Below are 57,671 nucleotides of genomic sequence, written 5' to 3' on the forward strand. Positions count from 1 at the left end.
GAACCCCTCTTACCAGAATGAAAATCTGAGGTCCTAACCGATAGACGAACGGGCCAGCTATATTGTTACGCTAATTTATTAACGTGCTTTGTTAATTTGCTTTTCAAGTTAGCTGCCTTGTTTTTGTGGATAATATTTTTCTTAGCTAATTTATCCAATAAAGCGATAACTTTTGGCAATTGTTCTGTAGCAGCAGCTTTGTTCTCTTCATTTCTTAAAGCTTTTAAAGCTGTTCTAGCAGTCTTGTGGTAATATCTGTTACGAAGTCTTCTAGTTTCGTTTTGTCTGATTCTTTTTAGTGCTGATTTATGATTTGCCATATCGTTTAAATGTGAGTGCAAAACTATAAACTTTTTTTTAAACTACCAAATTTATTTTTAAAAAATTTAATTTTCTTCTGATAGGTACTTTCTAAGTTTATTTATTGCCTGTTCTATTTTTAAATTTTCTTGTTCTTTCTCTAATTTTTTGATCGTATTTCCCAGCATGATCAGTGCATTATTCCATTCTCCAGTGGTATTGGTGAAAGTAAGTTCGTCAATTGTTACTTCAAAAGCAACCCTTTCTCCAGTCCTGTAAAGCCTGAAACTGATTTTATCATCTCTGCCTGTAATCCCGCCTTCATTGATTTGTAAATCGTAACTTTTTGGGTTAGAGTGGATTTTCTTAAAAAGCAATTTCGCTTCTTGTATTTTTAAATCCGGCATGATATAAAATTTGATAGTCTGCAGAAAACTGCAAACAATGATTTATCAATAATATTTTTCATCAGTGTGACCATATTGGTGTGACCAACAATGGATAAAATTTTTGCAAATATAATGCTTTTTTCAAATAATTCTTAATACAAATATTGCTAATAGCAATATTATGAGGTGAAGTCTCAAGTAAAATAGATATAATACGTCAAGTTCTGTCGTTACCCGAATCTACATTTGGCTCATAACAAATTCAAATGATATGATACAAAGATTAAATTACGTCTTGAGCAGAGACATTGACAGCCCTTTAGGAGAAAAAAGTGTGTTTTTTGAAACATTTGTTGTTCCTCCCGAAGATTTTGATAAAATCCCCGAAACTAAAGAAACAGAACGCATAAAATATACTTTCATACTATGTAAGAGTGGTGTTGAAGTATTTGATAGATACAAAAAAGAGGGGGTAGAAGAGAAACAATTTAAAGTTTTCTATGAAGAAGATGACCCTAAAAAAAGTAACTTTTTTGGTACTGCCTGTCGGGTAAAAATGGGAAAAGATGCCAAAGATTTCTTTAACAGAATTTATAATAATAATCAGAATACTACTTATGTAACTCCAACAGAATCAATAACAGTAAATGGGTTTGACAATCTTGTTAGAGAGCTTGCGGATGATAAAAAGATAAACGAAACTCTTTTAAAGGGTGCAATCTATCTGGAAATTGCTGAACAAAGTAAACTAAATGAGGTCTATAAAAAAGTATTCTCATTAAACAATCAGTTGGCAGATTGGATGAGAGGAGGCATAGAAACCATTGAGAAATGGAAGTTTACAGAGGAAAATTACGATTACATCAAATATTATGTAAACCCGATGTACAGCACTTATCAAAATAAAATAGGAACAATTGGTTTTTCAAAACAGGAAGTGAAATACAAACCGATTATTCCTGTTCCCATTGCTGCTCAAGAATATAAGACCATGCAAAACGCTTCTGAAGTTGCAGCAGCAGGATTTAGCAGGTTTAAAGAGTTTGCAAATTATTTTGAAGAAGTTTCTTTGGCAATAGTAACAACCATAGTAAAGGCAACACCTACTATTACGGATGATATTTTCTTTGCTGTTGTTTTCTATTTAAAAAATTTCATTGAAGATAATATCCCTGAAAGTATAAAAAATGTCTATAACAAGCTCAAAGTTTTTTTTAATGAAATATTGGAAGTTTTTTCAGGTATTGGTGCAATTATCGTGGAGAAAGTCAATCGAGAAGTTGCAAAAATTAACGCTTTTTTATGTGGTCTGCTCAATGGCTTAATTTCTTTAGCACAAACCGTTATTATGCTGTTAGCAATGGTTGCGGATAAAATTCCGTTTTTGGAGATGGAAAAAATGAGTCCGTTAGAGTTGGCAAAACATCAAGAGAAATTAGAATTCATAGAAGATTTTGTAGATTTATTTACCAAAAATTCTAAAGAATTTCTTGCAGGTATTAAAAGCCTGTTCAGTGAAGGTAAGATATGGAAAGAACTATCAAAAGTTATTGATGTACTAAAAAAGAAGTTTTCTTCAATAAAAGATTATAATGAGTATTTTTGGGCATACTTCATTGGTGCTGTTGCATTTGAACTTATCTTAGATGCTATTATTGCATATTTTACAGGAGGAAGCTCTTTAGTGGCAGACCTGTCAGCTAAAATCAGCAGAATAACAGCTAAAGCAGAAGAGTTAGGAGCGAAGGGAATACAGCTCTCTAAAAATTTAGGTGGGAAAATTGCTAATTCTGCACAAGACTTTTACAAATGGTTGGAGAAAGAGTTTCTTGAAATGCTGGAAGCTATAAAAAGTGGTAAAGTTGCGGAATGGATTAGAAAGAAAATTGAGGCTATATTTGGAAGTGGTAATAGAATTCATGATGAAGTAGTTGAGGATATTGAAGAGCTTTTCAGAAAAATTGATGATAGTTTTGGATTAGATGGAGGAAGATTGTTAACTTTAAAAGAGTTGAAAAAGCTCCGAAAGTTGCTAAAGGAATTATATGATGTAGATTTGAAAATTGTAGATAAGGACTTTGGGATGAAACAAAAACTTAAAGATTGGAATGCAAGAGGTGTAGTAGGTTCTTTCAATCCAAGACTTAAAACTATGTTTTTACGTTCAGAAGTTTCAGAATTGACAGTTTTTCATGAAATGGTTCATATGAAAACTTGGAAAAGGCTATCCCCTGAAGAGTATGCAAAATTACCTCTTTGGGAAGATGAAACAATGGTCTGGGATGCTATCTGGAAAACAAAAGAAAAATGGACTAAAAGAGAGTTAGTTGATTCTTATGAATACTTAAATGATAAGATTAGAATACCAATGGGACAACCAAAGTTAGTAATTGAAGAAATGGATGAATTGGTAAAATTAAGAAAATTAGGAATATTAAAATAAATTGATATGAAGCATACAAAAGAACAAATTGAGAAAATTGCTAAAGAGGTTTTAGATAAAACAAATTTTACATATGATACCAAAGAAAAAATGATAGTTCGTGAAAATGAAGATTTTTTTCTGGATGGAGAAAAAATTAATTCTTGGAATGTATCTGTATTTTTTGGAGAAGAAGATTGGGGGAAAAATCAACTAGCTGGACTTGTAATTAATGACGAGAATGGTCATCCTGTTTATTTACAACATAGTTTTAATAGTTTTATTTATTATAAAATTCATGATAATGGAAATATTTCAACAGAAGTAAGGCAGGGTAGTAAATAATTAAAAAATGTCAAGAATATTTCAAAAGTCTAACTAGTTCTATTTAAAAGAAATTGACAGTGGTTTTTTTGAAGATTAATTCACTCTTTAAAATGAACTTTATAAATAGGAACAGGCTTATTTTAAGCCTGTTTTTTTGTTTTTCCAATCACAATCATCTTTTTCAGACAAAGAAGGAAGTTCAAGGAACTTTCAAGGCTGAGAGCTAGAAAATATTTCCGAACCAATTTCAAGAAACAAAAAGTAACGAAAGGAAAGAAAAATTTTAGAGATCAAAAAAGATTTTCGAAATTCGCCCCGTACAAAGTGTGTATGAGAGTTCTTTTAAAATTCGTGGAGATTCCGTTGACTTTTGGAATAAAAAAATCCCTGAACTTTGTATTGAACAGGGATTGAGTGGTGTAGTTTAGTAGCCTATAGGGGAATCGAACCCCTGTTGCAAGAATGAAAATCTTGAGTCCTGACCACTAGACGAATAGGCCGAATTTTGAGGTCGCAAAAGTAGGAATTAACTTTTAAACTTCAAAATTATTTTTTTGATTTATTTATAGACTTTTTGTATCACCGTATTTTTGATACCTTTAGCATCAAGTTCTTTTTGAAGCTTTACAGCATCTTCCAATGTGTATACCTTTCCGTAGGTATAATAAAATACTCCATTATCCTTGTTTCTTTCCACATCTTTTAAATTCTGAAGGATATAAGAATTACCATTCAGCTTATCACCTGCATACACTTCAATAGTATAATATCCCATACTGATTCTCTGGTTAGGCATAAATCCTACAGCAAATGCATTTCTGAAACCTGCATCTTTCGCTGTTTTAAGGTTAATATCTTTCACTGAAGCCATATTGGTTACAGCATAGTAATACTTGTATTGTCCGTTTTCTTTAAGGGTAAGAATATAGTTCAGGCCTTTCAGGGCAGGATCATTTTCATTGTATTTTGTAGGAGAACTCATGAGTAGAATTCTGAAATCGTTTTTCAAAGGAATCTCTGCAGGTTTTTCAGGTTCTGGTTTTCTGACAGCCATAGAACCGCCGGATTTTCTGTCAACCGCTTTTTTATAATCAATAATGGCATTGTAGATACTTTCTGCAATTTCAGTCTGTCCTTTGTCTGAAGCAATATAATGGCTTTCTTCAGGGTGATTGATAAATCCTGTCTCTATCAGTACAGATGGCATGGCATTCATACGGAGAACGTGAAGATTTTTCTGAAATACACCTCTTGAAGATCTTTTATCTTTATTCACAAAGTTATCTTCTACCAGTCCTCCCAAGAGAAGACTTGATTCCAGATATTTACTTTGCTGAAGTTTCAAAGCAATTAATGACTCAGGAGAATCCGGGTTATAAGAACCAAAGATCTGCTTATCTTTTTCATCAAGGAAAATTACATCATTTTCTCTTTTGGCTACTTCCAGGTTCTCATTATTCTGGTTAGGTCCCTGTACATACGTTTCAGTTCCATACGCTGTAGGTCTTTGGGAAGAGTTACAGTGAATGGATACAAAAAGGTCTGCTTTACTTCTGTTAGCCAGATTGGTCCTGTCAGACAGAGAAGGATACTCGTCTATTTTACGGGTATATATTACTTTGAAATCTCTGTTTTTCTCTAACATGGCACCTACTTTTAATGTAATGGCAAGTGTAATGTCTTTTTCTGCAACCCTTCCAATGTCGGAATAAGTCCTGTTGGCTCCATGATCACTTCCTCCGTGTCCCGCATCCAGAACGATAGTAAACTTCTTCTGGGAGAAAATAAAGTTGCTGGTAAGGATAAGGAGAAATGATAAAATTATTTTAAAATTTTGTTTGTGCATCTTACAGTTATAAAAATTATATTAATTTTGAGCCTTAATTATATAGAATAAAATTGGCCAAAACCGTCTTCAAAAATATATTACAAATTTTAATTATCCTAATTTTTAACAATTTTTTAGCACAGAAAACTCCTGAAAAATTGCCTAAAAATGCGGTTAATGATACTATTTCCAAAAAGGATACCATAGTTGTAAAAAAAGAAGCTTTAAATGATGTTCTTCGTACAAAAGCGGATGATCAGAGAAGAGATGTTCCCAAAAAAATGACATTCCTGAACAAAAATGCTCAGGTAAAATATCAGGATATGCAGATTGATGCGGATTATATCTCTATTGATGATAATAAAAATCTGATCTACGCCAGAGGAAAACAAGACTCTTTAGGGAAGATTGTAGAGCCTGTAATCACTACACAGGCCGGGAAAAAATACGAAACCAATGAATTCAGCTATAATACAAAAACAAAACAGGCCATTGCTTTCAATGCCAGAACAGAAGAAAGCGAAGGGGTAATTATAGCCCAGAAAACTAAAAAATATAATGATTCCGTATTCGCAATGAGAAAAGCGGATTATACAACGGATGATTATTTCATTAAGAAGAAAGATACCGCAGCGGATTATTTTATGAGAGCTTATAATATTAAGCTGATTAAAACCAAAACAAAATCCCAGATCGTAACAGGTCCTATTCAGATGTTTATCGAACAGGTTCCTACGCCGCTTTACCTTCCGTTTGCTATTTTGCCATTCTCAGATAAAAGGGCTGCAGGTATTCTGATCCCAAGTTTCGGGGAAAGAGAAGATGTTGGTTTCTTCCTGAACGGAATTGGATATTATCAGCCGATTGGAGAACATTTTGACCTTAAGGTTTTAGCAGATATTTATACAAAAGGAAGCTGGAACTTACGTCCTCAGGTGAATTACCAGAAGAAATACCGCTACTCAGGAAACTTTACGGCAGATATTGGTACAATGGTGAGAGGAATCAAAGGTTTGGATGATTATACTAAAAACAGTACCTATAGAATCAACTGGACTCACTCGCAGGATTCCAAAGCCAATCCTTTCCTTACATTCAGTGCCTCTGTAGATATTGTAAGTACCAAATTCTATAACAACCCGCTTAACAACAATTACATTTTCAATCAGAATGTATTAAATACCCAGCAGAACTCTACAGTAACCCTTACCAAAAGATTCCTGAAACTTCCAATGACTATTACTGGAACTGCTTCATATTCCCAGAACTTTGCAACAGGATTGGCAGACCTTCGTCTTCCACAGATGAACGTAGCGATTAATCAGTTCTATCTGTTCAAATCAAGAACAGGGATCAGACAGGGATTGCTTGAAAATATTACAGTGAATACCGGTTTCAATCTTACCAATTTTGTGAATACTCAGGAGAACGAGCTATTTAAAAAAGAAATGTGGGATAAAATGCAGACAGGGCTTAAAAACAATATCGCATTGGCTACCAACACAACATTGGCGAAATACTTCACTTTCAGTTTAAGCGCGAATATCGATAACGCTTTGACTACAAAAACGCTGAACAGATATTATGATCCGGTAAAAAACGTAACTGTTGATGAGATCAATAAAAACTTTACAGGATACTCTACTTTTTCCACTTCCGCAAGTCTTCAGACAACACTTTTTGGAATGATGAAATTCAAAAAAGGATCTACAGTGGAAGCGATAAGACATATGATGACTCCAAGTATGAGTTTTACCTATTCACCGGATTTCTCAAGTCCTGGCTTCGGATATTACAGAAACTATTATAATGCAACCGGAGCGCTGACACCGTATTCTATTTTTGAAAAAGGAATTATCGGAAGCCCGTCAAGCGGTATGCAGGGAGCTTTAGGTTTCAATATCGGTAACAATATTGAGATGAAAGTAAAGTCCAAGAGTGACTCTACGGGAGTGAAGAAAATCAAAATTTTTGAATCTTTAAACCTGGCAGGAAGCTACAACTTTGCTGCTAAAGATCATCCCTGGTCTGTATTCTCTATCAATGGACAGTCTTCATTTTTCAATAATAAACTTACTGTAAATACCAGTCTTGCACTGGAGCCTTATAAAATTGATTTCTCATCAGGAGAAAATACAGGGGTAAGAACAGAGCAGTTCGGTCACTTCAGTGTACAGGGATTCAACGTTCAGTTATCTTATCCTTTAAGCAGTGAGATTTTTGGACAGAAAACAGATTATGCAAAGAAGTATTCTTCGAAGGGAGAAGTCCGAAATGAAAATTATTATTTTGATGATGATCATTATGCTCACTTTGATCAGGCATGGACTTTGAATATCAGCGCGAATTATGCATACTCAAAAGGATTGAGCAAATTCGCCAATAAAATTGCATCCATAGGATTAGACGGTAGTATCAAACTTACTCCTTACTGGAATATCAACGGAAGTACGCATTATGACATGGTGACTAAAGAATTGGCATATACAAGGATTGGTTTTTCAAGAGATCAGCGAAGTTTTACGATCAATTTCAACTGGGTTCCTTTCGGACAGTATAAAGTGTATGACTTCTTTATCGGTATCAAAGCCAATATCTTAAGTGATGCATTGAAGTACAAAGACAGAAGTTTTACCCAGCCTAATGCACCTTTCTAATATCAGATTGGCATTTGTGAATATAAATTTTATATTTGCAGGCAGAATAAATGCTAATGAAATCACTGTTGACAAAATTCGCAAACCAGCGAACATAACAGATAGTGATCACCTATGATCTGGAAAAAATTAAATATCCGCATATGAAACAAATAATCAACACAGTTAATGCACCTGCAGCTATCGGACCTTATTCACAAGCTAATATGGCAAACGGAGTTTTGTATATCTCCGGACAGATTCCTGTAGATCCTGCAACGGGTAAACTGGTAGAAGGAATTGAAAAGGAAACGCATCAGGTAATGAAAAATCTTGAAGCCATTCTTACTGAGGCTGGCATGACTTTCAAAAACGTTGTAAAAGCGACCATCTTCCTTAAGAGTATGGATGATTTTGCTGTAATGAATGATATTTATGCATCATACTTAGATTCAGAAAGCTATCCTGCCCGAGAAACAGTACAGGTTTCATGTTTGCCTAAAAATGTGGATATCGAAATTTCTATGATTGCACATCAGGATTAATGAACTTTATAAGAAATACAATTGCGGTTCTGATAGGTCTTTGTATTGCAGGACTTATAATTACTCTTGGTATAAGGGCTTTTCCGCAATGGATAACTTTTGAGGCTTTTGCTCCGTTTGAGCATTGGCAAAGGTTTCTTTTAAGCATGAAAGATGATAAGGCGTTTTTCAGCTTCCTTTTATTTATTTCCGGATTGGGAACTACCATCGGGGGAGTTGCGACGGCCATTATCGTTAAATATGCTAAAGTAGCCTATGCTATTCTGATTGGCTTTATTATGCTTTTTATCGCCATGTTGGATGTCATTATTTTTCCTTATCATCCTACATTTTATAAGATCTCTATTTTTCTTACGTTCTTTCCGTTTTCATGGATTGGGGGGAAGATTGTAGAAGTGATCTACGAAAGGAATAAAAAGAAGAATATCGCTGATAAAATGAACAAGTCTAAATAAATAATAAAAAAGCGCTGCAAATATCTGCAGCGCTTTTTGTTGATATGAAAAACTAATTTGTTTTCTGATTAAGGCATTTTGAAACCTTTTGTATAAATTCTTCCATAGTCATCCACGAATTTCACCTGTACATTCCCCTGATATTTCTCAAGGATCTTTTCAACATCTTTCTGTGAATTGACCGGCTTGCCATTGATTTCGATGATGATATAGTTATCTACGATCCCGATTTTAGCCATTTCGCTGCCCTCAGATACGTTTTTAGCCACTACACCACTATTCAGGCCGTATTCTGTTTTGAAACGCTCTGTAAGGGGATCAAATTCGGATCCGATTTTTTCTGTTACACTAAGGTCGGCTTTCGTTCTTGTTGAAGTGCCTCCTTTCTGGTCTCTAAGCGTTACAGATGTAGTACTTTCTTTGCCATTTCTTGAATAAGTAACCTGTACTTTATCACCAGGACGTTTGCTTCCGATAGACATAGAAAGATCAGCAAAGTCTGTGATATCGTAGTTGTCTACTTTAGTGATTACGTCTCCTTTTTTCAGTCCTGCATCTTCAGCACCACTATTTTCACCAAATCCTGTAATATAAATTCCTGAACCTACCTTCAGATTTGTTTTAAATTGTTTGTTGTATGAACTTACCAATTGGTCATTCGAAAGATCTAAAGACTGAACTCCAAGGAATCCTCTCTGTACAATTCCGAATTTCTTGATATCTTCAACAATTTTTCTTGCCAGGTTGGAAGGAACGGCAAATCCATATCCCTGGTAATATCCTGTGGTAGATTGAATCGCGGAGTTGATCCCGATAAGCTCCCCATTCGTGTTTACCAAAGCTCCTCCTGAGTTACCCGGGTTGATGGCGGCATCCGTTTGAATGAAACTTTCAATAGGATTAGTAGCCTTTCCTTGGCCTCCCAAGATTCCGATACCTCTTCCTTTTGCAGAAACAATACCGGCTGTTACTGTAGAATTTAATCCTAATGGATTTCCTACTGCAAGTACCCATTGTCCCACATCAATATTGTCAGAGTTCGCGAAATTCAGATAAGGAAGACCTTTTTCTTCAATCTTTAATAAAGAGATATCTGTATTAGGGTCTGTTCCTACCAAAGTAGCGATATATGATTTTTTGTTGCTTAAAACAACTTCAAGCTTGTTAGCACCTGCTACCACGTGGTTGTTGGAAATAATGTAACCGTCCGGAGAGATGATGACACCGGAACCCATTCCAGATGGCATATTGTCAGGAGCTTGTTGCTGCTTCTGTCTCTGCTGGCCTCTTCCCCCGAAAGGATCTCCAAAGAAAAAGTCGAACAAATCCTGCTCTGAAGCTCTGCTTGAGGTTCTGCTCTGATAGTTTTTAATGGTAACTACAGCCGGAACGGTGGTTTTAGCCGCTTTTACAAAATCATCACCTACAGCTCCTGTATTCATTCCTGCGAATGATGTATTAGGTGCGGCTGTTGTGAAATAAGATTGATCTCCATTATTAGAGCCATGTCCGAAATATTGTAAAGCTCCAACGGTAGTAGCTCCAGATAATACCCCTACTACTGCAAATGGTAATAGTTTTTTTAAAGTAGTCTTCATTGTATATCTTTCTTGTTTATTAATTAATTTCATTTTTATGTTTTTGAGTAAACAAATTTAATGTTAAATAAGTAAGCAATTAGTATGCTATGTTTCAATTTTAACTAAAATTTAACGGCTATTATATCATTTTATGTCTTATGTCATAATTGTTAATGTCACAGTTAACAAAACTTAAAAAAAAATTAAAGAAAATATGGCAGAATCATGATGTAAAGTAATCTCTTTTTCATTGCAGACAGGTTATTACTTACTATCCTTGATTGATGTCATAAATATACTTAATTCAAAAATTATTACCTTTGCAAAAATTTTATTCTCACTTAAAACGTTTATAGCATGCAACTGTATAACACCTTAAGCGCAGAAGAAAGAGCTCAACTTATTGATGAAGCCGGTAAAGACCGTCTTACTTTGTCTTTCTATGCGTATGCCAAAATTGAAGACCCCAAAAAATTTCGCGACGAATTATTTATAGCCTGGAATGCACTGGATGCACTTGGCCGTATTTATGTTGCAACAGAAGGAATTAATGCTCAGATGAGTGTTCCTGCAGATCAGTTTGAGGCTTTTCGTGATACGCTGGAAGTTTATGACTTCATGAAAGGAATCCGTTTGAACGTAGCGGTAGACCATGACAATTACTCATTTTTAAAATTAACCATAAAAGTCAGGAATAAAATTGTTGCTGACGGTTTGAATGACGAGACTTTTGACGTAACCAATAAAGGAATTCACTTAAAAGCTCAGGAATTCAATAATATGCTGGAAGATCCCAATACCATTGTTGTAGATTTCAGAAATCACTACGAAAGTGAAGTTGGGCATTTTGAAGGAGCAATTACTCCGGATGTGGAAAACTTCAGAGAAAGCTTACCTATTATTAACGAACAGCTGCAGGATTTTAAAGAAGATAAAAACCTGCTGATGTATTGTACCGGAGGAATCCGTTGTGAAAAAGCAAGTGCTTACTTCAAGCATCAGGGATTCAAAAATGTATATCAACTGGAAGGCGGTATCATTGAATATACACGCCAGATCAAAGAAGAAGGAATAAAAAGTAAATTCATCGGTAAAAACTTCGTATTTGACCACCGCTTAGGAGAGAGAATTACAGACGATATTATTGCACAATGCCATCAGTGCGGAAAACCTTGTGATAATCATACCAATTGTGCCAATGATGCCTGTCATCTATTGTTTATCCAATGTGATGATTGTAAAGCAGCGATGGAAAACTGCTGTTCTGCAGAATGTCTGGATACCATCCATTTACCTTGGGATGAACAGGTGAAACTGAGAAAAGGGTTACAGGTTGGAAATAAAGTATTCAGAAAAGGAAAATCCGATGCCCTGAAATTTAAAAACTCAGGAGATTTAACTGATAAGCCTTTAGCAAAAGCCGAAACAAAAAATATCCGCCAGAAGATTGCTGTTAAAAAAGAATTGATAGGTAAAGCAGAACATTACTATTCAAAATCAAAAATTGCGCAGTTTTTAATTGAGCATAAAGATCTGTCAGTTGGAGATAAAGTATTAATTTCAGGTCCTACAACAGGAGAGCAGGAGGTTACTATTACTGAAATCTATGCTAACGGAGGTCCTTGTGAAACAGCAAATATAGGAGATCAGATTACTTTTGCATTACCGTTCAGAGTTCGCTTATCTGATAAGCTGTACAGAATTGTACAAAATGCATAATTCCGAACTTTCAATAAATTATTTCTGTTTAATAACTTAGTAATTCCGGACTCAAAATGACAAAAAACGGAACAATAGAATTGATGTCTCCTGCAGGAGATTTCATATCACTTCAGGCGGCTATAGATAATGGGGCTGACTCTGTCTATTTTGGTGTTGAGCAACTCAACATGCGTGCAAGAGCAACAATGAATTTCACCATTGATGATCTGCCGGAAATCGCCAGAAGATGTGCTGAAAAAGGAGTAAGAACTTATCTTACCCTTAACACCATCATATATGATCATGATTTGTCTATTGTCAGAACACTTTTAGATAAAGCTAAAGAAGCTGGTCTTACTGCTGTAATTGCAATGGATCAGGCTGTAATCTCTTATGCAAGACAAATTGGTATGGAGGTGCATATTTCTACGCAGATTAATATAACCAATATTGAAACCGTAAAATTCTATGCTCTTTTTGCTGATACAATGGTGATGAGCCGTGAATTAAGTATCAGCCAGATCAAAAAAATCTGTACTCAGATTGAAAAAGATCAGGTGAAAGGACCTTCCGGTAATCTTGTTGAAGTGGAAATTTTCGGACATGGTGCCTTATGTATGGCCGTATCCGGGAAGTGTTATCTAAGCCTGCATTCTCATAATTCTTCTGCAAACAGAGGCGCGTGCAAACAGAACTGCCGAAAAAAATATACTGTGATTGATCAGGAATCAGGTTTTGAAATTGAACTTGATAATGAATATATGATGTCTCCCAAAGACCTTTGTACCATTGGTTTTCTGAATCAGATTGTGGATGCCGGCGTGAAAGTCTTAAAGATAGAAGGAAGAGGAAGAGCACCTGAATATGTAGCAACAGTTACAAAATGTTATAGAGAAGCAATTGACAGTATTGCTGAAGGAACATTTTCTCAGGAAAAAGTGGATGAATGGATGAAACTTCTGGAAACCGTATACAATAGAGGTTTCTGGAGTGGATATTATCTTGGCCAGGAGCTGGGTGACTGGTCTTCGAACTCAGGTTCCAGTGCAACACAAAAGAAAGTTTATATAGGAAAAGGGCGGCATTTCTATCCGAAAGCCAATATTGCAGAGTTTGTGGTTGAAGCCTATGATATTTCCGTAGGAGACAGTGTACTTATACAGGGACCCACTACAGGATCACAGGAAATGATCATCGAAAGCATGATCGTTGATAAGAAGGAAGGAGCTGAAAAGGCAACAAAGTCTGATGTGATTACTTTCCCTACGAAGTTTCGTGTACGGGCAAGTGACAAATTATATAAAATTGTTAAAGCGTAATGGTCATTGCTACACTTCAAAGAGATAAATGTATTGGTTGCAATTATTGTGTTGAATTCGCTCCGGAATATTTTAGAATGTCTAAAAAGGATGGTAAATCAGTATTGCTTAAGACGGTAGATAAAAAAGGCTTCTATACTTTAAAAACATCTGATCAGGAAGCGTTTGAGCATTTGGAGAAAGCGGCAAACGCCTGTCCTGTGAAAATTATTTCTGTAAGAATTACTTAATCATTATGCTGAAAGCTGAACTTAGAAAAAAATATACCCAAAAAAGAAAGGCCTTGTCTACCGATGAGGCTTTCCTGTTATCTCAAAAGATTTTTGAAAATTTCATTCAGTATTTCAATCCGAAAGAATCGGAGAAAGTACATGTTTTTATCCCGATTCCGGCAAGAATGGAAATTGATACCCAGATATTCATTGATTATTTTTTAGCACAGAATATCCGTGTTTATGTGCCTAAAATTGTAACTGACAAGCTGATTGCTATTGAAATTTTTGAAGATACTGTTTTTGAAACCAACAGTTGGGGGATTTCGGAACCTGTTTCTAATGATGATTCGGGGGAAAATTACTTTCATTATGTGATTACACCTTTATTATACTGTGATAAAAAAGGAAATCGGGTAGGATACGGTAAAGGATTCTATGACGGCTTGTTTCAAAGCATTTCTTCTGAGACAAAAAAAATCGGAGTCAATTATTTTGACCCCGATGAATATGTGGATGATGTCTGGGAAAATGATATTCCTCTGGACTATCTGGTTACTCCTACAGACGTACTGTCTTTCTTGAGCGGCTTGGAATAAAAATCTAAAAAGTAGAATTTAAATTCTTTTTTAAGCTTTGATGTAGACAATAAGATGTATTGTGCATTCTTTTCAAAGCTTCCCAGCGATTTGTTTTTATTATCAAAATATTCCACATTGAACTTGGCGTAGTCCAACGTGTCTTTTTTATAAAACTCTTTATATACATTCAGATTGCTGACTTTCGCTGTTTTTGCTTTCATGCTGTCCAGTTCTTTCAGCAGTCTTTTAAATGTCAGAGAATCCGGTTTGTGAAAATAACTTTCCATCTGGGAATAAATGACAGTATCTATTTCCGTATTCCTGTTTCCACTAAGATAGAGGGTAGACAGGTCAAGAAGTTCCTGAACTTTCTGTTTGGTGATGGAGTTGATAGCCTGCATACTATCCATCTGTACGGCGGGATAGCTTTTTTCATTGTTGCTGTTTCGTAGTTTATCGAGGTCGCTTACCTCTGAAGTTTTATTATTACAGGCAATAACTAAAGTCAGAAGCACGGTGAAAATTAAAAAATTACTTATTCTTTTCATCTGTGGTAGCAATTTTAAATTTGATGGATACAATTTTACCTTTGATATCCTTTTTCATTTCTATTACATTCAGGTTTTTCAGAGAGGTTGTTGGCGTGGTTACCAGAGTGATATACTTTTGTTTATCCAGCCTTTCAATGCCATAAGTATCATTATCATACACCTGATAGATGACTGCATTGCTGCTGATCAGGTTTTCCAGCTGATTTCTTTTCTGCTTAATAAGAGCAACCTGCTCATCCGGATTCCCTCCTTTGATGTCTTTTATAGAGAAATAATACACAGCCATCTTATAATCATCCGGCTTTAGTTCTATTTTTTCTTCTTCAGGGGCATTTTCAAGGCTTCTGTTGACCTCCAGAGGCTCGTAGAAAGGAGCGCTGATTCGCATTTTTAGATTTTTATCCTTGCTGGAATAATAGAAGCACTCGCCGGGCTTTATTTTATACATCAACGGAGATTCGTTTTCTTTCACCACCATTATTTCTAAGGTATTGATCACAGAAACTCCTCTGTCCTTATCAATGAAACAATATTTATAAGTTTTCGAAAAAAGTACATCTTTAAATCCTAAAAGGCCGGTAATGGTAATCAAAACTGAAGTAACAAGTGCCCAGGCGTTCTTTTTGAAGAAATTTTTCTTAGGCGGAACAGTTGAAATTTCAATCTCATTTGTTGTCGCTTTGTTTTGTGTAATTTGTTGATTTTCAGTATTTGATTTTTGTAAATCAGTGTTTTCTTGGGTGCTTGTTTCAACTTTTTTAGGCTGAAATTCAGTTTTTGGAAGTTCTGGGGCTGAAGAAACTGTTTGTTCAAGTTCATCTATATCTTCTTCATCAAAATTTTCATTTTCCTGCAACAATTCGCCGGCAAAAAGATGTTGCTTTTTGAACTCGTACCAGGAGTCATAACCCGCATAAATACTCAATAAATTGAGCATATCTATCCTTGGTAATTTAGTAACAGGTGAAGTTTTAAAATAAGTGTAGAATGACTTTTCACTGATGTTACCTTTCGCTTTTTTTCGAAGGTCTTCCTGAAAATATATAATATCTATACCCTTCCACTTGGATATGTCATCCTGCGAAGGGGTATATTCTTTTAAGTATTGACCCTGAACTTCCTTTTTTAGCTGTTCAAAGTGTAATAGATCTAAATCTGTCAATTTTTCAAAAAATAATTAAATTGTTGATTATCAGCTATGTTTTTTTGTAAAACTATTTTACAAAGGTATTACAATTATTTTTCATAGACAAACTTTCTAACTGCTCTACCTTTGTCTTGTTCAAATAACAGAACAGAAGAAAATTTTATAAAACAATATTAACAAAATTAAATTTAATTTATTATGAAAAAGTCATTATTCGTAGCTGCTATCGCTGCAATCTCTCTAGTTGCTTGTAAAAAAACTGAAGCTACTGCTACTGAAGGTACAACTGATTCTGCTGCTGCTACTGTAGCTGATTCTGCTGCTGTAGTTTCTGATTCTGCTGCTAAAGTTGTTGATTCTGCTGCAACTACTGCTGTAGAAGCTACTAAAGATGCTGCTGCTGCTACTACTGCTGCTGGTGCTGAAGTTGCTAAAGATGCTGCTAAAGGTGCTGCTGACGCTGCTAAAGGTGCTGCTGATGCTGCTAAAGGAGCTGCTGATGCTGCTAAAGATGCTGCTAAGAAATAATTCTAGCATAAGCTTAACAATAAAAGAACCGTTTCACCCAGTGAAACGGTTTTTTTTATGCTTAGTCATTTGCGAGCATTGGCGAAGCAATCTCTTTACTATAAAAATAAGACCAATAGTCTATCCCTTCTTTTGCTTCAGAGATTCATAACACGTAATAGCCACAGCATTACTCAGATTTAATGAATCAATACTTCCTGCCATAGGAATCAATGTGTTTTTTCCTTTCCCGATCCAGAAATCACTTAGTCCGGAATGTTCCGTACCGAATAATACCGCAGAACGCTGTCTGAAATCTCTCTTATAAAGATCTTCAGCACTTTCGTCCATAAGCGTTGTATAGATATTAAAACTATTTTTTTGAAGGAATTCCAATGTTTCTTCGTTTTCAGCCTGATATACTTCCATCCCGAAAAGACATCCTACACTGGATCTGATTACATTAGGATTGTAGAAATCGGTTTTTCCGTCAGCAACAATCAGTGCATCTATACCAAATGCTTCACAGCTTCTTAATATAGCGCCAAGATTTCCCGGCTTTTCAACACCTTCAACAATAATTACTGTAGAATCTTCTTTAGGAATAAATGATGAAAGTAAAGTTTCTTTTGCATGGTAGATACCGATAATTCCTTCAGAACTCCCTCTGTAAGCGATTTTTTCATATACTTTTTCGTTTACATAATGGATTTTTCCACCGGGAAGAGTTCCTTTAAAGATATTTTCACAGACAAAGAACTCCAGCGGTTCAAAATCATACTGAATAGCTCTTTCATTTTCCTGCTGTCCTTCTACTACAAAAACTTTTGATTTTTTGCGAAATCTGTTGTCAGTAAGAAGCTTAGTGACATTTTTTACTTTATCGTTTTGAAAACTTTCTATCAACATGCTGCAAAATTATGCAAAATTTATGATTGAACTTCTCTGGTTTTAACAAAAATGGTTTTCCAAGTGATCTCCATTGGAATTTTATTTTTCCATTTAAAAAAGATAAGAATGGTCATTTAGCCAATTAATAGCCATTTTATTTCGAACATAGCTTGCTCAGAAGAATACTGCTTCCAATAACTAAGGGGAATAGCTTTTCTGAGGTTTAGCTTTCTGATGTTTCTGTGAAACTGCTGTTGTCAATAAGACTTTGAGGCAGATCTTTTTTATTTTTGATTCCTAATGATTTCAATTTTTGAGTCTGAATCACCAGGTTGTCATTTCCGGTATGAAGCTGTTTGTAAGCATCATTGTATACATTTTTCGCCTGATCAAGATTTCGGCCTACCTTTTCCAGGTTTTCTACGAAGCCTACGAATTTATCATAAAGTCTGGCTCCTCGTTCAGCGATTTCAATAGAATTTCGGTTCTGATATTCGCGTTTCCAAAGATCGGCAATCAGCTTAAGGGAAGTGATCAGATTGCTTGGATTAAGCAGAAGGATTCTTCTTTCATAGGCATAGTTCCAAAGATTCTGATCTGCCTGCATCGCTGCAATATAAGCGGGTTCACTCGGAATAAACATCATTACGAAATCCAGTGATTTTCCATAATCATCGTATGCTTTCTGACTTAATTGATTAATATGGTTTTTAATTGATCCAAGGTGCTGGCTAAGTTTTATGGCGTAAACATCGGCGTCGGTTTCGTCTACCAATTCGGTAAAAGCAGTCAGTGACACTTTAGAATCAATGATGACATTTCTTTCATCCGGATATTTTACAACGGCATCAGGTCGCATTTTCTTTCCGGAAAATTCGGAAAATAAAGCTTTGTTGTCTTCATCGCGCAATTCATGCTCCAGGAAATATTCTCTTCCTTTTACCAGTCCCGATTTTTCAAGAATACTTTCCAGAATCATTTCACCCCAGTTCCCTTGTGTTTTGCTTTCTCCTTTCAGTGCGCGGGTCAGTTTTTTGGCATCCTCAGAAATCTGCTGATTCAGTTCCGCCAATTCCTTCACTTTTTCTGCAAGGGAGAAACGCTCTTTATTTTCCTTTTCATAGGCTTCGTTGACTTTGTTTTTTAAGTCTGCAATTTTCTCCTGAAAAGGTTCAAGAATATTTTTTAAGTTATTTTGATTTAAAGCCGTAAACTTTTCTGTCTTTTCTTCTAAAATTTTATTGGCAAGGTTTTCAAACTGAAGTTTAGACTCTTCCTGAATTTTGACAATTTCTTCTTTCTGGGTGTCAAGAGATTGTTGGAGACCTTCATTTTTGGCAGAAAGCTCAGAGTTTTTAGCAAAAAGAGTCTGTTTTTCAAGAATGTGGGTTTCTATCTGAGAAGTCTGTCTCTGATTGATTTGTTTTAACTCCTGAAACTGGATGTTTAAAGAAGAATATTCGGCGGATATTTTAGAAAATTCATTTTTCAGATCATCCAGAAGATCCTGCTGCAGCATATTGGTTTCTTTCTCTTTACTGATATTCTGATGAAGCTCCTGAATTTTCAGATTGGAATTTTCAAGATCAGATTGGTTTTTGATAGCTAAGGTATTCAGCGCATCATAAGAACTTCTGGAAACCATTGACGATTTAAGTGCAAAATATAAAATAACTGCTCCCAGTACACCACCGGCAACCAACCCAATAATTAAATAGATCATCTCCATGTTTCAAAATTATGAAAAAAGGCTGGAAGCTGTATGAACAATACCGCCTGTTTGTTCTACTATTTTAAAAGATTGATGAAATGTCTGAGGCTATTGAATAGAGCTCCATTACTTCTCTCTTCCAGCATCCATCTTCCTTTCTGAAGAAGAATACCTATATTTATGGGAAATTTCAGAGACTTATGAATATTTTGTTGGTAGAAGATGATCAAAGAATCAGTAATTTCCTGATAAAAGGCCTTTCGGAGGCTGGCTATATTACAACCCTGGCAGATTCCGGGGAAAAGGCGCGTGAGCTTCTTCATACCTATGATTTTGATATTATTTTAATGGATATTATGCTTCCCGGACTGGATGGAATGCAGCTTACACAAATTATCAGATTTAAAGGAAACTATACCCCGATTTTGGTTTTAAGTGCCTTGAACAGTCCTGATGATAAGATTAAAATGCTGGACATGGGCGCTGATGATTATTTATCAAAACCTTTTCACTTTGAAGAACTGATTTCAAGGATTAAAGCGTTAACCAGAAGAAATAAATTAAGTTATCAGAAAGACGATCAGCTTTTATCATGCGGGAATATCACCATTGATACGGATCTCCATAAAGTAACTCAGAACGGTAAAGAAATAGAATTTTCCCCTACGGAATATAAACTTTTTACTTTCCTGATGGAGAATAAAAATAAGGTGCTGAGCAGAACCCAGATTTTGCATAAAGTCTGGGGAATTGATTTTGATAATACAACGAATGTAGTAGATGTTTACATTTCCTATGTCCGTAATAAGATTGATGAGACAGAACAGAAAATTATTCATACAGTAAAAGGAACCGGATATTTGATCAAAGACTGAAAATGACGCTCAGAAACAGATTTACCCTTATTTCAAGCCTTTCATTCGGCATTGTTTCTATCATCACATCCGCGGTGATATTTTTTGCCTATTATGACAGTACCAAGATTTTCTATTTTGAAAAGCTGCGGAATACGGCGTTAATTTCTGCTATTTATTATCTTGAAAAAGATGAGCTTCCCAAAGACAGACATGCTCAGATCAAAAAAGAATATAATCATCTGATTCAGAATAACAGAGTGGCAGTTTACAATCAGAATAATGAAGTGACTTTTGGACATAACCTGAACGATAAGAATATAAAACTGTCTCATTTACAGGCTGTCCGGAATAATAAAGGAATACAGTTTATGTCTGATAATCAATTCTATTATGGGATTTTTTATCCGGACAATCAGGGAGATTTTGTGGTTTTCGTGAAATCTTCCAACGATTCTTTCCAGTCGCAGATTCTGAGACTGGCTATTATCATGCTTTCGGTATTGGTCATTGGTCTGCTTGCTATTTATTTCCTGAGCAGATATCTTTCCAAGGTGGTTTATAAACCTATTTCCAATGTAGTGGAACGGATCAATAAAGTGGAATATAATAACATCTCTACCGCAATTATTACTTCCACGAATACCAATGATGAGATTGAAGATCTTATTAAATCTTATAATAAACTGTTGGGCAGAATTTCTGAAAATGTGCTTCTGCAGCAGAACTTTATCAATTATGTTTCTCATGAATTCAAAACGCCCTTAGCGGCAATATCCGGAAATCTGGAAGTCTTTGCCCAAAAAGACCGTACACCGGAAGAATATAAAGAAGTGGCCAGACAGTCATTGGAAAACGTGTATGAGATTGAAAATATTCTCAATAATCTTTTACTGATGTCCGGAATGACAAAACTGGAGTCTTCTCACAAATTAATGAGAGTAGATGAGCTGATCTGGAAAATTTATGAAAAACTGGAACCCAAAGCAAAAGAAAACAATTCATCTATCAAAATACAACTTCAGGTAATAAAACCTGCTCTGCTGGAATTTCCCGGAAACGAAACACTTCTCTACCTCGCATTATATAATATTGTAGAAAATGCTATCAAATATTCCTATGGTAAACCTATAGTGATCACATTATCAGAAAAAAGCAATCAGCTGAATATTGAGGTCAGGGATGAAGGAAGAGGGATTCCGGCTGATGATCTTGTGAAAATAGCTGAAACGTTCTACAGAGGAAAAAATGTAGATACGGTGAAAGGCAGTGGCATTGGCTTATCCCTTTCTAAAAGTATTTTTGATCATCATCATATTGCAATGAAAATTGATTCTGTTGTAAATGTTGGGACCATTGTTCTTCTTGAATTTCCAGCTCATTCTTGATTTTTTCTCCCACAGATTTCGCAGATCTCGCAAATTGATGATTTTAGATTCATTTTAAATCTTAAAAATCTGTGTCATCCGTGAAATCTGTGAGAGATTTGAATATTCAATAGGAGCGGGTTTTAACCCGCTTACAAAATGCATTCAAAATCCTTCGGCTTCAGCCAAAACATAGCTCTTCAAACAAAATTCCGAGGATTGAAAATCATTCTAATCAAACTCTAATGTTGAACTAACCGAATTTTAATTTTCTTTACAATTCCTTCTAATATTAGACAAATAGCTTTGTGGTCTTAAATAAAAGATCTTGAAGAAGCTATTTTTTACCCTATTTTATATTCCCTGTTTCAGTTTCTTTTCTGCACAGATTTCAGACACTATGAAAATCAGCAGAAAGGAGGCTGAAACTATTTTTCTTGCTAAAAACCTTGACCTTATTGCGCAGAAGCTTGAAATTTCACAAGCCGAGGCGAGAGCTGTTCAGGCTAAATACTGGCCTAATCCCACATTGAGTGTCAGCGAAGTTAATTTATGGAGAACCTATGACATCGAAGAGCAGCCTGCACTCATCGGAAACTGGGGAAAAAGTACCCAGATTTCTGCCGAGATAGAACAGGTGATTCAGACTGCGGGTAAAAGAAGGAAAAATATCGAACTTCAGAAAATAGAAGTGGAAGGTGAGAAGTATGAACTGCAGGAAGTTTTACGTGAACTTAAGAAGACGCTCAGAAATACCATTACTGAAATTCTTTACAATCAGGAACAGCAAAAGATCTATCAGGGACAGATTACTTCCATTGAGAAATTAACAAAATCCTATAATAATCAATTAAACCTTGGGAATATCAGTAAAGCTGAATATGTCCGCTTAAAAGCACAGGAAATTGAATTTAAAAAGAAACTGGTTTCATTGAAGCAGGAAATCGAAGACCAGCAGGTAGAACTGAAAGCGCTATTAATGCTGCCTTCCCAAACCTATCTGGAGATTTCAGATTCATTTGTTATGCCTGAAAAACAACTTTCAGAGCTGGAAGTAACTCAATGGATGGAAAAAGCCAAAGAAAACCGTCCGGATATTATGATCTCGAAGAATAAAGAAAAACATGCTGCTAAAAATCTGGAAATTCAAAACGCCATGAAGACTCCCGATGTTGCAGTTTCTATAGGATATGACCGGGGAGGAAATATTATGAAAGACTTTATAGGGCTGGGAGTTTCTGTTGATCTGCCCATTTTCGATCGCAATAAAGGAAATATTCAGGAAGCGAAGCTTGAGATCGAGAAAAGCAAGCTTGAGACCCGCAAAAACATGCTGAAATCTGAGAATGAAATTGTCTCTGTTTTCAGAAACTATATCAGAACACAACAGGTTTCGGAAGAAATTGATGACAATTATGAAGCTACACTCGATGGTTTGCTGGTAAGCCACGAAAAAAACTTCAGACTCAGAAATATCAGCATGCTGGAGTACATGGATTTTCTGGATACCTACATCGGAAATAAAATGATCATCCTGGATACTAAAAAAGAACTTAATCAATACTACGAAAACCTGCAGTATGTTGTAGGACAAGATTTATAAGCTATGAACAAAAATATTACTAAATACAGCGCTGCGGCTTACCTGTCTGCCCTCATTATTTTTACAGGCTGTGCCGGAAAAGTAGAAAATAAAGAAGCCGAAAAAGGCTATTGCATCAGCAAAGAACTTAAAAAAGATATTAAACTGGCCAAAGCAGAAATGCTTCCCATAGAAGAAAGTATTACGCTTACCGGAGAAGTGGAAAGCAATTCCGATAAAACCGTTCCTTTTGTAAGCCTAGTGGACGGAGTGGTGATGGATACCTATTTTTCCCTTGGTGATTATGTAAAAAAAGGACAGACGCTGGCCAGTGTAAAGAGTACAGCCGTCAATGAAATGCAGGATGACACTCAAACTTTACAGGCTCAGCTGGCGGTTGCTAAAAGAAAGCTGTCTTCCGTAGAAGCGATGTATAAAGATGATATTGCTTCTCAGAAAGATTTACAGGAAGCACGTTCTGAAGTAGCCATACTGCAATCCAATATTTCCAAGACACAGAAAAATATGCAGCTGTATTCTGCAGGAGGAAGTACGATTCAGATCAAAGCCCCTGCAGACGGATATGTTATTTCGAAGAATATTTCCAAAGGAATGCCTGTTACCGCAGGAGGAGATCAGCTGTTTACCATTTCCAACCTGGATAAAGTCTGGGTAATGGCCAATGTATATGCCACCAATATGAGACACGTTTATGCAGATCAGCCGGTTGTGGTAAAAACACTTGCTTATCCTGATGACAGTTTTTCAGGGAAGATTAATACTATTTCCCAGGTTTTTAATGAAAATGAAAGAGTACTCAAAGCCAAAATCATTATGGATAATAACGGAATGAAGCTGAGACCAGGAATGTCTGCAGATGTAGTATTGCCAGTGAATTCACAAAATAAAAGCGCATTGGCTATTCCTGCGAAAGCCTTAATCTTTGATAATAACCAAAGCTATGTAGTGGTTTATAAAAAAGACTGTGAACTGGAGATCAGACCTGTAACGGAAATTGCTTCCAACAGCCAGTATATTTATGTAGAAGGCAATTTAAAACAAGGTGAAAATGTCATTGCTTCCAACGGGCTGCTGATCTATGAAAACCTGAAAAACCAATTAAATAATTCCACGAAGTAATGCGAAAATTTGTACAGAATATAGTTTCCTTCTCTTTAAAAAACTCATTGATTGTTCTTTTGGGAACTTTTCTATTGCTCGCCGGAGGAATCTATTCCTATCTGCATACACCCATTGAAGCATTTCCGGATGTTACCAACACCAGAGTTAGAGTCATTACCCAATGGCCGGGAAGAAGTGCTGAGGAAATAGAAAAATTTGTCACATTACCCATTTCAAAGGAAATGAATGCCATCCCGAATAAAACTTCGGTACGTTCAATTTCCTTATTCGGATTATCTGTGGTGACGGTTATTTTTGATGATCATGTGAATGATTTTTATGCACAGCAATATGCTTCCAATAAACTCGGAAATGTGGAGCTTCCAGCCGGAGCAGAATACAGCATTGAACCTCCTTCCGGTGCTACCGGTGAAATTTACCGATATATTATCAAGAGTAAACTTCCCATCAAAGAAGTAACGGCTATTCAGGATTGGGTAGTAGAAAGAGAATTGCTGGCGGTTCCCGGTGTTGCGGATGTGGTGAGCTTTGGTGGCGAAGAAAAAACATATGAAATAAAAATTAATCCTACAGAATTACACAATTACGACCTTTCCCCCCTGGATGTGTATGAAGCAGTTTCGAAGAGTAATATCAATGTAGGAGGAGATGTAGTGGCAAAAGGAGATCAGGCTTATGTAGTGCGGGGGATCGGTCTTTTGGAGAAAAAAGAAGATATTGAGAATATTCAGATCGAGGTAAAAGGTTCTACGCCTATTTTGGTAAAACACGTTGCCGAAGTAAAAGTTTCTGCAAAACCAAGATTAGGACAGGTAGGATACAACAAAGAAAATGATGTTGTACAAGGAATTGTGATTATGCTTCGTGGTGAAAATCCAAGCGAAGTCATTGCAAGGCTGAAAGATAGAATACAAGAACTGAATGGCGGAGAACTTCCCGGTGATGTACAGATTGTTCCAATCATTGACCGTACGGAGCTTGTGAACACTACCGTTCATACGGTTTCCAAAAACCTTATTGAAGGAATCATTCTGGTTTCCGTCATTGTATTTATTTTCCTTTACAACTGGAGAACTACTTTCATCGTAGCATCAGTAATTCCTTTAGCTTTTCTGTTTGCTATTATTATGCTGAAAATCCAGGGACTGCCCGCCAACCTGATTTCCATGGGTGCACTTGATTTCGGATTGCTTCTGGAGGGAACGCTGGTGATTGTAGAGCACGTCTTTGTCGCCCTCGAGCTTAAAGCGAAAAAGATAGGGCTTCGGAGATTCAATAAAATTTCAAAACTGGGAATCATCAAGAAAAGCGCAGGAAGTGTGGCAAGTTATATTTTCTTTGCCCTGTTGATTCTTATCGTTGCCCTGATGCCGATTTTCTCTTTCCAGAAAGTAGAAGGTAAAATGTTCTCTCCTTTGGCATTTACACTGGGATATGCATTATTGGGATCATTGATTTTAAGCTTAACCTATGTTCCGGCAATGTGTAAGCTGCTGTTGACAAAAAACATCGAAGAAAAAGAAAACTTTATTTCGAGATTCTTCAGAGTTAATATTTATAGAATCTACGAATTCAGTGATCGTCACAAAAAAGGATTCATTATTGGTTTCGTTGCCTTGCTTGCCGTTTGTGGCTGGAGATTCTCCAATTACGGATCAGAATTTTTGCCCAAGCTGAATGAAGGCGCAATCTACGTAAGAGCAACCCTTCCCAACAGTGTCAATCTGGATGAATCTGTTAGGTTAACCAAAGAAATGAAAGAGATTCTCATGAAATATGATGAAGTACAATTTGTCATGACCCAGACAGGCCGTCCCAATGACGGAACCGATCCCACCGGATTTTTTAATATCGAATTTAATATTCAGCTGAAGCCGGAAAATGAATGGAAGAAAAAAATATCCAAAGAAGAACTCCTTGAAGAAATGAGAGTCTCTCTTGAGAAATTTCCGGGTATCAATTTTGGATTCAGCCAGCCGATCCAGGATAACGTAGAAGAGTATGTAGCGGGAGTAAAAGCACCGCTGGTCATTAAAATTTTCGGAAATGATTTATTTGAGCTGGAAAATTATGCCAATAAAGTAGCCAATTCCATCAGAACTGTTCCGGGAATATCAGATGTTAATGTTTTCAAAAATATCGGACTTCCGGAATTGAGAATACAGCTTCACGATTCCAAAATGGCAAAATATGGGGTGTCCACAGCAGATGCACAGGCTGTGATTGAAATGACAATCGGAGGGCAGGCCGCTACTAAGTTTTACGAACAGGAAAGAATGTTTGACGTAATGCTCAGGTTTGAAAAAGATTACAGAGATACACCCGAAAAGATGGGAAATATTCTGATCCCGACTCAGGACAATAAAAAAGTTCCGCTGAAAGAAATTGCAACCATTGATTATCATACCGGACCATCATTTATTTACCGTGAAGGAAACAGCAGATATATCGGAGTTGGATTTAATATTGAAGGACGCGATCTGGGAAGTACCATCAAAGAAGCCAAAGCGAAAGTAGATAAAGAAGTGAAGCTTCCGAAAAAGCATAAAATGACGTGGGCCGGAGAATTTGAAAGTAAAGAAAGAGCGGCAAAACAGCTGGCTATGGTAGTGCCGATTTCTTTAGTTCTTATTCTGATGCTGCTGTATTTCAATTTCGGAAACATAAAAGATACGCTGATTTCGTCCATTACACTGGCATTTGCTTTCATTGGAGGATTCTTGTCCCTGTGGTTTACAGGAACCATCTTCGGAATTTCAGCGGGAATTGGGTTTATCATCCTGTTTGGAGTGGCTACCATAGACGGTATCGTTCTGATCGGAGTTATGAAAGAGAATCTGCAAAACAGAATGTCACTCAAAGAATCCATAGCGCTGGGAGTGAAAAGCAGAATCCGCCCGGTGGTGATGATTGCCCTGATGGGTTCTATGGGACTTCTTCCCGCAGCGATGTCCAACGGAATGGGTTCTGAAATTCAGAAACCGTTAGCCATTATGATTGTTGGAGGATTAATTATCTGTATGCTGCTGTCATTTACTGTACTGCCTATTATTTTCCATTATGCCTATCGCAAAAAGCATAAGGAAGCACTATAGTTTCTTTCATTTTGTTCATTATGAGGCCGGGATCCGTGAGGAAGATCCCGGCCTTTTTTATGAAGTTTTTGTAGACTCTAAAATCTCAATATTTTTAAGCACATCGCTGCTTTCACATTTTTTAAGTTCCTTTAAAAGAGCAGGAGTTAAGATCTTCGGATTCAGGATTTGAGTAGCAACTTTTGCTGCTGCATAATCTACAATGCCAATCACAGATTCTCGTAAGAAATTGGGAGTGTTGGAGGCAATGACTGCCGTTGCCCATGAAGTATCTCTTGCTTTGGAAATAGCAAAATCAAGAACTGTATTATCCTTTCCATTGGAAAGTTTGTCAACAAGATCCACAGGATAACAGATTTTATTCAGTGAATTCTGTACATTCTGGTTGATGGAAGCGATAACATTATTAATATTTTCAAAATCTTTTTTTAATGGGTTAATTTTCCGGTAAGGCATTATAGAAGCGGCAGAAATACCCAGATCCAGATTGATATGGGCATTCATCCCCAGAAATATATGCTGCAATATCAGCAGATTTTTGTTTTTAGCCGCTTCAAAAGCAATATACCATGAGTTGGTGCATCTTTCATTTTTACTGTAGCTTTCCCACGCCTGAAGATATCTTTGTGCAAAAGCAATGTCAAGTGAAGTCATCCTCGGATTGTCTTCAAATTTTTTCTGTTGAATACCTTTCAGAACCTGTGCGGTCATAATTCTGTAGGTACAGGCAAAATATCCAGCCGGACTTTGATTTTCTTTACACCAGATGATGATTTCATCCAGTCTTTTAAGAACTTCTTCAATGGTTTTCATGATGTTTTTTTGTTTAAAGATATTGAGAAAATACTTTATCACAATATATTGAGTCTGGGTTGACATTAATTCCCTTATTTATGATTTATGTCATTCGTGTTTTGGATACAAAAAATTAAGTTTGTGGACTTAAAATAAAAATATGAAAAAACTAAGTTTCTTTTTTGCCAGTATTATATTACTGTTTGCAGCTTCTTGCTCTACTGAGGAGCTTGAAAATCCTAACCTAAATGAAAACTCAAAAAAAAATTCAGGGAGAAGTTTTGCTAAAAGTGCCGGTGATGGTATTTATGATGTTTTAGGGTACGGATATAACGCAACAGGGGAATATGCTAATTCAAACTCTTCAGGATATCAGGTGATTGATATTGAAAGATTTAAAAACGAACAGGCGGGCAGATTGATTACTGATAATGTATTTTCTCAGGAATATCTTGAAGAATATGGAGAAAATGCAGAAGCTTATTCAAAAATGGTATCAACGAAAGTAGGAGCTTCAGCTGGATTCTCTTTATTTAAAAAACTTATTTCGGTTACTTTTAGTTCTGCAGTTAGCAACACTACTACCAATAAGTTTGATGCAAAGTACATTTATGGCAGTTATAATCTTTTAATCAAACAAAGAAGATTCAGATTTAATGCTACTCCTGTATTATTATCTGATTATTTGACCCCTGAGTTTTCCAGCGATTTGCAGTCAAATAGTCCTGCACAGCTTGTGAACGATTATGGTACTCACGTTGCAGTTGATATTTACACGGGTGCGAAGTTAGATGTTATGTTTCAATCTGAAACCACAAATCAAAGCCGTGAAAAAGCAGCCAGAGTTGGAGTCAAAGTTGGTGTAAAGAGTATTTTTGATGCCAATGTTGATAACGACATCGATACATCAGAATCAAGTAAAAACTTTTCCAGAAAATTATCCTTTAAAACCAGAGGTGGAGATCCATCGAAGAGTTTGGTGGGAGAGCTAAACCTTGATCAGGCGAATCCTAAAATTAATATTTCCAGCTGGCAGAGCAGTTCAACACCAACTAATGCGGTATTGGTAGAATTTGGAAGTAATGGTTTGGTGCCACTTTATGAACTTATTAAAGATCCAGTGAAGAAAGCTCAATTGAAAGCTTATATCGATCAATATTTAATTGATAATCAGGTGAGATTAGATTATACCAATACGGCTAATCTTGTGAATGGTAATTTTGTTAGAAATCCTGCAACCAACCAGATCTTTTTTATGTTTGAAAACAAATTGAGATATATCCAAAGCCCTATGACTCTTTACGGATTATTTAATATTACCAGTGGTGAAATTGCTACTGTGAGTCCAAGCAATTTATCAACAGTAGAACGTGGAGCAGACTTAACACCTGATAATGATCTTAAACAGGACAATTATACCAATAAGATTTATATGAGAGAAGGTAATACTTTAAGATATATTCCAAATATTGGTATTTATAATAAATATAGATTTAATAATAATGCAGTTAAAAAAATAAATGGTACAAATGGTTATATCATTGGTAGCGATATTTTTTAATTTAAAGTTATGATGATAAAAAAAAGAGACTGTCACAGAAGACAGTCTCTTTTACTTTTTTAAACATTCTCTATTGTTTATCTGATTATGGCGTTATTATAACCGGATCAGGAAAAGGTTCAAGAATCAATGGCTTGCACATTGCTGCAGGTTGGCAGATTCCGCCCATGCATATAAAATTAGTCATAGTGGTTGTGCCGTCAGGACATCTGATCATGCCTTCACCGTGGCATCCTCCCGGACATTCTGCCGGATAAAGAGTTCCTCCAAAGACATCTTTCAAATCTGCTCTTAAAAGTTTTGTTAAGTTGTTTTTCATGGTTTAATCTTTTTGTTTAGTAAATTAATTATTATTAACGTTCTTATAATTAAACAAATAGGTGTGAAAATATTGAACTAAAATAGTAAATTATTCTATGATGATTGAATTTATGATAAATGTCAAAATGAAGGTTAGATTTTTTTTTAATCCTCAACAATATCTCTGTCAACTTTTTCAGGGGTAAACTCTAAAAAGGACGGCCGTTTTGTACAGCCTGTCATTAATAAAAAGAAAAGCACAAATGGAATTCGTGCTTTATATTGTTTAATGACTTTCTTTTGCAATTTCATCATGATGCTTAAGATACAAAGGCAGGGCGGCGGAACCATACCAGGGGAAAATTTCATAGCTAAAAATGCCCGCCTGAACTGTAGGATCAGTTTTTACCCATTGTTCAGCTTCTTCTTTAGATTTGGTGTTGAAAATAAACATGCCCCGATAGTTTTCTTTATTCTTTTCCAGGAAAGGTCCGGCTACCACAATTTTACCTTCATTGGCCAGTTTACCGATATTAGCCATGTGTCCTTTCATGAGTTCACCCACTTTGGCTTTATCATCCATCTTCGTGGAACCTGTTGTCAGCATGACAATTGTATAAGGTTTCATACCGTATTGATCCGCTCCTAAAGAAGTGGCCAGTTCCTGATTATATTTAGGTTTTTCTGCTTTCTTTTCCTGTGCAAAAGAAAATGCTGATAGGAGAAGGCATGCGAGGAGTAATGTTCTTGATTTCATCTTGTTTTATTTTGATAAATATAATAAAACCTAATAGATTTCTGAAAACTGAATTTCAAATGTCGCTATGAAATAAAAAAACCTCGATGATTTCGAGGTTTATATCTAATTGTTCTAATGAGGTTACTAATCTTTTATTCTTAAAAATTCTTTCGCCAGTTCGATCATCTTTGGATCTCCGGTATATTTACCATGTTCATCGGAAAGTTTTACTGTAGGAATCCATTCTTTATTGGGAGCCTGTACGCCGATGAGTTTCATTACGATATTCATGGGTTTTAACCCCACATCATTGGTGAGATTGGTTCCGATCCCGAACGATATGCCTATTTTTCCTCTGCAATAATTGGTAATTTCCTCTACTTTTTCAAGATTAAGAGCATCGGAAAAAATAATATACTTAAACATTGGGTTAATCCCATTATTTTGATAGTGGGCAATGGTTTTATCTGCAAATTCCAAAGCATCTCCACTGTCATGGCGCACGCCGTCAAAAAGCTTTGCAAATTTTTTATCAAACTGCTGGAAGAATACATCTGTAGTATAAGTATCAGACAGGGCGACTCCAAGATCTCCTCTGTATACATCTACCCAGTGTTCCAGTGCCAATTCGTTGGCCATTTTAAATCCATATTCGGCAGCATGGAACATAAACCATTCATGAGCATGTGTTCCGATGGGTTTTACACCGTATTTCATCGCAAAATGAACATTTGAGCTTCCGATAAAAGTAGATTCTTTTTTCTGGGTTAAAGCTTCCATTACCAGATTCTGTACCTTGTAAGAGTGTCTTCTTCTTGTCCCGAATTCTGCAAATGTTACTCCAAGCCTGCCCAAAGAGTCCGCTTTTTCTATTGTTTTGCTCATCACCACTTCGTTGGAGTCTCTTTCCATGTGGTTCATTTCATAATGAAGTTCGCTGATCAATGCAAGCAATGGAACCTCCCAAAGTATCGTTCTGTACCAAAGTCCTTCCACAATGACGGACAGATCACCTCCTTCCTGATGAATTTTTACTTCAGACGGGTCATAATGATAACCTTCTAAAAAATCGAGGTAGGGCAGATCTATATAAGGACATGTTCTTGCCATGAACTTTTTTTCATCTTTCGTAAGTTTAAGTTCGGCCATTTTATTAACAGCTTCTCTTAAAGCAACGTCAAACCCCTCCGGAAAGTGGTGTTTCCCTCTGTTGATAAATTCATATTTTACAATAGAACTCGGGAATAGCTTTACCACAGCATTCTGCATGGTTATTTTATAGAAATCATTATCAAGGATAGAGTTTAATCTTACGTCGTTCATGATATGTGTAATTTTAACGCAAATATAAAAATAAAAAATAAAATCGCCTAAATGTAAGGCGATTTTTTGAAATATTTCCATGCTTTTGATGGAGTTATTTTCCAAGATAAGAGTTGTACATCCAAACTTCTTTCTCCTGCTCGGTAATATAGTCGCTCATTTGCGAATTGGTACCTTCGTCTCCTGCTTCATCTGTAATGTCCAGAAGTTCTCTCTGCAGATCAATTACCACTTTGAATGAATTGAGAATCTGTTCAACACTTTTACTACCATCAGTTACTTCTTTGCTTTCTTTAATGGTTGCTACTTTTAGGTAATCTGAATAATTATGTGCAGGCGTAGCTCCTAGCGTAAGGATTCTTTCTGCAATCTCATCAATCTTTAATACAAGGCTGTTATACAATTCCTCAAACTTCGGATGAAGGGTAAAGAACTGCTCTCCTTTAATATTCCAGTGAGAACCTCTTGTGTTCTGATAGAATACAGAATAGTTAGCCAATAAAACGTTTAATTTTTCTGAAATCTTTTTGCAATCAGCTTCTTTAAGGCCAATAATACTAGCATTTTTCATAAGTTTATCTTTTATATATCTCAAAGTTACGAAATATCGTGCCGAATATGGTGAGATCCCAATAGATGATAACTATAGGAAAATTTTTTAAAATAGTTTGGAAGTATTAATATTGTGCTTATCTAAAATAGGCCTCAGAAATTATATACTATGTTTTTTAACACCCTTGTCAATATATCTGAAAATAAAGGAAGATCACTGGTTAAATATTTCAGTATTGGAATTGTACTGATTTATATTGGTGTTTTTATAGCATTATATCTTAAGGCTGAAGAACCATTTTCAGCCTGGACTATTTCTGATTGGCTGATCAACTATACAGATGGCGGTTTCAAAAGAAGAGGTCTTTTGGGAGAAATGTTTTTTTATATACAGGATATAACGGGATTGAAATTACAATTTCAAATCTTTATTCTTCAGATCATAAGCCTTTCAGGAATTCTGTATGGGACACTTTTATACCTTAAAAAATATAAAGTAGATCTTTTTTATCTAGCCATCATGGCTTCGCCTTATATTCTTTTATTCCCTGCATTGACTGTGAGAAACGCTGGCCGAAGAGAAATCATATTGATTCTTATAATGCTTTGGTATTCTTTTGTAAAAAAATCCAAGCTTAATGATGCGCTATTATGGATTTTTTATGTCGTTTTTCTTTTCATACATGAGGCAGGATTTTTTTTCTTTCCGTTTTTATTATGGATTAATTATTCCAAGTGGCAGAAAATTAATATTAAATATTTCCTGTCTATTACGGTAGCTGCGTTTGCCACTATGGGTATTATCTATTTTTTTGGTGGAAATGTGAACCAAGGCGAAAGTCTATCCATCCTGAAAAGCAGGGGAGTGGTTTTTCAGAAAGAGAATATTTTTGATATGGAATATTATTTTGATTTTAATTATGTTCTTCAGTATAAATTATCATTTCTGGTTCATGCTATTGAGCTTCTTATCATGGTATTTCAAATGGGGTTCTATGTTTATCTGTTTAAAAAAGAATCATTTTATAACTATCTTTTCTGTAATGTGATCTGTCTTCTTTGGGTTACTCCTTTATATTATCTCGGAATTGATTGGATGAGATGGAATTATATTTATTCTACATTATTATTTATTGTTTTTACATCGCTGTTAAAAAGAAATGATTCCGGAGTTATATCATTCAATAATAACGCAATAAAATCTTCGTATCTTATTTTTTCCGGTGTTTTTTATTTATTGGTTCTCTTGCATCTTCAGCACGATACCATGATTGAATGGATTCAAAGCTATCTTATGTAGAATTAAAATTGAAGTTTAAATTGTACAGGATAAGAAAGTTTTTAAATACATCAGATCCAATTTCCGGAATTTATTTTAAAAGAAAAAATATTGAAAATCAGGAATCAATAAATTTCATAATTATTTAATACGCTTTTTTAAAGCTTGAAAAAAGTATATTTTCTTTCCCTTTTCCTCATGTATATTATATTTCCCGGATTGTTATATTGAAACGTCTTTTATTTTTATGTAAGTATTTGATTTTAATTTTTATATAAGTGTTTGCAGATTAAAAAAATATTACTATTTTTGCACCCTAAAATAAAAAGCAATTAAATGCCTACTATTCAACAATTAGTAAGAAAAGGAAGAGCCACGCTTGCCAAGAAGAGCAAATCGGCTGCCCTTGATTCTTGTCCACAAAGACGTGGTGTATGTACGAGAGTATATACAACTACACCTAAGAAACCTAACTCTGCACTTAGAAAAGTAGCAAGGGTAAGACTTTCTAACGGTAAAGAAGTGAATGCCTATATCCCGGGCGAAGGACATAATCTTCAAGAGCACTCGATAGTATTGGTTAGAGGCGGAAGGGTGAAAGACCTACCGGGAGTACGTTACCACATCGTAAGAGGTGCATTAGACACCGCTGGTGTAAATGGAAGAACTCAGAGAAGATCTAAGTACGGAGCTAAGAGACCTAAACCAGGACAAGCAGCTGCTGCACCTGCAAAAGGAAAGAAAAAATAATCATTAAATAAGGTACAAAAGCAATGAGAAAGACAAAAGCGAAAAAAAGACCGTTGTTACCAGATCCGAAATTTAATGATCAATTGGTAACGAGATTCGTAAACAACTTAATGCTTGACGGTAAGAAGTCAATCGCATTCAAAATTTTCTATGATGCATTAGATATTGTAGAAACTAAGAAAGGAGATAACGAAAAAACTGCACTTGAAATCTGGAAAGATGCACTTACAAATGTAATGCCTCACGTAGAAGTGCGTTCTAGAAGAGTAGGTGGAGCTAACTTCCAGATCCCTATGCCAATCAGAGCTGATAGAAAAATTTCTATGGCAATGAAATGGTTAATCAAATATTCTAAAGCTAGAAATGATAAGTCTATGGCTTTGAAATTAGCTAACGAAGTTGTAGCTGCTTCAAGAGAAGAAGGTGCTGCTTTCAAAAAGAAATCTGATACTCACAAAATGGCGGAAGCTAACAAGGCTTTCTCACACTTCAAATTCTAATCTGAAATGGGAAGAGATCTTAAATTTACAAGAAATATTGGTATCGCTGCTCACATTGATGCAGGTAAAACTACCACTACAGAAAGGATTTTATTCTACACAGGGGTAAACCACAAAATTGGAGAGGTTCACGATGGTGCTTCTACAATGGACTGGATGGAGCAGGAAGCAGAAAGAGGTATTACTATTACTTCTGCTGCAACTACTTGTTCTTGGAACTTTCCAACAGATCAAGGAAAACCTGTTGCTGATACTAAGCCTTACCACTTCAACATTATCGATACACCGGGACACGTTGACTTCACTGTAGAAGTAAACAGATCTTTAAGAGTATTGGATGGATTGGTATTCTTATTCTCTGCAGTAGATGGAGTAGAGCCTCAGTCTGAAACAAACTGGAGACTTGCTGACAACTACAAAGTTGCAAGAATGGGATTCGTAAACAAAATGGACAGACAAGGTGCTGACTTCCTTAACGTGGTAAACCAGGTTAAAGAAATGTTAGGATCTAACGCAGTTCCAATCGTTTTACCAATCGGTGCTGAAGAAGATTTCAAAGGAGTTGTTGACTTAATTAAAAACAGAGCGATCATCTGGGATGAAGCAGGACAAGGAGCTACTTTCGAAGTAGTGCCAATTCCTGAAGATATGAAAGATGAAGTTCTTGAATATAGAGAGAAACTAGTAGAAGCTGTTTCTGAGTATGACGAAACTTTGATGGAGAAATTCTTTGAAGATCCGGATTCAATTACAGAAGAAGAAATCAATGCTGCATTGAGAGCTGCTACTATCGATTTATCTATTATCCCAATGACTTGTGGTTCTTCATTCAAGAACAAAGGAGTACAGTTTATGTTGGATGCAGTATGTAAATACCTTCCTTCTCCATTGGATAAAGATGATATCAAAGGTACTGATCCAAGAACAGACGCTGAAATTACAAGAAAACCATCTGTAGATGAGCCTTTCGCTGCATTAGCATTTAAGATTGCTACTGACCCGTTCGTGGGAAGATTAGCATTCTTCAGAGCTTACTCTGGAAGACTGGATGCAGGTTCTTATATCTTGAACACTCGTTCTGGAGATAAAGAAAGAATCTCTAGAATCTATCAGATGCACGCTAACAAGCAAAACCCGGTAGAATATATTGAAGCTGGAGATATTGGTGCAGCAGTTGGATTCAAGTCTATCAAAACTGGTGATACGATGTGTGATGAGAAAAACCCGATCATTCTTGAATCTATGGTTTTCCCTGATCCGGTAATTGGTATCGCTGTTGAGCCTAAAACTAAAGCTGACCAGGATAAAATGGGTAACGCTTTAGCTAAATTGGCAGAAGAAGATCCTACGTTTACTGTTAGAACTGACGAAGCTTCTGGACAAACGATTATCTCTGGTATGGGTGAGCTTCACTTAGATATCATTGTTGACCGTATGAAGAGAGAGTTCAAAGTAGAAGTAAACCAAGGACAACCTCAGGTAGAGTACAAAGAAAACTTAACAAAAGTTGCTCAACACAGAGAAGTTTACAAAAAACAATCTGGTGGTAAAGGTAAATTTGCTGACATTGTATTTGAACTAGGACCTGCAGACGAAGGTAAAGTTGGTTTAGAATTCATCAATGAGATCAAAGGTGGTAACGTTCCTAGAGAATTCGTTCCTGCTATTGAAAAAGGATTTAAAGCTGCAATGAAGAACGGTCCATTGGCTGGTTTCGAAGTTGAAGGTATTAAAGTTACTCTTAAAGATGGATCTTTCCACGCAGTGGATTCTGATGCTCTTTCATTTGAAATGGCTGCTAAATTAGGATTTAAAGAAGCGGGACGTGCTGCTAAGCCAGTAATTATGGAGCCTATTATGAAACTGGAAGTTGTAACTCCGGAAGAATATATGGGTAACATCATTGGTGACCTTAACAAAAGAAGAGGTACTATCAGTGGTCAGGAAGAGAAAAACGGTGCTGTTGTAATCAAAGGTTCTGTTCCACTTTCTGAAATGTTTGGATACGTAACTACTCTAAGAACACTTTCATCAGGAAGAGCTACTTCTTCTATGGAATTAGAGAAGTACCAGGCTACTCCACAAAACGTTGCTGAAGAAATCATAGCTAAAGCAAAAGGTTAATTTTTAAATTAAAGAAATGTCACAAAGAATCAGAATAAAACTAAAATCTTACGATTACAACTTGGTAGACAAGTCTGCTGAGAAAATCGTAAAAACGGTAAAGGCTACTGGTGCTGTTGTAAACGGTCCAATTCCATTGCCAACGAATAAGAGAATCTTCACAGTATTGAGATCTCCGCACGTAAACAAGAAAGCAAGAGAGCAGTTCCAACTTTCAGCTCACAAGAGACTAATGGATATCTACTCTTCTTCTTCTAAAACTGTTGATGCTCTAATGAAATTAGAACTTCCTTCAGGTGTAGACGTTGAAATTAAAGTGTGATAAATGCATACTTTGCAATGATTATACAATCCGTTCCTTTTTAGGAACGGATTTTTTTTATGTATATGCTGTTTTATATAACTACATCAATAGCAAAAAAGCAGGCTTGCAATGCATTAAATCTGCTTTTTTTGAATTGAAATTTCTGTAATCATAAAAAAGCTTTAAAGGATTTGTCTTAATAATAGATCAGATATGTTTGATGATTGTAATGAGTCATCTTATTGGATTAATAATCTGATATTAATAGGGCTTTTCAGGGTGACATATGTCACACTTCTTTATTTATTTAGAATTAATAAAAATAATAATTTTGTAAAAAATTATCAGATGAATAAAGTAGTATCCTTTTCTCTGCTTGTATTGGGTGGAGTTCTGGCCAATGCACAGAAAGTAAATGATTCAATTAAACACAAGAAAATTGAAGAAGTAGAACTATTTGGTGAAAAAAAGAAACAGCCGCAAGGTCTGGATGCAATTACAAGATTGCCTTTGAAAACCAGAGATCAGATTCAAAGTATTTCTGTAATTTCCCATAAAGCAATTGAAGAATTAGGAGCACTTACAGTCACTGATGTTGCCAAAAATGTTCCGGGGGTAACTCTATTTTCTAGCTATGGTGGAGGAAACGAAAGTATGTCTATCAGAGGATATCGTGGCGTTCCTGTATTGAAAAACGGTGTTCAGCTGGATTCGGATTTCCGTACTGCTGGGATGATCACAGATATGCAGGGAGTAGAAAGCATTCAGGTAATCAAGGGATCTGCCGCAATTGGTCAGGGAATAGGAAATGGATTGGGATCTGCAGGAGGAGTTATCAATGTTGTAACAAAAAGACCACAGTTTATTGACCAGACCAATGTAGGATTCCGTTACGGAAGCTGGGATTTTTACAGACCTACGGTAGATTTCCAGAGAGTATTGGATTCTCAGGGCAAAGTTGCTGTAAGATTCAATGGTGCCTATCAGAATAACAATTCATTCAGAAGCCATGTAAAGGGAGAAAGAATCTACGTAAATCCATCGATAGCTTTCCGTCCGGATGATAAAACATACATTAATGTGGAAATGGATTATCTGCATGATAAAAGAACACCGGACAGAGGAACAATCAACCTTGCTCCGGGAACTGTAGAAGCATTGTATCACATGCCCAAAGGTAAGTTCTTAGGATATACATCCGATTATTCAAAAACTGAGACTTTCAACTTTGCCACTACGATCGTACGTAACCTTACGGATAAATTAAAAGTGAGAGCTGCTTTCGTTAATTCTGTTAGCAATACAGACTCTGAAGCTTCATCCGTATCATTACCTGCTGGTGAAACGAACTATAATATCAGACAGCGTACCATTGGAAAATCACAGGGTGAAGATATCAATAAAGTATTGCAGTTAGACTTCATCGGAGAAAAGATAAAAACAGGATTTATCAACCATACATTCCAGGTTGGTTTTGACTGGAGAGAAACTGAAACTTCATCTACAACCTACGAAGCATATAAAAACTCAATCGCACCCGGTAATTTAATTACTGCACGTGCCACAAAAATAGGAAACATAACCTATGCGGCTAATCCACTTGATATTTTTGACGTAGTAAACGGAAGTATTCCAAATCAGCTTCCTGCGAATGTTATCTATAAAAATCTGGGAAGATCAAATGCTGTGCTGACACCAAGTATAGGTGCGATGGCTCAGGATGTGATGACTATCGGAAAATATGTAAAAGCTCACTTGGGACTTCGTTACAGCAGACTGAACGGATCTGCCAATGAGTCTGTAGATACATGGAATCCTAATTTCGGATTAATCGTTTCACCACTTCCAAATGTTAATGCATTTGGATCATATACCACTACAACATCTTTAAGATCTTCTAATAATTTCCTTTTAGATGGAGGAAGAGTAGGCCCATCAATGACTAAACAGTGGGAAGCTGGTATTAAATCAGACTGGTTTAATGAGCGTTTAAGATTTAATGTTACAGTATTTGACATTAAAACAGATCACCTGTCTTTCACTATTCTTGACGAAAACTATAACCCTGTTGTCATCAACAAACAAACGATGTATGGCCTTGCAGGAAATCTTAGAAGAAAAGGAGTGGAAGTAGAATTGATTGGAAGAATTCTTCCAAACCTTCAGGTGATGTCAGGATGGGCATATCTGGATGCTCAATACCAGGACAGCCCTGCTTATATGAACGGATCCGCCCCCATGAACGCTCCTAAACACACCGCAAACGGGTGGCTGAATTATAAATTCAACAAAGGGACTTTATCAGGACTTGATGTAGGAGCAGGGATTTATTATGTAGGAAAAAGACCGGTTGACGAATGGACTCAGAAGACATTTACAGCAGGTCACCTGAACAGTGTGAAACCTGGAGATAAACCTTTCGATATGCCGGAATATACCACAGTAGATGCTCAGGCAGGATATACCCTGAAAAATGGAATGGGAATAAGAGTGTTCTTTAACAATATCTTTGATAGTATAGGATACAGCTCTTATTTCAGAGGAGGATACATTGATCAGATTCAGCCAAGAAACTTTGCTGTACAGGTAAACTATAAATTCTAACACAAAAATATATTATGAAAATTATTAAAACACTAGTCTTATCATTGATTGCCCTAGCCGGTTTAGTCTCATGTTCCGAAGAACATTTATCCGAAGAAGAACTGAAAACAGCCAGGGAAAATATTGAAAAACATTATACAAATCCCATAAGCATATACTCTTGGGGTAATATTTCTCCCTGGAAAGATCATTGGAATAATACATTGTATCCAAAAACTTTTTCACCTGCTCAAATCGGAAAAAGTATCATAGCAGAAGAAAAGCAAAACCTGGAATACCGTTTCCCAGGGAAAATCAAATAACATAACTTCAATCATTCATATCAATTTTAATTAAAAAACATTAAGACAGACTTCTGTCTTAATGTTTTTTTTGGTCAGTATTTATTATTCCTGATTCCTGTTAATTTTATACATTTAATCAATCTATAAAATAACGATAATGGGAAAAATGAGCCATAGCTTTTTTGAGAAATTTTCAAACTGGGCTGTAAAATTTACTGGAAGTCCATATGCCTTCATAGGAGCTTTTCTTATCGTAGTACTATGGGCGGTAACCGGACCTTTTTTTGATTATTCCGAAACCTGGCAGCTGGTAATCAATACCGGAACTACAATCATTACTTTTCTGATGGTATTCCTGATTCAGAAAGCTCAGAACAAAGACTCCAAAGCCATACAGATTAAACTCAATGAGCTTATTGCTGCTCACGAAAAAGCAAGCAATCGTATTGTGGATATTGAAGACCTTACAGAAGTAGAACTGGATCAGCTCCATATCTATTATGAAAGGTTGGGAGAGCTTGCCAAAAAAGATGCAGATATTCATACTTCCCATTCTATTGATGCTGCGGAAAGAAATCATGACTATAAATATGAGTTCTTCAAAAGAAAACATGAAGAATGGCTGCAGAAAAAGAAACAAAAAAAGGATTGATTAATAATTTTTCTTAATATTTTAAATATTATTATTATTTTATAATATATTATAGATGTCATGGGTATTTTAGGGTATTTTCTTAATTTTTCATCTTGTTTTTAGTGTTTTTTTTTGATAAATATCTACATTTACTTACAAAAAACATATGAAAATAAAATTATTTTGTTTGCCGGTATTGTTATTAGCAATATCAGCAAATGCCCAGTGGAGTAGAGGGCTGCCTCAACAGAAAATCATTAAAAAGAGTGATCATTCTGTTTATTACCAGCTTGATATTGATCAAATAAGAACACAGCTGCTAAGAGCTCCCAAAATAGGTGAAGGTTCTCCCATCACTATTAATATTCCCACTCTTGAGGGGAAAATAGAGAAATTTACAGTTAACAGTTTTCCGGTAATGGATGAAACTCTGGCTAATAAATACCAGTTGGGATCTTATGTTGGAATCGGGGTGGATGACCCGGCCAAATATATCCGGTTCAGTGTTGCTCCCCATGATTTCCAGTCTATGATCATTGGTTCTGATGGTCAATATGAATTTATAGAACCTGCCACATCCGACAAATCCTATTATTCTATACATGGAAAAACTAATAAAAATGGACACGCATTTACATGTTCTACAAAGGAGGATAAAGAATCTGTTGCCAATCTGCAGAAGCTGAAAAATGCTGGTATTGCTGCAAAATCTAATAATAAAACTTTTCACACCTTGAGATTGGCCATGTCTGTTACTGGTGAGTATACTGCATATTTTGGTGGCGTTTCCGGAGCACTTACTCAGATTAATGCCACTTTATCAAGAGTAAACGGTGTATTTGAAAAAGAGTTTAATCTTCATGTCAATGCAATTGATGCTCCTAACCTGATTTTTACCAATGCTGCTACCGACCCTTACAGTACGTCTGATCTTATGTGTAAATGGAATTATGAATTGATGAATACATTGCATGGAGGAGCTTATGGTGTTACAGATGACAATTTTGATATAGGACACTTGTTCGGCGCTACAGGTGGTGGTGGAAATGCAGGCTGTATCGGCTGTATCGGAAGTAATGACATCAGTACAACTTCTTTTACAGCAGCTCAAAGTTATTGTCAGGATGCTGGAGGGAATTACTATGCTTATACATCTCCTAATAACTACAAAGGAAGCGGTTTTACTTCTCCTGCAGACGGTATACCGCAGGGAGATAACTTTGACATAGATTATGTAGCGCATGAATTAGGACATCAATTTGGGGATAATCATACCTACAGTTTTAATGAAGGAACAGGTGTTTGTGTGGAACCAGGATCGGGATCAACCATTATGGGGTATGCCGGAATTACGGGCGTAAATACAGATGTCCAGCAACATTCTGACGCCTATTTTCATAGTGTAAGTATTGACCAGGTACAGGCTAATCTTGCTGCGGTAACTGCTGATGTGGAAACACCTATTGTCAATAATCCACCTGTTGTCACTGCAATGAATACAACCTATACTATTCCAAAATCCACGGCGTTTGTGCTAACAGCATCTGCAACAGATCCGGATGGAGATACTTTGAGTTATTGCTGGGAACAGGTGAACTCAAGTAGTTTGAGTAATGGAGTTTCCAAAACGAACATCGGAAATACAAGTTCAGGTGCAAGCTTCAGATCCTGGGCACCTACCACAAGTCCTACCAGATATTTCCCTAAGCTTGCAACCGTGTTGGGAGGAGCTGTAAAAAATACAGCGGATTTTGAGGCGGCAAGTACAGTGGCAAGAACTACAAATTTCCGCGTGACGGTAAGAGATAATAAACCGGGTGGACAGGCTCAGACCGCCTATGCCACACAAACTATTGTAGTAGGATCTGCAGCGGCATTTACTGTAGATACAACATCATTAACACCCAATACCAATTCTACAATTGCATGGACGGTTTCCGGAACAACGGCTTCTCCATATAATGTAGCCAACGTAAAAATTGATTATACCGCAGATGGCGGAGTAAGCTGGAGCGACCTGGCTGCATCAGTTCCCAATAGCGGGTCTGCAAGTGTTTTCATCCCGGCATCTTTAGCAGGAAAAACAATTCACCTGAGAATTTCTGCTATTGGAAATGTTTTCTACGCAGTGAAACAGGCTACAGTATCCGGTTTATTGGCTGTGTCTGAAGCTGGAAATGTGAAATCTGTTAAGATCTATCCAAACCCTGTAGAAGATGTATTGAACGTCACGAATGTTTCTTCAACCGCTACTTATGAAATCTTCAGTGCTCCGGGGCAGATCATTGCCAAAGGAACTATAGGAGATGGCAAAATTAATGTAACAGCTCTTGTGAAAGGAATCTACTTTATTACCATTACCAATAAAGAAGAAAAGAGTACAACTAAGTTTGTAAAAAAATAATCCGGTTAACAATCAAATAAAAACCTCTGATCACTCAGAGGTTTTTTATGGTTTATACTATCTCATAAAATAGTTGAAATAACTACAGCTTCCCATTAAGTTCTTTGTCGTTTCAGTATCAGAATACTGAGCTTTCAGCTGAGCAAAATAGGTTCTGTACTTCTGGTTTTTTAGATTGTCCATTTCTTTTTGGTGGGCATCTTCTTTTTCAGACCATTTCGGATCAGAATAATCAAAATCTTTTGGTGCTTTCGCTTCATACTGATAATATTTACCCTGTTCAGCACTTGCCATCTGGAATAAGATTCTTGCTTTTTCCTCTTTATTACTGGAAAGCTTAAGTGCTTTTTGATAATAGTTGATTGACAGGTCAAAATTATCAGGTTCAATATAAGAAGTATCAAGGAAGTTTTTGTAATAATACTTGTAAGGATTCTTTCTGTCCGTATTCCAGAAATCATATTTGCCACCGTTGCTGTTGTCGATATCCATAACGAACAGCTGACGGTAATATCCTAAAATAGAAGTGTTGTACAATAAGTTTCCGATAAGCTGATTGGCTTTTGCTGCTTTTTCACCTGTGCCGTTTCCAATCTTTTTCAGTTGAATCAATGCATCTGCCAGCTCAAGTTTGTCCATGCTTGTTTTGATGAAAGGGAAATCTGCATAATTTTCAGCTTTCATACTTTCGGTATCAGGGCTTCCGAAACTTTCCCACACATTATGTCCGAAGACAAGATTGGAAATATTTTTAAATCCGTTGTATTCTGCAGGAGCATATTGTTTTGGAGTGATGGTCTGGCCATTCTTTTCTGTCCATTCATAATTCTGTCTTGGAATCCCTGCGAAGCTTTTTGCTTTTTCATAATAAACTTTCGCTTTTTCAAAATCGGCAAGTCTCATCGCTCTGTCTCCATAAATGGTACTGAAGAAGGCATCAATATTACCTACACTGTCCATGTTTTTCGCGATGATCTGCTGCTCAAATTGGGTTTTATTTGGCTTTCTGTAAAACTCTTCCACGCTTTTTACCAGACTTGAGTTCGGGTTATATTGGAGATCAGAAAGTTTATTGTTCATCAGGAATGATTTTCCGTCTTCACCCTGAAGGAAGTAACGGTTCGCAATAACATCCTTAAGGAAATCTGCCGTAGAAGGTACTTCGCCATAATAATCGAATTGAGCTGCAGCTGTTGTATCTTTTTCTACCTTTTTCTCTACGAAGTATTCCGCATAGTCTTTCATCAGATGATCTTCATACTCTGCATCAATTTTCGGCTGAGAAACGATGTCATTCAAAACTTTCATCCTTTTGATTTCTTCCAGATATTCCGGATTGGTCGTTTTGATGTCATTAAGAATTTCAGAGCTTTGTTTATAGTCTTTCTTTAAAAACTTAAGATAAGCATCTGCAATCTGCCAGTACTCATCCTTAGACTTTTCTTTTGTTTTATCCGTGAACTTTTCAAGGCTGTCCAGGAAGTCCTGTGTTTTCTCGTCGTAATAATAACCTGTTCTGCTGTAGAAAGGGATTCTGTCCGGATTGCTGAACAGTTCGTCATCACTCTGGTCAGCTTTAGCATTATCGCCAGTTTTGTCAGATTTGGAACCACCAAAGAGATTTTTAAAGAATCTTACAATTTTCTGCCAGAAAGAAAGCTTTTCTTCTTTCACCTCAGTTTTGGTTGAATCTGCAGATGTATCTTTTGAGGTGTTATCCGTTGAATTTTCTTTCGTAGCTACTTTTTGAGCATCGGAAGTATAATAATAGGTAGGCAGATAACTTCTTTCAAGTTCGTTGATACTTCTGGCGGCCATTACCTTCAGAATCTCGGAATCAGGATCAATTTCATACATCTTTTCCATCATCGGAACAGGATTGTTGAAGTCCTCGTATCCTAACAGGAAATAAGCCATATTTTTTTCTTCATTCGTATTGGCTCTTTTCAGAATATTGCTGAAAGAGGCAGTGTCTGACAGTTTCATCGAAACAAATGCAGATTCCTTACGGTCTTTGCTGTTCATAAATACCTGAAAGAAGTTCCAGTTGGCATCACTGTTCATTTCCAGTCCTCTTTGTGCTCCTGCCAGCTGGTCCAGAGACATAAAGTACACCGTTCCTTTTAGTTTGATGGGAGCAACATAGGTCTTGAAAGCCTGTACGGCAGAATCGTAATTTCTTGTATAATGATTCAGACGTACCAGCTGATATCCGTAACGCTGTTTGATTTCAGGATTTCTCGCCGCATTGTATAAAGAGGTTAAAGCAGCGGTCGTTTTATTGTAATCAAGAGCTGTAGCATTTTTTCTGCTGGCATCTCTGTCGTAATAGAATGAGTTTTCACTTTCTATATAATTGATGCTCATATAAGGCTCAAGGTATTTAGCTTCAATCAAATAATCAATACCTTCCTTATATTTCTGGTAAAATCCGGTGCCTAGTTTTTGTAAAAGAGGGTTGGTTGGATTTCCGTTCTTTAAAGCATTCAGGTCGTTCATGCTTATTTTATACACCAGATTCTGGGTTTCAGAATAGCTCAGCTGATTGTTGAAGAACTTTTTCCATGTTTCAACATTATCATCAGGAATCAATGCAGAATTATATCCTCCATAAAATCTGCTTGAATAATTGTGCAGGAAGGGAAGATAAGCCTTGTCTTTGATGATGGTTTGCGTAAAAAGGTTGAAGTAATCATAATCAGGATCTGACCACGCACACGCGTCAGATTGTGTATAGAAAAGTGATACAACCGCAAGTGAAAGAATATACTTTTTCATAGGGCGTGCAGTGTTTTTTAGTTTTAATATTGTATGATGGTAGTGTTCTGGCAAGTGTGCCTCTATCTCTTAGAGATTAAAATTTCCGGTCTGACACAAATTTACTATCTAATTGATAATAAATGATATTAAAATGCGGGATTTTTTTCTGTAAAAAACCAATAACATCATTAAGTTGTTCTTCAGATATTTCCTCTGCCTTTATTTTGAAACCTTTATTCAAATAACTTCCGAAGTAGAATCCGTCTTTCAAAACTTCAACTTCGTGATCTGAAATCTTTTTGAAACTGGAGTTTTCCAAATCTCTTTTCGATAAGGCATTAATAAGTCTGTGTTTTCCTAAATGATTGGTAACGATTCCCCACGAATAAATCGGAAGTGCCACTTCAATATTTTTGACAGGATAATCTTCCATTTTTGAAAGATAGCTTTTCAGAATATTGACATCCAGAATAGAATTCTTATCAGAGTTTTCAAGAGGTGACGAAGTAGAGTAGCACATCAGGTATACTTTTCCGACGGGAGGAATTCCGGTCTGCTTTTTATCTTTCACCTGATGAAGACGTAGAGTGCAGGTAATTTCTTTTCCGGAAATTCTTTTGAGTTCTTTCAGAAATTTAAAATAATCATTTCGTGTTCCGGCGGTCCAGTCGCAATCGATCTGAATTTCATTATTGGTTTTCAGGTGATATTCTTCTGCTTTCTTTTGAATTAAAAGATGAATGCTTTCTGCCAGAAATCTGATCTCTTCTGCAGAGATACCCAACAAGGTCTGATTGGTAATAAAAACCGTAGGAACGATCTTCTTGCCTGTCTGAAAACTCTGGTCTTTGGTAATCACTGCTACCGGCTGAAATTTTCCGTTCACTTTATCTACATCAAAAAATCTGGTGTACAAATAAGGAACTGTTGCTTTATCCAATGCTTTCTTTTCTTCATTATCAAGCTTCAGTTTGGTTTTCCAGTAATAAAAAGTGTAAGGATGATTCTCTTTCCTGTTGCATGACGCAATAAGGAACAAAAGAAATAGAAATAAAATTTTTAAATTTTTCATCGGTGCAAATGACTCTTCAAAATTAAAGATATTTTGGCAGAATATATACCGTAAAATCCCGGTGATTGGAGATTAAAGACAATAAGCAAAAGAATATCGTATTTATGTATTATGATTGATTCAACTAGAATAGATTGTATAACTATTCCCTTCCTCCGGAGGGGCGGCAAATTTATAATTTGACGGGGTGGTTTCCAACTACAAGAAAACCACCCCGGATGGAGTGGCTTTCTCTCTATATTATTGTACTACTTAAAAAATTCGCTTTCACAGGTACAGGTTTCTTTATTGATGCTCTCAGTGGATGAGCAGCAGCCTTCAAGATTCTTAACATTTCCTTTTTCATCGGTAAGGTAGATTTTATCTTTATCAAATTTCACGAAAAATGTTTCCTCATATTTTTTAAAGACCACTTTCATTACCTTATTCGGAGCATATTTTCCGGCATTGATTTCCTCCGTTGTTTCTTCTCCGCTCGCCTGATTCACCTGGACGTATCCAAAATGCACATCACCATTGTTTTTTAGATCCAGATAATAATGAGGAGTACCAGTACCGCTATATCCTTTAATAATATCAAAAGCTCTGTATCCAATAAATGGAACTTCTGTCTGCTGTGCCCATGTAAAAATACTGATGCACAGAATCATTACACTGAAAAACTTTTTCATAGATTTTTTTTTTCAAAAGTAAAGATTTTTAAGGAAAACATTCACCGTAAAAACACGGTTGTTGAAGATTATCAAATAAAAGGTCTGGATAATGGAGTTGCATAACGGTTTACTTTCTTTGGCTGGAAAGTGTTTCATCAAAACAAAACCACTCCTTAAAGAAGTGGCTTTTTATCATTGAGGTAAAATCAGATTAAAAAATGGTAGCTGCAAGCTGAATCCTTGCAAACTTATTGGATGGATTCCACATGGCCATCATGGATACAGGAAGGCTGTAATGATCAGTAATCTTTACAGTTTTTCCGGCTTTTACGCCTACATTTACGATGTCAAAGCTGTTTTTACCATTGCCGTATAAAAACGTTCTGTCATTGAGAGCAAATCCGGCTCCTACAAATGCATCCAGATTTACTTTCTGTCCCTTAATAACAGGATAGCTTGCCTGCACATAGGTAGAATATCTGTTCTTTTTGTAGCTTCCATCAGCTTCCAGAATAACTTCTCCTGCATTGGCTCCTCCATACAGCATAATGTCAGCTTCAATATTGATCGGGAATGATGGCCCGAAAGTATAGTTGGTCCTTAAATCAATAATATGAGCTGTTCTTCTCTGTGAATAGCTGAAGATATCATCAGCAGCTACTGCAGTATTGATGTTCCTGGAGTTATAAAGATCCCATAACCCAATATAAAAACGACCGTCAGAATATTGAATATAATAATTGATCTCTTTATAATGGGTGTTGTCTTTATCATCCGCTAATGCAGATGCTCCCCAGATTCCTACCTTCCATTTTTTCTCTGCATCCAAGGCATACGACAGATTTCCCATTACAACGGGTTTATCAGTAATAATAAGACCTCTCCATAAGTGATTGTTCTGAATGTTGGCCGTAAAATCAAGCCTTCCTTCTTTGGTTTCCTTGGCTTCAGTACTTTCCTGTGAAAATAGCTTTCCTGTTCCTAAAACAAGAAAGAAGATCCCTTTTAAGATTTTTCTCATCATGTGTTTTATTTTAAAAATCCATATAATACTGCTGCAATAATAGCTCCTGTAATCGGACCTACTACCGGAATCCACGCGTAGCTCCAGTCACTGCTTCCTTTTACAGGTAAAATGGCATGCATAATTCTTGGTGCAAGATCTCTTGCCGGGTTAATGGCATATCCGGTAGTTCCTCCAAGAGATAAACCAATTGCCCAAACTACGAATGTAACAGGAATGGCTCCAATAGAACCTAATCCTACTTTAGCAGTTGGATCTGCCTGTAAAGTAATGCTTGGATTGGCAAAATAGAAGACACAGAATACCAGTACAAACGTTCCGATAATCTCACTGATAAGATTGGACGATGTTTTTCTGATCGCCGGGCCTGTACTGAAACATGCCAGTTTTGCGCCTTCATCTTCCGTGATGGCAAAATGATCTTTATGAAACAGCCATACTAAAAATGCACCCAGCATTCCGCCGATCATTTGGGCTGCAATATAAGAGGGAACCAGATCCCATGAAAATTTTCCTGCAATTGCAAGACCAATGGTTACAGCCGGATTCAGATGGGCCCCACTTATTGGCCCTGCAACGGTTACTCCCACAAATACGGCCAGTGCCCATGCGGTAGTGATAACAATCCATCCGGAATTATTTCCTTTCGTATCTTTCAAGACAACATTGGCTACAACACCGTTGCCTAACAGTATAAGAAGCATCGTTCCGATAACTTCTGCAATAAATGGGGTCATATAAGTTTTTTTAATGAGTGATTTAATCTTCTATCCAGCTTTGAGCGCTTTTTACAGCTTTCTTCCAGAAGTGGGTCATTTTATCCACTTGTTCTCTATTTAATTGAGGATGGAAATCTTTGTCTACAATCCATTGTTCCTGGATTTCGTCAATGCTTTTCCAGTATCCTACAGCTAGTCCGGCAAGATAAGCTGCACCTAATGCTGTTGTTTCAAGTGTTTTAGGTCTTGTGGTCTTGAAGCCGAACAGGTCAGACTGTATCTGCATCAGAAGATCGCTGGCAGAAGCACCGCCGTCTACTCTTAATTCAAGACTTGCTCTTCCTGAATCTGCTTCCATCGCTTTTACAATTTCATAAACCTGAAATGCAATTCCTTCCAGTGTGGCTCTTGCAATATGTGCATCAGTTGTTCCTCGGGTGATTCCTACAATTGTTCCACGGGCGTACTGATCCCAGTAAGGAGCGCCAAGACCTGTCAGTGCAGGTACAAAGTAAACACCACCATTATCTGGTACAGAAGCTGCCAATCTATTTACTTCATCAGAAGAACGAATTAGCTTAAGACCATCTCTCAGCCATTGAATGGCTGCACCTCCTACAAATACGCTCCCCTCAAGAGCATAGTTGACTTCTCCATTAATTTTCCAGGCCACAGTAGTGAGAAGATTGTTTTTAGAAGAAACGGCTTCCGTCCCTGTATTCATTAATAAGAAACATCCTGTTCCGTAAGTGTTTTTTACCATTCCGGGAGTGGTACACATCTGTCCGAATAAGGCTGCCTGCTGGTCACCGGCAATACCTGCAATTGGAATTTTGGTAGAGAATAGAGTAGTAGCGGTCTCTCCGTATATCTCACTGCTTTGCTTTACTTCGGGGAGAATGTTTTTAGGGATGTTGAATAATTCTAATAAATCATTATCCCATTCCAAGGTATGGATATTCAGAAGCATTGTTCTGCTCGCATTGGAAACGTCTGTGATAAACATTTTTCCACGGGTCAGTTTCCATACAAGCCATGTATCAACGGTTCCGAAACATAGTTTTCCTTCTTCGGCTTTCTGTCTTGCTCCTTCTACATGATCAAGAATCCATTTCAGCTTGGTTGCTGAAAAGTAAGCATCCAGAACAAGTCCGGTTTTTTCTTTGATTGTTTCTGCATGCCCCTGTTCTTTCAGTTCGTCACAATACTTTGAAGTTCTGCGGTCCTGCCATACAATAGCATTGTAGACAGGTTCACCGGTTTCTTTATCCCAGACGATGGTAGTTTCACGTTGGTTGGTAATTCCGATAGCTGCAACTTCCAGTCCGGAGATACCTGCTTTTGCAATAACTTCTGCGGCTACGGATATCTGTGAAGACCAGATTTCGTTGGGGTCGTGTTCTACCCAACCCGGAGTAGGAAATATCTGTCTGAAATCTTTCTGAGATACATACTTAATTTCTCCACTATGGTTGAAGAGAATCGCTCTGGAGGAAGTTGTTCCCTGATCTAGAGCGAGGATAAGCTTTTCATTCATGTATATAGTGCTAATTTAGGTTGATAACTTTAGGTGAATAAGGAGTTAATAAATATCCTTTTGCCAGTTCAATAAATTCATTTTCCTGCTGCTGAGCCCATTCTTCAGAATACCCTTTTTCCTCAGCAATGATTCTTGCTACATTATGAGCGCTGTCTATAGCAGCTCTTGCATCCAGGAACAGTAAGCGTACTCTTCTTGCCAGAATATCTTCAATGGTTTCTGCCATTTCAGTTCTTACAGCCCATACCACTTCTGCTACCGTGAAAGGGTGATCCGGGTGGATCTTTTGAGCATAATGCGGGTTAATTTCCTGTAATTTTTTGATGGCTGGAATATCAGAGCCGTACACGTACAGATGATTGGTTCTGTCTACCTGTTCGGGTTTCACATTTCCATGGATAGAAAGATGTTCCGTTTTAGATGGGCTGTTTCCCAATCTGTGAACTTTCATAGCTTCATCTATGGTATCTTCTGCCATTTTACGGTATGTGGTCCATTTTCCTCCGATAATAGAAACTAATCCTGTCTCTGAAGTAATGACTTTGTGGCTTCGGGAAACTTCTTTTGTGCTTTTGCTTCCGTCTTTAGGAGCTGCAAGCGGACGAAGACCTGCGAAAACAGATTTTACATCTTCACGCGTGGGTTTTTTGGCTAAATATTGTCTTGCTGTGTTTAAAACAAAGCTGATTTCTTCTTCCAGTGCACGGGGTTCAAAGCTTTCATCCTTTAAAAGAGTGTCTGTGGTTCCTACTAAAGCCCTGTCATGCCATGGAACAACAAATAAAACCCTGCCGTCTGATGTTTTCGGGATCATGATGGCATCATCACTTTTCAGGAAGGATTTATCCAGCACAAGGTGAATTCCCTGGCTTGGTACCACCAATTTACCATGCTTAGGGTTGTTCATATTAAGAATGTCATTCGTAAATACACCGGTTGCGTTGATGACTACTTTGCCGTGTATCTGATATTGCTGTTTAGAAAACTGGTCTTCTGCAACTACACCTATTACTTTATCGGAAGCATCTTTTAAAAGGTTGATTACTTTTACATAGTTAACAGCACTTCCCCCTTTTTCAATAATAGTTTGGGTAAGGTTGATTGCAAGTCGGGCATCGTCAAACTGTCCGTCCTGGTAAACAACACCACTCATTAAGTGATTTTGTTCAATAGTGGGAAGCTTTTCAACTGTTTTCGCTTTGCTGATGTATTTTGTTTTTCCCAAACTTAATTTTCCGGCAAGGAAATCATATATAGACAGTCCTATTTTATAGTAGATCCCTCCCCACCATGTATAGTTCGGAATAATGAAGGACTGATTTTTTACGATGTGTGCTGCATTTTTTGCCAGAAGTCCTCTTTCCTTCAATGCTTCTTTTACCAATCCGACATCTCCCTGAGCGAGATATCTAACTCCGCCGTGTACCAGTTTGGTACTTCTGCTGGATGTTGCTTTTGCAAAGTCATGAGATTCTAGCAATAATGTTTTGAATCCTCTGCTTACTGCGTCTAATGCTGAACCTAAACCACTGGCTCCTCCTCCTATGACTATGAAGTCCCATTCTTTTACTTGGGTTAATTTATTGAGTTCTTCGTTTCGTTTCATAAATGTTTCGTTTATGTTTCGTTTTCAAATATATAAATTAAAAATGAAAGCAAAAAGAAAATAAATGAAATTTTAACATGTCGGAAAAAATCGGTAATTTTGATGAAACGAATAAAATGGAAAAGCTATTACCAAGGCAGGATGAAATATTGAAAGAGCTTGATGAGAAAGGACATGTGCTTGTTCAGGATCTGTGTGAAAAGCTCAATGTTTCTTCGGTTACGATCCGAAAGGATCTGAACTATCTCGAAAGTCTGGGGCTTCTTTTCAGGAATCATGGAGGAGCGAGTAAGCAGGTGAGATATGCTTATGAAAAAAATGTTGGGGAGAAAGAGAGCATCAATGTGGAAGCAAAGCAGGTTATAGCAAAAGCAGCGCTGTCATTGATTCAGGAAAATGACTGCATTATACTGGCATCCGGAACAACCATGCATTATCTTGCCAGGATGCTGATGAATTTTGGTCCGCTTACAGTATTGACCTCTTCTTTACGGGTTGCTATTGAACTTTGCAATAATCCTAATATTAATATTATACAGCTTGGGGGTGAGGTTCGAAAAAGTTCTACATCTATAGTAGGTTCTATTTCCGAAGGTATCCTTAAGCAGTTTTCATGTAATAAACTCTTTCTGGGAGTGGATGGTATTGATCCGGAATTCGGAATCAGTACTTCCAATGCTGCAGAAGCTCATTTGAATCAGATTATGATGGAGTGTGCTGATCAGACGGTGATTCTTGCGGATTCTTCAAAATTGAATAAGAAAGGATTCGGAAAGATAGCAGCATTGGATCAGGTGGATTATCTTATAACAGATAGTGGTATTTGTGCTGAGGATAGGGCTGGGCTGGAAGAAGTGGGAGTGAAGGTGATCACTCAGTAAGGTCTTCATCTTAATTTCTTTTTTAAAATCAAAATAAATTGTTGGGAATTTTGTTCTGAATTTTTTCAAAATCATCTAATTGATTAAAAATCAAAATATTTTAGTCGAAATATTTGTCAGTTACAAAATTATTCATAAATTTGCACACTCATTTTAGGGGCGTAGTATGCCTATATCAAAAGTAGAAATTGCTTCAGACCTCCGAAAAATGGGAAAAATAAAGGATAAATTTTATTATAATATAAACAATGTCAGGTATTATTGGTAAAAAAATCGGTATGACATCTTTGTTTAACGAAGAAGGGAAAAACATTCCTTGTACAGTTATTCAAGCTGGTCCATGCTCGGTTTTACAGGTCAGAACCTTAGAAAAAGACGGTTATAAAGCTGTTCAGTTAGGTTTCGATGACAAGAGTGAGAAGAACGTTGGTAAAGCGTTAGCTGGCCATTTTAAAAAGGCTGGTTCTGCTCCTAAAGCTAAATTAGTTGAATTCTACAGAGAATTCGTTGATGAAGTAAAAGTAGGAGAAGAAGTAAAAGTTGATTTATTCGCTGAAGGTGAATATGTTGACGTAACAGGAACTTCAAAAGGTAAAGGCTTTCAGGGTGTTGTTAAAAGACACGGATTTGGAGGTGTAATGCAGGCAACTCATGGTCAGCACAACAGACTTAGAGCTCCAGGTTCTATCGGTGCTGGTTCAGACCCTTCAAGAGTATTCAAAGGGATGAGAATGGCTGGAAGAATGGGAGGTAAGCAGGTAACTGTTCAAAACCTTCAAGTGTTAAAAGTTGATCAAGAACAAAATCTTTTAGTAGTAAAAGGTGCTGTTCCGGGAGCTAAAAATTCTTATGTAATTATCAGAAAATGGAACTAGTAGTATTAAATACATCAGGAAAAGAGACCGGAAGAAAAGTAACTCTAGACGAAACAGTATTCGGAATTGAGCCAAATCAGCACGCGGTTTACTTAGAAGTTAAACAGTATCTTGCTGCTCAAAGACAAGGTACTCATAAAGCAAAAGAAAGAAGCGAAATTACGGCTTCTACTAAAAAGCTTAAGAAGCAAAAAGGATCAGGATCTGCTAGATACGGTGATATCAAATCTCCGGTATTCAGAGGTGGAGGTAGAGTATTCGGACCAAAACCAAGAGACTACAGATTCAAATTGAACAAAGCTCTTAAGAGATTAGCTAAGAAATCTGTTTTATCTCAGAAAATGAGAGACAACAGCATTAAAGTTTTAGAAGATGTGAGCTTTGATGCTCCTAAGACTAAAGATTTCATCAATGTATTAAATGCATTGGAACTTAACGGTAAAAAATCTTTATTCGTTCTTCCTGAAGCTAACAAGAATGTATATTTATCTTCAAGAAACTTGCCTAAAACTAAAGTAATGAACTTCAACGAGATCAGTTCTTACGATTTAGTAAACGCTGGTGAGATCATTTTCTTTGAAGGTGCAGTTGAAAAATTCCAGGAAAATTTAAAGAAATAAATCATGTCAGTTATTATTAAACCAGTTATTTCAGAAAAGGCTAATTACCTTACAGATTTAAGAGGTTCTTATTCTTTCTTAGTGAATCCTAAGGCGAATAAAATCGAGATCAAAAAAGCTGTTGAAGCGGCTTACGGTGTAAAAGTAGCAGACGTTAACACAATGATTTATGCTCCGAAGGTTTCTTCAAAATACACTAAAAAAGGTCTTCAAGTAGGAAAGACAAATAAATTGAAAAAAGCGGTAATCAAACTTGCTGAAGGTGAGGTTATCGATATTTTTGCTGTAAATTAATTATTAATTATAAATAATAGTAATGTCTGTTAGAAAATTAAAACCTATCACCCCGGGACAGAGATTCAGAATTGTAAACAATTTTGAGGAAATTACTACCAACAAACCAGAGAAATCTCTAACAGTTGGTATTAAAAAGTCAGGTGGACGTAACCAAACAGGTAAAATGACCATGCGTTACACCGGAGGTGGACACAAAAAGAAATACAGAATTATTGACTTCAAAAGAAACAAAGCAAACGTTGAAGCCACTGTAAAATCTGTAGAATACGATCCAAACAGAACTGCATTTATCGCTTTATTAGAGTACGCAGACGGAGAGAAGAGATATATCATCGCTCCAAACGGTATCAAAGTTGATCAGAAAGTAGTATCAGGAGAAAGCGTTGAACCAAACGTAGGTAACGCAATGAAATTGAAAAATATTCCATTGGGTACTGTAATCTCTTGTGTTGAAATGAAGCCTGGACAAGGGGCAATTTTAGCAAGAAGTGCTGGTTCTTCAGCTCAATTAACTTCCAGAGATGGGAAATATGCAATCATCAAGTTACCTTCAGGAGAATCAAGAATGATCCTTACTGAATGTATGGCAATGATTGGTTCAGTTTCCAACTCAGATCACCAATTAACTGTATCAGGTAAGGCTGGTAGAAGCAGATGGTTAGGTAGAAGACCAAGAACAAGAGCGGTTGTAATGAACCCGGTAGATCACCCAATGGGTGGTGGTGAAGGACGTTCTTCAGGAGGTCACCCAAGATCTAGAAACGGTAAACCGGCTAAAGGTTACAAAACTAGAAAGAAAAACAAAGTGTCTAACCGTTACATCGTATCTAAAAGAAAATAATTATGGCAAGATCACTTAAAAAAGGACCGTTCATTCATCATACTTTAGATAAGAAGGTTCAGGCAAATATAGAGTCTGGTAAGAAGACAGTTATCAAAACTTGGTCTAGAGCATCTATGATCTCTCCGGACTTCGTAGGACAAACTATTGCTGTACACAATGGGAAATCTTTTATCCCTGTTTACGTTACAGAAAACATGGTTGGTCACAAGTTAGGCGAATTTTCTCCAACAAGATCTTTCAGAGGTCATGGTGGTAACAAAAACAAAGGAAGCAGATAATCATGGGATCAAGAAAACAAGATAGTTCAATCGCAAGAAAAGAAGCTAACAAAGACGTTGTAAAAGCTTCATTAAATAATTGCCCGTCTTCTCCAAGAAAAATGAGATTAGTTGCTGATATCATTAGAGGAGAGCAGGTAGACAAAGCACTTTATATCCTAAAATATTCTAAGAAGGATGCTTCTAACAAGTTAGAGAAATTACTTCTTTCTGCTATGGCTAACTGGCAAGTAAAAAACGAAGGTGCTGACATCGAGGAAGCAAACCTTATCGTTAAAGAAATATTTGTGGATAGTGCAAGACAATTGAAGAGACTAAGACCAGCTCCACAAGGTAGAGGGTATAGAATCAGAAAAAGATCTAACCACGTTACATTAATCTTAGGTAACAAAGAAAATTAATCAAGGTATGGGACAGAAGACAAATCCAATTGGTAACAGATTAGGTATCATCAGAGGATGGGATTCTAACTGGTTTGGTGGAAACGATTATGGAGACAGAATCGCTGAAGACTACAAAATCAGAAGATACCTTGAAGCTAGATTATCTAAAGGTGGTATTTCAAAAATTTATATTGAAAGAACTTTAAAATTAGTTACAGTAACTATTACTACTGCTAGACCGGGACTTATCATCGGGAAAGGAGGTCAGGAAGTTGATAAATTGAAAGAAGAGTTGAAGAAATTGACTGGTAAGGATATTCAAATCAACATTTTCGAAATCAAAAGACCTGAATTAGACGCTGTACTGGTTGCTGATAGTATTTCTAAGCAAATTGAAAACAGAATTTCTTACAGAAGAGCTGTTAAAATGGCAATGGCAAGTACTATGAGAATGGGTGCTGAAGGTATCAAAGTTCAAATCTCCGGTAGATTAAACGGAGCTGAGATGGCAAGATCAGAATCTTTCAAAGAAGGAAGAATTCCATTGTCAACTTTCAGAGCTGATATCGATTACCACTGGGCAGAAGCTCACACTACTTACGGTAGACTTGGGGTAAAAGTTTGGATCATGAAAGGTGAAGTTTACGGTAAAAGAGAACTTTCTCCACTAGTGGGACAACAGAAAAAAGGAGGTCAGTCAGACAGAGGAAACAGAGGAGGAGACAGAGACAACAGAAGACCTAGAAAAAACAACAACAATAACAATAATAATTAAAATTTTAGATTAGAAATTTTGAATTTTAAATTACCGTTACTTTTTTAA

General features: G+C 36.6%; 53 protein-coding genes and 1 tRNA gene. 33 read left to right on the forward strand and 21 right to left on the reverse strand.

The genetic code is table 11. From position 1 onward, the window contains the following. Positions 1-65: 65 nt before the first annotated feature. Positions 66-320: a 30S ribosomal protein S20 gene (rpsT, locus tag ACODR7_RS11255; RefSeq protein ID WP_002983073.1), complete on the reverse strand. Its 255-nt coding sequence runs from the start codon at positions 318-320 to the stop codon at positions 66-68. 66 nt (positions 321-386) lie between these two features. After that, positions 387-707 carry a hypothetical protein gene (locus tag ACODR7_RS11260; RefSeq protein ID WP_105683297.1) on the reverse strand — a complete coding sequence of 107 codons (321 nt, stop codon included), beginning with the start codon at positions 705-707 and terminating at the stop codon, positions 387-389. 253 nt (positions 708-960) lie between these two features. Between ACODR7_RS11260 and ACODR7_RS11265 the strand changes: the two genes are divergently transcribed. Continuing rightward, a complete protein-coding gene (locus ACODR7_RS11265; protein WP_488839091.1) occupies positions 961-3,132 on the forward strand; it encodes a zincin-like metallopeptidase toxin domain-containing protein in 2,172 nt (723 codons plus the stop codon). A gap of 6 nt (positions 3,133-3,138) precedes the next feature. Further along, complete coding sequence (locus tag ACODR7_RS11270) at positions 3,139-3,456, forward strand: hypothetical protein (protein WP_488839092.1); 318 nt, start codon at positions 3,139-3,141, stop codon at positions 3,454-3,456. A 410-nt stretch (positions 3,457-3,866) separates the two neighbouring features. On the opposite strand, the gene ACODR7_RS11275 is transcribed toward ACODR7_RS11270, so the two are convergent. Continuing rightward, positions 3,867-3,938 (reverse strand) — tRNA-Glu (locus tag ACODR7_RS11275). A gap of 59 nt (positions 3,939-3,997) precedes the next feature. Then, entirely contained in the window at positions 3,998-5,284 is a 1,287-nt protein-coding gene (locus tag ACODR7_RS11280) for an N-acetylmuramoyl-L-alanine amidase family protein (RefSeq protein ID WP_488839093.1), read from the reverse strand. A 53-nt stretch (positions 5,285-5,337) separates the two neighbouring features. On the opposite strand from ACODR7_RS11280, the gene ACODR7_RS11285 reads away from it, so the two are divergent. From ACODR7_RS11285 to ACODR7_RS11295, 3 genes are all read left to right on the forward strand, one after another. Next, positions 5,338-7,923: a putative LPS assembly protein LptD gene (locus ACODR7_RS11285; protein ID WP_488839094.1), complete on the forward strand. Its 2,586-nt coding sequence runs from the start codon at positions 5,338-5,340 to the stop codon at positions 7,921-7,923. Between the two features lie 143 nt (positions 7,924-8,066). Beyond that, positions 8,067-8,447, forward strand: a complete 381-nt coding sequence (locus ACODR7_RS11290; protein ID WP_034694591.1) for a RidA family protein — start codon at positions 8,067-8,069, stop codon at positions 8,445-8,447. After that, positions 8,447-8,902: a hypothetical protein gene (locus tag ACODR7_RS11295; RefSeq protein WP_488839095.1), complete on the forward strand. Its 456-nt coding sequence runs from the start codon at positions 8,447-8,449 to the stop codon at positions 8,900-8,902. The genes ACODR7_RS11290 and ACODR7_RS11295 overlap by 1 nt, the downstream gene beginning before the upstream one ends. 68 nt (positions 8,903-8,970) lie before the next feature. Here ACODR7_RS11295 and ACODR7_RS11300 read toward each other — a convergent pair whose 3' ends face one another. Further along, positions 8,971-10,500 carry a trypsin-like peptidase domain-containing protein gene (locus tag ACODR7_RS11300; protein WP_488839230.1) on the reverse strand — a complete coding sequence of 510 codons (1,530 nt, stop codon included), beginning with the start codon at positions 10,498-10,500 and terminating at the stop codon, positions 8,971-8,973. Between the two features lie 339 nt (positions 10,501-10,839). Here ACODR7_RS11300 and trhO point away from each other — a divergent pair, with 339 nt between their 5' ends. From trhO to ACODR7_RS11320, 4 genes are read left to right on the forward strand one after another with little or no spacing between them, the layout of a single operon-like run. After that, positions 10,840-12,201 (forward strand): oxygen-dependent tRNA uridine(34) hydroxylase TrhO, encoded by a 1,362-nt coding sequence (trhO, locus tag ACODR7_RS11305; RefSeq protein ID WP_488839096.1) that lies wholly within the window; start codon positions 10,840-10,842, stop codon positions 12,199-12,201. A gap of 56 nt (positions 12,202-12,257) precedes the next feature. Further along, positions 12,258-13,502, forward strand: a complete 1,245-nt coding sequence (locus ACODR7_RS11310) for a peptidase U32 family protein (RefSeq protein WP_488839097.1) — start codon at positions 12,258-12,260, stop codon at positions 13,500-13,502. After that, the gene (locus tag ACODR7_RS11315; protein WP_076597023.1) at positions 13,502-13,732 is read left to right on the forward strand and encodes a ferredoxin; all 231 of its coding nucleotides are present in this window, start codon (positions 13,502-13,504) and stop codon (positions 13,730-13,732) included. Before ACODR7_RS11310 ends, ACODR7_RS11315 begins: the two co-directional genes overlap by 1 nt. A 5-nt stretch (positions 13,733-13,737) precedes the next feature. After that, positions 13,738-14,313: a 5-formyltetrahydrofolate cyclo-ligase gene (locus tag ACODR7_RS11320; protein WP_488839098.1), complete on the forward strand. Its 576-nt coding sequence runs from the start codon at positions 13,738-13,740 to the stop codon at positions 14,311-14,313. On the opposite strand, the gene ACODR7_RS11325 is transcribed toward ACODR7_RS11320, so the two are convergent. After that, on the reverse strand, positions 14,262-14,843 hold the full coding sequence (locus tag ACODR7_RS11325; protein ID WP_110366442.1) for a hypothetical protein: 582 nt from the start codon (positions 14,841-14,843) through the stop codon (positions 14,262-14,264). The genes ACODR7_RS11320 and ACODR7_RS11325 overlap by 52 nt on opposite strands. Beyond that, entirely contained in the window at positions 14,827-16,008 is a 1,182-nt protein-coding gene (locus tag ACODR7_RS11330; protein ID WP_488839099.1) for a hypothetical protein, read from the reverse strand. Before ACODR7_RS11330 ends, ACODR7_RS11325 begins: the two co-directional genes overlap by 17 nt. A gap of 183 nt (positions 16,009-16,191) precedes the next feature. On the opposite strand from ACODR7_RS11330, the gene ACODR7_RS11335 reads away from it, so the two are divergent. Next, positions 16,192-16,521 (forward strand): hypothetical protein, encoded by a 330-nt coding sequence (locus ACODR7_RS11335; RefSeq protein ID WP_034694620.1) that lies wholly within the window; start codon positions 16,192-16,194, stop codon positions 16,519-16,521. A gap of 120 nt (positions 16,522-16,641) precedes the next feature. Here the strand turns inward: ACODR7_RS11335 and ACODR7_RS11340 are convergent, their stop codons facing one another. Next, positions 16,642-17,409 carry a TrmH family RNA methyltransferase gene (locus ACODR7_RS11340; protein WP_488839100.1) on the reverse strand — a complete coding sequence of 256 codons (768 nt, stop codon included), beginning with the start codon at positions 17,407-17,409 and terminating at the stop codon, positions 16,642-16,644. Between the two features lie 205 nt (positions 17,410-17,614). After that, positions 17,615-19,120, reverse strand: a complete 1,506-nt coding sequence (locus ACODR7_RS11345; protein WP_488839101.1) for a DNA recombination protein RmuC — start codon at positions 19,118-19,120, stop codon at positions 17,615-17,617. Between the two features lie 182 nt (positions 19,121-19,302). On the opposite strand from ACODR7_RS11345, the gene ACODR7_RS11350 reads away from it, so the two are divergent. The 5 genes from ACODR7_RS11350 (at position 19,303) to ACODR7_RS11370 (ending at position 27,143) form a co-directional block, all read left to right on the forward strand. After that, positions 19,303-19,977 (forward strand): response regulator transcription factor, encoded by a 675-nt coding sequence (locus tag ACODR7_RS11350; RefSeq protein ID WP_488839102.1) that lies wholly within the window; start codon positions 19,303-19,305, stop codon positions 19,975-19,977. Positions 19,978-19,979: 2 nt separating this feature from the next. Beyond that, entirely contained in the window at positions 19,980-21,344 is a 1,365-nt protein-coding gene (locus tag ACODR7_RS11355; RefSeq protein WP_488839103.1) for a HAMP domain-containing sensor histidine kinase, read from the forward strand. Positions 21,345-21,651: 307 nt separating this feature from the next. Beyond that, on the forward strand, positions 21,652-22,926 hold the full coding sequence (locus tag ACODR7_RS11360; protein WP_488839104.1) for a TolC family protein: 1,275 nt from the start codon (positions 21,652-21,654) through the stop codon (positions 22,924-22,926). A gap of 3 nt (positions 22,927-22,929) precedes the next feature. After that, on the forward strand, positions 22,930-24,045 hold the full coding sequence (locus tag ACODR7_RS11365) for an efflux RND transporter periplasmic adaptor subunit (protein ID WP_488839105.1): 1,116 nt from the start codon (positions 22,930-22,932) through the stop codon (positions 24,043-24,045). Next, positions 24,045-27,143, forward strand: a complete 3,099-nt coding sequence (locus tag ACODR7_RS11370; RefSeq protein ID WP_488839106.1) for an efflux RND transporter permease subunit — start codon at positions 24,045-24,047, stop codon at positions 27,141-27,143. Before ACODR7_RS11365 ends, ACODR7_RS11370 begins: the two co-directional genes overlap by 1 nt. 57 nt (positions 27,144-27,200) lie before the next feature. Here ACODR7_RS11370 and ACODR7_RS11375 read toward each other — a convergent pair whose 3' ends face one another. Further along, positions 27,201-27,956 (reverse strand): DUF5995 family protein, encoded by a 756-nt coding sequence (locus tag ACODR7_RS11375; RefSeq protein WP_488839107.1) that lies wholly within the window; start codon positions 27,954-27,956, stop codon positions 27,201-27,203. 142 nt (positions 27,957-28,098) lie between these two features. On the opposite strand from ACODR7_RS11375, the gene ACODR7_RS11380 reads away from it, so the two are divergent. Further along, positions 28,099-29,499 (forward strand): MAC/perforin domain-containing protein, encoded by a 1,401-nt coding sequence (locus tag ACODR7_RS11380; protein ID WP_488839108.1) that lies wholly within the window; start codon positions 28,099-28,101, stop codon positions 29,497-29,499. An 85-nt stretch (positions 29,500-29,584) separates the two neighbouring features. Here the strand turns inward: ACODR7_RS11380 and ACODR7_RS11385 are convergent, their stop codons facing one another. The 4 genes from ACODR7_RS11385 to ACODR7_RS11400 form a co-directional block, all read right to left on the reverse strand. Then, positions 29,585-29,818: a hypothetical protein gene (locus tag ACODR7_RS11385; RefSeq protein ID WP_488839109.1), complete on the reverse strand. Its 234-nt coding sequence runs from the start codon at positions 29,816-29,818 to the stop codon at positions 29,585-29,587. Positions 29,819-30,085: 267 nt separating this feature from the next. Then, positions 30,086-30,556, reverse strand: a complete 471-nt coding sequence (locus tag ACODR7_RS11390) for a YciI family protein (RefSeq protein WP_488839110.1) — start codon at positions 30,554-30,556, stop codon at positions 30,086-30,088. A gap of 126 nt (positions 30,557-30,682) precedes the next feature. Beyond that, a complete protein-coding gene (gene pncB / locus ACODR7_RS11395) occupies positions 30,683-31,861 on the reverse strand; it encodes a nicotinate phosphoribosyltransferase (protein WP_488839111.1) in 1,179 nt (392 codons plus the stop codon). A gap of 94 nt (positions 31,862-31,955) precedes the next feature. Then, positions 31,956-32,432, reverse strand: a complete 477-nt coding sequence (locus ACODR7_RS11400) for a Dps family protein (protein ID WP_488839112.1) — start codon at positions 32,430-32,432, stop codon at positions 31,956-31,958. 150 nt (positions 32,433-32,582) lie between these two features. On the opposite strand from ACODR7_RS11400, the gene ACODR7_RS11405 reads away from it, so the two are divergent. The 9 genes from ACODR7_RS11405 to ACODR7_RS11445 all read left to right on the forward strand — a co-directional run bounded on the left by ACODR7_RS11405 (position 32,583) and on the right by ACODR7_RS11445 (position 43,296). Continuing rightward, on the forward strand, positions 32,583-33,713 hold the full coding sequence (locus tag ACODR7_RS11405) for a hypothetical protein (protein ID WP_488839113.1): 1,131 nt from the start codon (positions 32,583-32,585) through the stop codon (positions 33,711-33,713). A 315-nt stretch (positions 33,714-34,028) separates the two neighbouring features. Then, positions 34,029-34,442 (forward strand): 30S ribosomal protein S12, encoded by a 414-nt coding sequence (gene rpsL / locus ACODR7_RS11410; protein WP_002983146.1) that lies wholly within the window; start codon positions 34,029-34,031, stop codon positions 34,440-34,442. A gap of 23 nt (positions 34,443-34,465) precedes the next feature. Further along, positions 34,466-34,942 (forward strand): 30S ribosomal protein S7, encoded by a 477-nt coding sequence (gene rpsG, locus ACODR7_RS11415; RefSeq protein WP_062673583.1) that lies wholly within the window; start codon positions 34,466-34,468, stop codon positions 34,940-34,942. Between the two features lie 6 nt (positions 34,943-34,948). Continuing rightward, positions 34,949-37,066: an elongation factor G gene (gene fusA, locus ACODR7_RS11420; RefSeq protein ID WP_312300123.1), complete on the forward strand. Its 2,118-nt coding sequence runs from the start codon at positions 34,949-34,951 to the stop codon at positions 37,064-37,066. 16 nt (positions 37,067-37,082) lie between these two features. Continuing rightward, on the forward strand, positions 37,083-37,388 hold the full coding sequence (rpsJ, locus tag ACODR7_RS11425; RefSeq protein ID WP_002661363.1) for a 30S ribosomal protein S10: 306 nt from the start codon (positions 37,083-37,085) through the stop codon (positions 37,386-37,388). A 330-nt stretch (positions 37,389-37,718) separates the two neighbouring features. After that, positions 37,719-39,974 (forward strand): TonB-dependent siderophore receptor, encoded by a 2,256-nt coding sequence (locus ACODR7_RS11430; RefSeq protein ID WP_488839114.1) that lies wholly within the window; start codon positions 37,719-37,721, stop codon positions 39,972-39,974. Between the two features lie 14 nt (positions 39,975-39,988). Further along, entirely contained in the window at positions 39,989-40,276 is a 288-nt protein-coding gene (locus ACODR7_RS11435; RefSeq protein ID WP_136521095.1) for a hypothetical protein, read from the forward strand. A 139-nt stretch (positions 40,277-40,415) separates the two neighbouring features. Beyond that, complete coding sequence (locus ACODR7_RS11440) at positions 40,416-40,910, forward strand: low affinity iron permease family protein (RefSeq protein ID WP_488839115.1); 495 nt, start codon at positions 40,416-40,418, stop codon at positions 40,908-40,910. A gap of 148 nt (positions 40,911-41,058) precedes the next feature. Further along, positions 41,059-43,296, forward strand: coding sequence for a zinc-dependent metalloprotease (locus tag ACODR7_RS11445; RefSeq protein ID WP_488839116.1), 2,238 nt, complete (start codon positions 41,059-41,061; stop codon positions 43,294-43,296). A 57-nt stretch (positions 43,297-43,353) separates the two neighbouring features. On the opposite strand, the gene ACODR7_RS11450 is transcribed toward ACODR7_RS11445, so the two are convergent. The 7 genes from ACODR7_RS11450 to ACODR7_RS11480 all read right to left on the reverse strand — a co-directional run bounded on the left by ACODR7_RS11450 (position 43,354) and on the right by ACODR7_RS11480 (position 52,670). Next, complete coding sequence (locus ACODR7_RS11450) at positions 43,354-46,074, reverse strand: hypothetical protein (RefSeq protein WP_488839117.1); 2,721 nt, start codon at positions 46,072-46,074, stop codon at positions 43,354-43,356. Positions 46,075-46,150: 76 nt separating this feature from the next. Beyond that, positions 46,151-47,128 carry a hypothetical protein gene (locus ACODR7_RS11455; protein ID WP_488839118.1) on the reverse strand — a complete coding sequence of 326 codons (978 nt, stop codon included), beginning with the start codon at positions 47,126-47,128 and terminating at the stop codon, positions 46,151-46,153. Positions 47,129-47,376: 248 nt separating this feature from the next. Continuing rightward, the gene (locus tag ACODR7_RS11460) at positions 47,377-47,799 is read right to left on the reverse strand and encodes a hypothetical protein (protein ID WP_488839119.1); all 423 of its coding nucleotides are present in this window, start codon (positions 47,797-47,799) and stop codon (positions 47,377-47,379) included. Between the two features lie 193 nt (positions 47,800-47,992). Further along, entirely contained in the window at positions 47,993-48,805 is an 813-nt protein-coding gene (locus tag ACODR7_RS11465; protein WP_488839120.1) for a hypothetical protein, read from the reverse strand. A gap of 5 nt (positions 48,806-48,810) precedes the next feature. Further along, positions 48,811-49,542, reverse strand: a complete 732-nt coding sequence (locus tag ACODR7_RS11470; protein WP_488839121.1) for an MIP/aquaporin family protein — start codon at positions 49,540-49,542, stop codon at positions 48,811-48,813. Positions 49,543-49,564: 22 nt separating this feature from the next. Further along, the gene (gene glpK / locus ACODR7_RS11475; RefSeq protein WP_488839122.1) at positions 49,565-51,061 is read right to left on the reverse strand and encodes a glycerol kinase GlpK; all 1,497 of its coding nucleotides are present in this window, start codon (positions 51,059-51,061) and stop codon (positions 49,565-49,567) included. 10 nt (positions 51,062-51,071) lie between these two features. After that, on the reverse strand, positions 51,072-52,670 hold the full coding sequence (locus tag ACODR7_RS11480) for a glycerol-3-phosphate dehydrogenase/oxidase (RefSeq protein ID WP_488839123.1): 1,599 nt from the start codon (positions 52,668-52,670) through the stop codon (positions 51,072-51,074). A 116-nt stretch (positions 52,671-52,786) separates the two neighbouring features. On the opposite strand from ACODR7_RS11480, the gene ACODR7_RS11485 reads away from it, so the two are divergent. The 8 genes from ACODR7_RS11485 (at position 52,787) to rpsC (ending at position 57,623) form a co-directional block, all read left to right on the forward strand. Beyond that, entirely contained in the window at positions 52,787-53,551 is a 765-nt protein-coding gene (locus ACODR7_RS11485) for a DeoR/GlpR family DNA-binding transcription regulator (RefSeq protein WP_488839232.1), read from the forward strand. A gap of 248 nt (positions 53,552-53,799) precedes the next feature. Further along, entirely contained in the window at positions 53,800-54,426 is a 627-nt protein-coding gene (gene rplC / locus ACODR7_RS11490) for a 50S ribosomal protein L3 (protein WP_002983195.1), read from the forward strand. Beyond that, positions 54,417-55,046: a 50S ribosomal protein L4 gene (gene rplD / locus ACODR7_RS11495; protein ID WP_034694672.1), complete on the forward strand. Its 630-nt coding sequence runs from the start codon at positions 54,417-54,419 to the stop codon at positions 55,044-55,046. Before rplC ends, rplD begins: the two co-directional genes overlap by 10 nt. Positions 55,047-55,049: 3 nt before the next feature. Continuing rightward, positions 55,050-55,340 carry a 50S ribosomal protein L23 gene (rplW, locus tag ACODR7_RS11500; protein ID WP_002983204.1) on the forward strand — a complete coding sequence of 97 codons (291 nt, stop codon included), beginning with the start codon at positions 55,050-55,052 and terminating at the stop codon, positions 55,338-55,340. A gap of 22 nt (positions 55,341-55,362) precedes the next feature. Then, entirely contained in the window at positions 55,363-56,184 is an 822-nt protein-coding gene (gene rplB, locus ACODR7_RS11505; protein WP_027381305.1) for a 50S ribosomal protein L2, read from the forward strand. Positions 56,185-56,186: 2 nt separating this feature from the next. Continuing rightward, positions 56,187-56,465: a 30S ribosomal protein S19 gene (rpsS, locus tag ACODR7_RS11510; protein WP_002983209.1), complete on the forward strand. Its 279-nt coding sequence runs from the start codon at positions 56,187-56,189 to the stop codon at positions 56,463-56,465. A gap of 2 nt (positions 56,466-56,467) precedes the next feature. Continuing rightward, entirely contained in the window at positions 56,468-56,866 is a 399-nt protein-coding gene (gene rplV / locus ACODR7_RS11515) for a 50S ribosomal protein L22 (RefSeq protein ID WP_002983214.1), read from the forward strand. Between the two features lie 7 nt (positions 56,867-56,873). Next, on the forward strand, positions 56,874-57,623 hold the full coding sequence (gene rpsC / locus ACODR7_RS11520) for a 30S ribosomal protein S3 (protein WP_034694675.1): 750 nt from the start codon (positions 56,874-56,876) through the stop codon (positions 57,621-57,623). Positions 57,624-57,671: the final 48 nt, after the last annotated feature.

It is taken from the genome of Chryseobacterium sp. FG46, from assembly GCF_057809135.1.

Coding starts and splice junctions, on each gene's coding strand:
- rpsT (WP_002983073.1), bottom strand. CDS start 320: ATGGCAAATCATAAATCAGCACTAAAAAGAATCAGACAAAACGAAACT.
- ACODR7_RS11260 (WP_105683297.1), bottom strand. CDS start 707: ATGCCGGATTTAAAAATACAAGAAGCGAAATTGCTTTTTAAGAAAATC.
- ACODR7_RS11265 (WP_488839091.1), top strand. CDS start 961: ATGATACAAAGATTAAATTACGTCTTGAGCAGAGACATTGACAGCCCT.
- ACODR7_RS11270 (WP_488839092.1), top strand. CDS start 3,139: ATGAAGCATACAAAAGAACAAATTGAGAAAATTGCTAAAGAGGTTTTA.
- ACODR7_RS11280 (WP_488839093.1), bottom strand. CDS start 5,284: ATGCACAAACAAAATTTTAAAATAATTTTATCATTTCTCCTTATCCTT.
- ACODR7_RS11290 (WP_034694591.1), top strand. CDS start 8,067: ATGAAACAAATAATCAACACAGTTAATGCACCTGCAGCTATCGGACCT.
- ACODR7_RS11295 (WP_488839095.1), top strand. CDS start 8,447: ATGAACTTTATAAGAAATACAATTGCGGTTCTGATAGGTCTTTGTATT.
- ACODR7_RS11300 (WP_488839230.1), bottom strand. CDS start 10,500: ATGAAGACTACTTTAAAAAAACTATTACCATTTGCAGTAGTAGGGGTA.
- trhO (WP_488839096.1), top strand. CDS start 10,840: ATGCAACTGTATAACACCTTAAGCGCAGAAGAAAGAGCTCAACTTATT.
- ACODR7_RS11310 (WP_488839097.1), top strand. CDS start 12,258: ATGACAAAAAACGGAACAATAGAATTGATGTCTCCTGCAGGAGATTTC.
- ACODR7_RS11315 (WP_076597023.1), top strand. CDS start 13,502: ATGGTCATTGCTACACTTCAAAGAGATAAATGTATTGGTTGCAATTAT.
- ACODR7_RS11320 (WP_488839098.1), top strand. CDS start 13,738: ATGCTGAAAGCTGAACTTAGAAAAAAATATACCCAAAAAAGAAAGGCC.
- ACODR7_RS11325 (WP_110366442.1), bottom strand. CDS start 14,843: ATGAAAAGAATAAGTAATTTTTTAATTTTCACCGTGCTTCTGACTTTA.
- ACODR7_RS11335 (WP_034694620.1), top strand. CDS start 16,192: ATGAAAAAGTCATTATTCGTAGCTGCTATCGCTGCAATCTCTCTAGTT.
- ACODR7_RS11340 (WP_488839100.1), bottom strand. CDS start 17,409: ATGTTGATAGAAAGTTTTCAAAACGATAAAGTAAAAAATGTCACTAAG.
- ACODR7_RS11345 (WP_488839101.1), bottom strand. CDS start 19,120: ATGGAGATGATCTATTTAATTATTGGGTTGGTTGCCGGTGGTGTACTG.
- ACODR7_RS11350 (WP_488839102.1), top strand. CDS start 19,303: ATGAATATTTTGTTGGTAGAAGATGATCAAAGAATCAGTAATTTCCTG.
- ACODR7_RS11355 (WP_488839103.1), top strand. CDS start 19,980: ATGACGCTCAGAAACAGATTTACCCTTATTTCAAGCCTTTCATTCGGC.
- ACODR7_RS11365 (WP_488839105.1), top strand. CDS start 22,930: ATGAACAAAAATATTACTAAATACAGCGCTGCGGCTTACCTGTCTGCC.
- ACODR7_RS11370 (WP_488839106.1), top strand. CDS start 24,045: ATGCGAAAATTTGTACAGAATATAGTTTCCTTCTCTTTAAAAAACTCA.
- ACODR7_RS11375 (WP_488839107.1), bottom strand. CDS start 27,956: ATGAAAACCATTGAAGAAGTTCTTAAAAGACTGGATGAAATCATCATC.
- ACODR7_RS11380 (WP_488839108.1), top strand. CDS start 28,099: ATGAAAAAACTAAGTTTCTTTTTTGCCAGTATTATATTACTGTTTGCA.
- ACODR7_RS11385 (WP_488839109.1), bottom strand. CDS start 29,818: ATGAAAAACAACTTAACAAAACTTTTAAGAGCAGATTTGAAAGATGTC.
- ACODR7_RS11390 (WP_488839110.1), bottom strand. CDS start 30,556: ATGAAATCAAGAACATTACTCCTCGCATGCCTTCTCCTATCAGCATTT.
- pncB (WP_488839111.1), bottom strand. CDS start 31,861: ATGAACGACGTAAGATTAAACTCTATCCTTGATAATGATTTCTATAAA.
- ACODR7_RS11400 (WP_488839112.1), bottom strand. CDS start 32,432: ATGAAAAATGCTAGTATTATTGGCCTTAAAGAAGCTGATTGCAAAAAG.
- ACODR7_RS11405 (WP_488839113.1), top strand. CDS start 32,583: ATGTTTTTTAACACCCTTGTCAATATATCTGAAAATAAAGGAAGATCA.
- rpsL (WP_002983146.1), top strand. CDS start 34,029: ATGCCTACTATTCAACAATTAGTAAGAAAAGGAAGAGCCACGCTTGCC.
- rpsG (WP_062673583.1), top strand. CDS start 34,466: ATGAGAAAGACAAAAGCGAAAAAAAGACCGTTGTTACCAGATCCGAAA.
- fusA (WP_312300123.1), top strand. CDS start 34,949: ATGGGAAGAGATCTTAAATTTACAAGAAATATTGGTATCGCTGCTCAC.
- rpsJ (WP_002661363.1), top strand. CDS start 37,083: ATGTCACAAAGAATCAGAATAAAACTAAAATCTTACGATTACAACTTG.
- ACODR7_RS11430 (WP_488839114.1), top strand. CDS start 37,719: ATGAATAAAGTAGTATCCTTTTCTCTGCTTGTATTGGGTGGAGTTCTG.
- ACODR7_RS11435 (WP_136521095.1), top strand. CDS start 39,989: ATGAAAATTATTAAAACACTAGTCTTATCATTGATTGCCCTAGCCGGT.
- ACODR7_RS11440 (WP_488839115.1), top strand. CDS start 40,416: ATGGGAAAAATGAGCCATAGCTTTTTTGAGAAATTTTCAAACTGGGCT.
- ACODR7_RS11445 (WP_488839116.1), top strand. CDS start 41,059: ATGAAAATAAAATTATTTTGTTTGCCGGTATTGTTATTAGCAATATCA.
- ACODR7_RS11450 (WP_488839117.1), bottom strand. CDS start 46,074: ATGAAAAAGTATATTCTTTCACTTGCGGTTGTATCACTTTTCTATACA.
- ACODR7_RS11455 (WP_488839118.1), bottom strand. CDS start 47,128: ATGAAAAATTTAAAAATTTTATTTCTATTTCTTTTGTTCCTTATTGCG.
- ACODR7_RS11460 (WP_488839119.1), bottom strand. CDS start 47,799: ATGAAAAAGTTTTTCAGTGTAATGATTCTGTGCATCAGTATTTTTACA.
- ACODR7_RS11465 (WP_488839120.1), bottom strand. CDS start 48,805: ATGATGAGAAAAATCTTAAAAGGGATCTTCTTTCTTGTTTTAGGAACA.
- ACODR7_RS11470 (WP_488839121.1), bottom strand. CDS start 49,542: ATGACCCCATTTATTGCAGAAGTTATCGGAACGATGCTTCTTATACTG.
- glpK (WP_488839122.1), bottom strand. CDS start 51,061: ATGAATGAAAAGCTTATCCTCGCTCTAGATCAGGGAACAACTTCCTCC.
- ACODR7_RS11480 (WP_488839123.1), bottom strand. CDS start 52,670: ATGAAACGAAACGAAGAACTCAATAAATTAACCCAAGTAAAAGAATGG.
- ACODR7_RS11485 (WP_488839232.1), top strand. CDS start 52,787: ATGGAAAAGCTATTACCAAGGCAGGATGAAATATTGAAAGAGCTTGAT.
- rplC (WP_002983195.1), top strand. CDS start 53,800: ATGTCAGGTATTATTGGTAAAAAAATCGGTATGACATCTTTGTTTAAC.
- rplD (WP_034694672.1), top strand. CDS start 54,417: ATGGAACTAGTAGTATTAAATACATCAGGAAAAGAGACCGGAAGAAAA.
- rplW (WP_002983204.1), top strand. CDS start 55,050: ATGTCAGTTATTATTAAACCAGTTATTTCAGAAAAGGCTAATTACCTT.
- rplB (WP_027381305.1), top strand. CDS start 55,363: ATGTCTGTTAGAAAATTAAAACCTATCACCCCGGGACAGAGATTCAGA.
- rpsS (WP_002983209.1), top strand. CDS start 56,187: ATGGCAAGATCACTTAAAAAAGGACCGTTCATTCATCATACTTTAGAT.
- rplV (WP_002983214.1), top strand. CDS start 56,468: ATGGGATCAAGAAAACAAGATAGTTCAATCGCAAGAAAAGAAGCTAAC.
- rpsC (WP_034694675.1), top strand. CDS start 56,874: ATGGGACAGAAGACAAATCCAATTGGTAACAGATTAGGTATCATCAGA.